Annotated in this window: 53 protein-coding genes (2 of these 53 running past the window's edge); 39 read left to right on the forward strand and 14 right to left on the reverse strand. The window is 48.4% G+C overall.

All coding sequences use genetic code 11. From position 1 onward, the window contains the following. The 6 genes from BM159_RS02825 to BM159_RS02850 all read left to right on the forward strand — a co-directional run. Nucleotides 1-741, forward strand: the end of a protein-coding gene (locus BM159_RS02825) for a peptide chain release factor 3 (protein WP_093912752.1). It extends 870 nt beyond the left edge of the window; 741 of the gene's 1,611 nt are visible here — the last part of the coding sequence; its start codon lies beyond the left edge, outside the window; the stop codon is at nt 739-741. A 2-nt stretch (nt 742-743) separates the two neighbouring features. Next, a complete protein-coding gene (locus tag BM159_RS02830) occupies nt 744-1,481 on the forward strand; it encodes a WecB/TagA/CpsF family glycosyltransferase (RefSeq protein ID WP_093912753.1) in 738 nt (245 codons plus the stop codon). 189 nt (nt 1,482-1,670) lie between these two features. Then, nucleotides 1,671-2,300 (forward strand): phosphatidylserine decarboxylase family protein, encoded by a 630-nt coding sequence (locus BM159_RS02835; RefSeq protein WP_093912754.1) that lies wholly within the window; start codon nt 1,671-1,673, stop codon nt 2,298-2,300. A 58-nt stretch (nt 2,301-2,358) separates the two neighbouring features. After that, nucleotides 2,359-3,045 (forward strand): CDP-diacylglycerol--serine O-phosphatidyltransferase, encoded by a 687-nt coding sequence (gene pssA / locus BM159_RS02840; protein ID WP_093912755.1) that lies wholly within the window; start codon nt 2,359-2,361, stop codon nt 3,043-3,045. Between the two features lie 82 nt (nt 3,046-3,127). Continuing rightward, nucleotides 3,128-4,411 (forward strand): glycosyltransferase family 2 protein, encoded by a 1,284-nt coding sequence (locus tag BM159_RS02845; protein WP_093912756.1) that lies wholly within the window; start codon nt 3,128-3,130, stop codon nt 4,409-4,411. Between the two features lie 136 nt (nt 4,412-4,547). Further along, nucleotides 4,548-5,237, forward strand: coding sequence for a Maf family protein (locus tag BM159_RS02850; RefSeq protein WP_093912757.1), 690 nt, complete (start codon nt 4,548-4,550; stop codon nt 5,235-5,237). Nucleotides 5,238-5,348: 111 nt separating this feature from the next. Here the strand turns inward: BM159_RS02850 and BM159_RS02855 are convergent, their stop codons facing one another. Further along, nucleotides 5,349-6,773, reverse strand: coding sequence for a DUF4428 domain-containing protein (locus tag BM159_RS02855; protein WP_093912758.1), 1,425 nt, complete (start codon nt 6,771-6,773; stop codon nt 5,349-5,351). A 261-nt stretch (nt 6,774-7,034) separates the two neighbouring features. On the opposite strand from BM159_RS02855, the gene BM159_RS02860 reads away from it, so the two are divergent. The 33 genes from BM159_RS02860 to lexA all read left to right on the forward strand — a co-directional run bounded on the left by BM159_RS02860 (nt 7,035) and on the right by lexA (nt 37,503). Continuing rightward, entirely contained in the window at nt 7,035-8,723 is a 1,689-nt protein-coding gene (locus BM159_RS02860; protein WP_093912759.1) for a TFIIB-type zinc ribbon-containing protein, read from the forward strand. 41 nt (nt 8,724-8,764) lie between these two features. Next, entirely contained in the window at nt 8,765-9,865 is a 1,101-nt protein-coding gene (locus BM159_RS02865; protein ID WP_177205877.1) for a zinc ribbon domain-containing protein, read from the forward strand. 55 nt (nt 9,866-9,920) lie between these two features. Then, nucleotides 9,921-10,700, forward strand: coding sequence for a hypothetical protein (locus BM159_RS02870; protein WP_093912761.1), 780 nt, complete (start codon nt 9,921-9,923; stop codon nt 10,698-10,700). A gap of 100 nt (nt 10,701-10,800) precedes the next feature. Then, entirely contained in the window at nt 10,801-11,388 is a 588-nt protein-coding gene (locus BM159_RS02875) for a hypothetical protein (protein ID WP_093912762.1), read from the forward strand. Between the two features lie 304 nt (nt 11,389-11,692). Beyond that, nucleotides 11,693-12,382: a hypothetical protein gene (locus tag BM159_RS02880; protein WP_093912763.1), complete on the forward strand. Its 690-nt coding sequence runs from the start codon at nt 11,693-11,695 to the stop codon at nt 12,380-12,382. A gap of 21 nt (nt 12,383-12,403) precedes the next feature. Continuing rightward, entirely contained in the window at nt 12,404-13,303 is a 900-nt protein-coding gene (locus BM159_RS02885; protein ID WP_093912764.1) for a hypothetical protein, read from the forward strand. Between the two features lie 87 nt (nt 13,304-13,390). Next, nucleotides 13,391-14,182: a hypothetical protein gene (locus BM159_RS02890; RefSeq protein WP_093912765.1), complete on the forward strand. Its 792-nt coding sequence runs from the start codon at nt 13,391-13,393 to the stop codon at nt 14,180-14,182. Nucleotide 14,183: 1 nt separating this feature from the next. Beyond that, nucleotides 14,184-15,128: an LVIVD repeat-containing protein gene (locus BM159_RS02895; protein ID WP_093912766.1), complete on the forward strand. Its 945-nt coding sequence runs from the start codon at nt 14,184-14,186 to the stop codon at nt 15,126-15,128. A gap of 13 nt (nt 15,129-15,141) precedes the next feature. Further along, nucleotides 15,142-16,221, forward strand: coding sequence for a DUF4428 domain-containing protein (locus BM159_RS02900; RefSeq protein WP_093912767.1), 1,080 nt, complete (start codon nt 15,142-15,144; stop codon nt 16,219-16,221). Then, nucleotides 16,214-16,351 (forward strand): hypothetical protein, encoded by a 138-nt coding sequence (locus BM159_RS11925; protein WP_177205878.1) that lies wholly within the window; start codon nt 16,214-16,216, stop codon nt 16,349-16,351. The genes BM159_RS02900 and BM159_RS11925 overlap by 8 nt, the downstream gene beginning before the upstream one ends. A gap of 121 nt (nt 16,352-16,472) precedes the next feature. Continuing rightward, nucleotides 16,473-17,102, forward strand: a complete 630-nt coding sequence (locus tag BM159_RS02905) for a hypothetical protein (protein ID WP_093912768.1) — start codon at nt 16,473-16,475, stop codon at nt 17,100-17,102. A gap of 72 nt (nt 17,103-17,174) precedes the next feature. Continuing rightward, nucleotides 17,175-17,675 carry a hypothetical protein gene (locus BM159_RS02910; RefSeq protein ID WP_093912769.1) on the forward strand — a complete coding sequence of 167 codons (501 nt, stop codon included), beginning with the start codon at nt 17,175-17,177 and terminating at the stop codon, nt 17,673-17,675. A 139-nt stretch (nt 17,676-17,814) separates the two neighbouring features. Then, complete coding sequence (locus BM159_RS02915; RefSeq protein ID WP_177205879.1) at nt 17,815-18,840, forward strand: alanine racemase; 1,026 nt, start codon at nt 17,815-17,817, stop codon at nt 18,838-18,840. 161 nt (nt 18,841-19,001) lie between these two features. Then, nucleotides 19,002-19,667 carry an HAD-IA family hydrolase gene (locus BM159_RS02920; RefSeq protein ID WP_093912771.1) on the forward strand — a complete coding sequence of 222 codons (666 nt, stop codon included), beginning with the start codon at nt 19,002-19,004 and terminating at the stop codon, nt 19,665-19,667. A 32-nt stretch (nt 19,668-19,699) separates the two neighbouring features. Then, nucleotides 19,700-20,512: an S-methyl-5'-thioadenosine phosphorylase gene (gene mtnP / locus BM159_RS02925; protein ID WP_093912772.1), complete on the forward strand. Its 813-nt coding sequence runs from the start codon at nt 19,700-19,702 to the stop codon at nt 20,510-20,512. Nucleotides 20,513-20,635: 123 nt separating this feature from the next. After that, nucleotides 20,636-21,808, forward strand: a complete 1,173-nt coding sequence (mtnA, locus tag BM159_RS02930) for an S-methyl-5-thioribose-1-phosphate isomerase (protein ID WP_093912847.1) — start codon at nt 20,636-20,638, stop codon at nt 21,806-21,808. Beyond that, complete coding sequence (locus BM159_RS02935; RefSeq protein ID WP_093912773.1) at nt 21,796-23,040, forward strand: adenosylhomocysteinase; 1,245 nt, start codon at nt 21,796-21,798, stop codon at nt 23,038-23,040. Before mtnA ends, BM159_RS02935 begins: the two co-directional genes overlap by 13 nt. Before the next feature lie 6 nt (nt 23,041-23,046). Then, a complete protein-coding gene (locus BM159_RS02940) occupies nt 23,047-24,249 on the forward strand; it encodes a hypothetical protein (protein WP_093912774.1) in 1,203 nt (400 codons plus the stop codon). 178 nt (nt 24,250-24,427) lie between these two features. Further along, on the forward strand, nt 24,428-24,760 hold the full coding sequence (locus BM159_RS02945) for a DUF3795 domain-containing protein (protein WP_093912775.1): 333 nt from the start codon (nt 24,428-24,430) through the stop codon (nt 24,758-24,760). After that, entirely contained in the window at nt 24,754-25,122 is a 369-nt protein-coding gene (locus tag BM159_RS02950) for a hypothetical protein (RefSeq protein ID WP_093912776.1), read from the forward strand. Before BM159_RS02945 ends, BM159_RS02950 begins: the two co-directional genes overlap by 7 nt. After that, nucleotides 25,119-25,979 (forward strand): DMT family transporter, encoded by an 861-nt coding sequence (locus tag BM159_RS02955; protein WP_093912777.1) that lies wholly within the window; start codon nt 25,119-25,121, stop codon nt 25,977-25,979. The genes BM159_RS02950 and BM159_RS02955 overlap by 4 nt, the downstream gene beginning before the upstream one ends. A gap of 30 nt (nt 25,980-26,009) precedes the next feature. After that, nucleotides 26,010-26,525 carry a hypothetical protein gene (locus BM159_RS02960; protein ID WP_093912778.1) on the forward strand — a complete coding sequence of 172 codons (516 nt, stop codon included), beginning with the start codon at nt 26,010-26,012 and terminating at the stop codon, nt 26,523-26,525. A gap of 21 nt (nt 26,526-26,546) precedes the next feature. Continuing rightward, nucleotides 26,547-26,984 (forward strand): hypothetical protein, encoded by a 438-nt coding sequence (locus BM159_RS02965; RefSeq protein ID WP_093912779.1) that lies wholly within the window; start codon nt 26,547-26,549, stop codon nt 26,982-26,984. Between the two features lie 95 nt (nt 26,985-27,079). Then, nucleotides 27,080-27,340, forward strand: a complete 261-nt coding sequence (locus tag BM159_RS02970; protein ID WP_093912780.1) for a hypothetical protein — start codon at nt 27,080-27,082, stop codon at nt 27,338-27,340. Between the two features lie 12 nt (nt 27,341-27,352). Next, nucleotides 27,353-28,108 carry a class I SAM-dependent methyltransferase gene (locus tag BM159_RS02975; protein ID WP_093912781.1) on the forward strand — a complete coding sequence of 252 codons (756 nt, stop codon included), beginning with the start codon at nt 27,353-27,355 and terminating at the stop codon, nt 28,106-28,108. A gap of 48 nt (nt 28,109-28,156) precedes the next feature. Beyond that, complete coding sequence (locus BM159_RS02980; protein WP_218149483.1) at nt 28,157-28,888, forward strand: class II aldolase/adducin family protein; 732 nt, start codon at nt 28,157-28,159, stop codon at nt 28,886-28,888. A 40-nt stretch (nt 28,889-28,928) separates the two neighbouring features. Continuing rightward, nucleotides 28,929-30,215 carry an amidohydrolase gene (locus tag BM159_RS02985; RefSeq protein ID WP_093912782.1) on the forward strand — a complete coding sequence of 429 codons (1,287 nt, stop codon included), beginning with the start codon at nt 28,929-28,931 and terminating at the stop codon, nt 30,213-30,215. A gap of 148 nt (nt 30,216-30,363) precedes the next feature. Then, nucleotides 30,364-31,203 carry a sulfide/dihydroorotate dehydrogenase-like FAD/NAD-binding protein gene (locus BM159_RS02990; RefSeq protein WP_093912783.1) on the forward strand — a complete coding sequence of 280 codons (840 nt, stop codon included), beginning with the start codon at nt 30,364-30,366 and terminating at the stop codon, nt 31,201-31,203. Next, on the forward strand, nt 31,191-32,582 hold the full coding sequence (gene gltA, locus BM159_RS02995; RefSeq protein ID WP_093912784.1) for an NADPH-dependent glutamate synthase: 1,392 nt from the start codon (nt 31,191-31,193) through the stop codon (nt 32,580-32,582). Before BM159_RS02990 ends, gltA begins: the two co-directional genes overlap by 13 nt. Before the next feature lie 95 nt (nt 32,583-32,677). Further along, nucleotides 32,678-33,307 carry a hypothetical protein gene (locus tag BM159_RS03000; protein WP_093912785.1) on the forward strand — a complete coding sequence of 210 codons (630 nt, stop codon included), beginning with the start codon at nt 32,678-32,680 and terminating at the stop codon, nt 33,305-33,307. A gap of 27 nt (nt 33,308-33,334) precedes the next feature. Next, entirely contained in the window at nt 33,335-34,786 is a 1,452-nt protein-coding gene (locus tag BM159_RS03005) for a hypothetical protein (protein ID WP_093912786.1), read from the forward strand. Between the two features lie 166 nt (nt 34,787-34,952). After that, nucleotides 34,953-36,194 (forward strand): hypothetical protein, encoded by a 1,242-nt coding sequence (locus BM159_RS03010; RefSeq protein WP_143089383.1) that lies wholly within the window; start codon nt 34,953-34,955, stop codon nt 36,192-36,194. Between the two features lie 643 nt (nt 36,195-36,837). Further along, complete coding sequence (lexA, locus tag BM159_RS03015; protein WP_093912788.1) at nt 36,838-37,503, forward strand: transcriptional repressor LexA; 666 nt, start codon at nt 36,838-36,840, stop codon at nt 37,501-37,503. Nucleotides 37,504-37,669: 166 nt separating this feature from the next. Here lexA and BM159_RS03020 read toward each other — a convergent pair whose 3' ends face one another. From BM159_RS03020 to BM159_RS03080, 13 genes are all read right to left on the reverse strand, one after another. Next, nucleotides 37,670-39,013, reverse strand: a complete 1,344-nt coding sequence (locus BM159_RS03020; RefSeq protein ID WP_425443217.1) for a methionine gamma-lyase family protein — start codon at nt 39,011-39,013, stop codon at nt 37,670-37,672. A 26-nt stretch (nt 39,014-39,039) separates the two neighbouring features. After that, a complete protein-coding gene (hflX, locus tag BM159_RS03025) occupies nt 39,040-40,866 on the reverse strand; it encodes a GTPase HflX (RefSeq protein ID WP_093912790.1) in 1,827 nt (608 codons plus the stop codon). A 15-nt stretch (nt 40,867-40,881) separates the two neighbouring features. Continuing rightward, the gene (locus BM159_RS03030; protein ID WP_425443218.1) at nt 40,882-42,483 is read right to left on the reverse strand and encodes a DEAD/DEAH box helicase; all 1,602 of its coding nucleotides are present in this window, start codon (nt 42,481-42,483) and stop codon (nt 40,882-40,884) included. Next, nucleotides 42,467-43,759 (reverse strand): competence/damage-inducible protein A, encoded by a 1,293-nt coding sequence (locus tag BM159_RS03035; protein ID WP_093912792.1) that lies wholly within the window; start codon nt 43,757-43,759, stop codon nt 42,467-42,469. The genes BM159_RS03030 and BM159_RS03035 overlap by 17 nt, the downstream gene beginning before the upstream one ends. Before the next feature lie 147 nt (nt 43,760-43,906). Then, nucleotides 43,907-45,298, reverse strand: a complete 1,392-nt coding sequence (gene rimO / locus BM159_RS03040) for a 30S ribosomal protein S12 methylthiotransferase RimO (protein ID WP_093912793.1) — start codon at nt 45,296-45,298, stop codon at nt 43,907-43,909. After that, nucleotides 45,295-46,299: an ABC transporter substrate-binding protein gene (locus tag BM159_RS03045; RefSeq protein WP_177205880.1), complete on the reverse strand. Its 1,005-nt coding sequence runs from the start codon at nt 46,297-46,299 to the stop codon at nt 45,295-45,297. The genes rimO and BM159_RS03045 overlap by 4 nt, the downstream gene beginning before the upstream one ends. Before the next feature lie 75 nt (nt 46,300-46,374). After that, a complete protein-coding gene (locus tag BM159_RS03050; protein WP_093912795.1) occupies nt 46,375-48,234 on the reverse strand; it encodes a YgiQ family radical SAM protein in 1,860 nt (619 codons plus the stop codon). A 65-nt stretch (nt 48,235-48,299) separates the two neighbouring features. Continuing rightward, complete coding sequence (locus BM159_RS03055) at nt 48,300-49,202, reverse strand: helix-turn-helix domain-containing protein (protein ID WP_177205881.1); 903 nt, start codon at nt 49,200-49,202, stop codon at nt 48,300-48,302. A 103-nt stretch (nt 49,203-49,305) separates the two neighbouring features. Beyond that, nucleotides 49,306-52,059, reverse strand: coding sequence for an FtsK/SpoIIIE family DNA translocase (locus BM159_RS03060; RefSeq protein ID WP_245763618.1), 2,754 nt, complete (start codon nt 52,057-52,059; stop codon nt 49,306-49,308). A 97-nt stretch (nt 52,060-52,156) separates the two neighbouring features. After that, complete coding sequence (locus BM159_RS03065; RefSeq protein WP_093912797.1) at nt 52,157-53,821, reverse strand: ribonuclease J; 1,665 nt, start codon at nt 53,819-53,821, stop codon at nt 52,157-52,159. 374 nt (nt 53,822-54,195) lie between these two features. After that, a complete protein-coding gene (locus BM159_RS03070; RefSeq protein WP_093912850.1) occupies nt 54,196-56,115 on the reverse strand; it encodes a TRAP transporter fused permease subunit in 1,920 nt (639 codons plus the stop codon). Nucleotides 56,116-56,253: 138 nt separating this feature from the next. Next, nucleotides 56,254-56,799, reverse strand: a complete 546-nt coding sequence (locus tag BM159_RS03075; RefSeq protein ID WP_093912798.1) for a DUF1850 domain-containing protein — start codon at nt 56,797-56,799, stop codon at nt 56,254-56,256. Between the two features lie 6 nt (nt 56,800-56,805). Continuing rightward, nucleotides 56,806-57,671 carry the 3' portion of a TAXI family TRAP transporter solute-binding subunit gene (locus BM159_RS03080; protein WP_093912799.1) on the reverse strand. Its footprint extends 118 nt past the window's final position, so the window shows 866 of its 984 coding nt (coding positions 119-984); its start codon lies beyond the right edge, outside the window; the stop codon is at nt 56,806-56,808.

Raw genomic sequence — 57,671 nt, forward strand, 5'->3', positions numbered from 1 at the left:
CCTGACAATCCGCTGTTCAGCGCCTTTGTTTTTAAGATTCAGGCCAATATGAACCCGGCACACCGGGACCGCATCGCGTTCATGCGCATCTGCTCCGGCGAATTTGATAAAGGCATGACAGTGTATCATGCCCAAAGCGGTAAGCCTGTAAAGCTGGCCCAACCACAACAGTTTTTAGCGCAGGAACGTACCATTGTAGAAAAGGCGTACCCCGGCGACATCATCGGTTTGTTTGATCCGGGCATCTTCGGTATCGGCGACAGTCTCAGTGATGATAAGCTGAAACTGCGTTTTGAAGATTTTCCCGTGTTCCCGGCAGAAATTTTTGCCCGGGTGCAGCCAAAAGATTCCCTGAAACGAAAACAATTTGAAAAGGGGATCCTCCAGCTTTCCCAAGAGGGCGCCGTGCAGGTGTTCACTCAAAAACATGTGGGGCTGGAAAGTTTTATCGTCGGCGTAGTGGGACAGCTGCAGCTGGAAGTACTGGAATACCGTCTGAAGAATGAATACAACGCCCAGCTTGTGATGACTCAGCTTCCCTTTACCGTAGCCCGCTGGGTCTATGCGGAAAAGCCGGAAGACATTGAAAAGCTGCGGGGTCTTGACAACGGCATGCTTGTGTATGATAAAAAAGACCGCCCGGTTATCCTGGTGAACAACGAATGGGCACTGAACTGGATTCTGCAGCGCAACCCGGGACTGGAATTTCTGGTCGTACCTTCGGATAAGGCGAGAGTATAAACATGGAAGAGATTGCAACGATTTTAGGTGTTCCTGTGGTACCGTACACCATGGACGAAGCAGTAATGAAACTGACCCAGGACACGCTGAAGAACAAACGAAACTTTGTAGTCACTGCCAATGCGGAAATTATCATGATGGCACAGGACGACAAAGAATACAAAACACTGTTGTCGGAAACTGCGGATTTAATCCTTCCGGACGGAGCCGGAACGGTATGGGCTGGCAACTATCTGGGTTATACCATACCGGAGCGGGTTGCAGGCTACGATTTATATCTGCGTCTTCTGGAAGAGGCGGCAAAGAAAAAGTTCCCCGTGTACTTCTTCGGCGGCAAGCCCGGCATTGCGGAAGAAGCAGCGGAGGAAGGTAAGCGCCGCTGGCCCGGTCTGAACGTAGCCGGCTGCCGCAATGGCTATTTTTCGTCTGAAGAAGAAACGGAAATTATTGAAGGCATCAATCGCAGCGGCGCAGCCATGCTGTTCGCTGCCTTAGGTGCGCCCAAACAGGAAAAGTGGTTAGCAAAGTACAGGGAAGAGTTGAAGCCATGTTTACTGATGGGCATCGGCGGCAGCTTTGACGTGTTGGCCGGAAAAGTGCAGCGGGCACCCAAATGGATGCAGGACGCCAAACTGGAATGGCTCTTCCGTCTGATAAAACAACCCAGCCGATTCGGAAGAATGCTGGCACTGCCAAAATTTGTATTTGCGGTTCGCAATGAAAAAGCAAAGAAAAAATAACTAAATATAGTAGACAAATTCGTTTTTACATACTATAATGTACAAGTTAATGTTAGTTTATGTTTTAATCCATTACGCAGGATACATTTCCCTGCACAAAGCATAGCAGGGAAAGCATTTTAACCTGTGCTTACCGACGATAACGAAGTACAGGGAAACTCAGACAGGTACGAAGAAAGGAGGCCGCTCATGCATATTGTAAGACAGGGATATCCCTTTATTGCCGCAGCACTGGTGCTGGCGGTAGTCTGCTTTATCGCATTCGGAATCCGAATTGCCGTAATTCCGCTGGTGCTGGCCTGCTATTTCGCATATTTCTTCCGTAACCCTGACAGGGAAGTCGTTCAGGATACTTCGCTGTTATATTCTCCGGCTGACGGAACGGTCATGGAAGTATCGGATTTCTATGACGATGAGTTCCTGAATGCAAAAGCCAAAAAGGTGACGATTTTCCTTTCCGTATTTAATGTGCATGTAAATCGAAGCCCTGCAGAAGGCACAATCAAATTCCAGCGTTATACGGTAGGCGAATTTCTGCCGGCGTTTAACCAGAAGGCTGCTTTTGAAAATGAACGTTTCGCCATGGGAATTGAAAATGACCGTATGAAAATCCTGGTCATCCAGATAGCCGGAATTCTGGCACGCCGTATCGATAACTGGGTAAATTTAGGTAATCATCTGGATCAAGGTGAGGTTTACGGCATGATTAAATTCGGTTCCTGTACGGAACTCGTCGTGCCGGAAAAGGTAGAAATCCTCTGCAAAAAGGGTGACAAGGTGAAAGGCGGCATTACTGTATTGGGTCGTATAAACCCATAAAACAGTAGCGCAAGCCCGTGTATTATTGACAGTATTTCGGAATCGGGAGGACAAAAGCGTGAATTACAAGCGCATCGTTCCTAACACCATCAGTGGCATCAGCCTGGTTTTGGGAGTTTTTTCCATTTTTTATACGCAGGAACAGAATTATTTTATGGCGTCAATCTGCATCATCCTGTCCGTCGTCGCTGATTCGTTAGACGGAAGGGCAGCCCGTGCACTGGGTGTTCAGGGCCCCTTTGGCGTAGAGATGGATTCCCTTTGTGACCTGGGTGCTTTTGGGGTAGCTCCCGCCATTTTAATTTACCAGTTTGCCTTGACAGACCTGGGTTGGTGGGGTAAAATAATCGCCGGATTGTACACGTTCTTCGGAGCTATGCGTCTGGCGCGTTTTAATGTGAACACATCTGTAGTTCACGGGTACTTCCAGGGAATGCCCATTCCCGCAGGCGCCTGCTGTATTGCAACCTATGTATTGTCCGGTTTTAATTTTACGCCCGTTGTGGCAGGGATTATGACCCTGGCTGTAGCTATCATCCTGTACAGCAGCGTAAAATTTCCCGACTTTAAAGGAAAAGGCAATCCCATGTACCGGTATCCGGTTATTTTGGCTGTTTTAATTGGTGCGTATCTGTTATGGCAGCGGCCTTCCGGCTGGCCGTTCGTCGGAATGTTTACATATTTTATTGCCGGTATCATCAATGCAGTTTACTGCCTGTTATTTGTAAAAGAGGAAGGAAACTGATTTTATAATATGGGTTTGGCAAATCGCGTTCGTCAGTAATGTTTGTAAAAGGTTAAGGAAAGGAAAAGGTGCATAGGTCCAAATGCATTTTAATTTCGATGTGGTGATGATCCCGCTCCAGTTGATCATCGTGTTCTTTACTATTTATTATTTCGTCGTATCCTGGTTCGGTCTCTTCGGCAAAATGAAAGAGACGAAACAGTTCCCGGAAAAAAGTACCTTCGCGTTGATTGTCTGCGCGCATAACGAGCAGCAGGTCATTGCAAAGCTGGTTGAAAATCTGAAGCAACTGAACTATTCCGACAAGTTATACGACATCTTCGTCGTGGCGGATAACTGCGTGGATAAAACCGCAGAAGCTGCCCGCAACGCCGGCGCCATTGTGTATGAACGTTTCAGCGAAACGGGGAAGGGCAAAGGCTTTGCCATGGAATGGATGTTCCACCGCCTGTTCGGTCTGGAACGCCAGTACGACGCAGTCTGTGTGTTCGATGCAGATAATCTGGTACATCCGGATTTCCTGAAGATCATGAACAACCATCTGTGCAACGGGGAGCGTCTGATCCAGGGCTATATGGATTCCAAAAACCCGGAAGACACCTGGGTGTCCGGCATGTTCTCCATTTCTTTCTGGATTGTAAACCATATCTGGCACCTGGCAAAATACAATATCGGTCTGTCCTGTGTGCTGGGCGGTACCGGTATGTGCATCGATACCAAACTCCTGAAACAGTACGGCTGGGGCGCCACCTGCCTGACAGAAGACATGGAATTCACCATGAAAGCCCTGATGGAAAATATTCCCACCACCTGGGCCCATGACGCAGTCATCTATGACGAAAAACCGCTGACTTTCAAAGCGGCCTGGAACCAGCGCAAACGTTGGGCACAGGGACATTTCGACGTGGCCAACCGTTACATTCCCAAAATGTTGTGGAAGGGAATCACCGAGCACAACATCGTGGTGCTGGACGGTATGATTAATCTGGTACAACCGTATTTCCTGCTGCTGTCCACCTTCTTTGTAATTTGCACTTATATTTACAATCTGGTTCCTTTCTATACGAACGTATTGTATGAAGTGCTTCCCATCCAGGTATGGCAGATCATCGGCGTAGGGCAGTATATCTTCCCGGTTGCCGTACTCTGGAAGATTCGCGCTTCCTTTAAGTCCTGGCTGTATCTCTTGGTATATCCTGTCTTCATTTACAGCTGGATTCCCATTGTGATGCTCGGTTTCCTGCATCGGAACGAACACGAATGGTGCCACACTTTACACACCCGCAGCATCAGCTTCGACGATGTAATCATTCCGGATGACGTGGTGAACGTGGGCCCGAAGCAAGTTGCTTTCAAGAAAAAATAACATGTTGAAGTTTTGTATTTTTTAAACTCATTTTAAATGAGAAAGCCTCCTGTGATTTACTTGATGTGTCCTGGCAGTCACACCGGTATCACAGGAGATTTTTTTAAGCAGGTAAACTCACGAGGTAATAATTATTATGAAAATTATTCTGGCTTCCGGTTCGCCGCGACGTATGCAGCTTTTACAGCAGATGGGTTGGACAGTAGAAGTTCATTCTCTGCCGTTTGCAGAAGCTGAAACGGTTAATGAAGCAACGGAAAAGTTAGACAGCCTGCGAAAACAGTTTTTGTTTTCCGGTAAAAAAAATCACACACACAATGAACCCGTTCTTTCTGAAAAAGGTGTGACCTTACTTTTACCTTACCGGAATGCGGATCTGGTCTGCGCCTATAACGCATTGGGCAAAGGCAGGGCAGCCGCAAAAGAAACGGGTACGGGTTTCCCCGTAGTGGCTGCCGACACTATTGTTGTTTTGGGAGAACATATTTTGGGCAAACCGGCCGATACGGTGGAAGCAAAACATATGCTGCAAACCCTTTCAGGCAAGATGCACACAGTAAAAACCGCAACAGTTGTCTTGTATCAGAAAAAAACGCTGCTTCAGGTCGTAACGACCAATGTTTATTTCCGCAGGCTTACAGACGAGGAAATAAATTGGTATGTGGAAACCGGGGAACCTCTGGATAAGGCAGGGGCCTACGGGATACAGGGCAAGGGCGCTGTACTGGTTGAAAGAATCGAAGGCAGCTATGATAATGTGGTCGGCCTGCCGTTAACTGCGGTTTATGAAATGTTACGCAGAGCAGGCGTTGATTCTATAGTTTAATAACAGTCAGTAAAATATAATAATAGCGCTCCTGCTGATTAAGCAGGAGCGCTATTATGTTTTACAGAATCGTATATAACATTTTTACGGACTGTTAAATTGAAATTTACATCACTGCTTCGGTGCTCCGCAGCCTACGCAGAACTGACCCTGATTCGGTGTTCCACAGTTGGGGCAGGTCCAGCTCCCTGCATCCGCCTGTTGCGGATACCCTTGCTGGGGCATCTGTCCGGGATAACCCTGTTGCGGATAACCCTGCTGGGGCATCTGTCCGGGGTAACCCTGCTGCGGATAACCCTGCTGGGGCATTTGTCCGGGATAACCCTGTTGCGGATAACCCTGCTGGGGCATCTGTCCGGGGTAACCCTGTTGCGGATAACCCTGCTGGGGCATTTGTCCGGGATAACCCTGTTGCGGATAACCCTGCTGGGGCATCTGTCCGGGGTAACCCTGTTGCGGATAACCCTGCTGGGGCATTTGTCCGGGATAACCCTGCTGCGGATAGCCCTGCTGAGGCATCTGTCCGGGGTAACCCTGTTGCGGATAACCCTGCTGGGGCATTTGTCCGGGGTAACCCTGCTGCGGATAGCCCTGCTGAGGCATCTGTCCGGGGTAACCTTGCTGCGGATAGCCCTGCTGAGGCATTCCGGCAGCTGCCATACCACCAGCGGCTGCCATACCGGCTACACCGCCTACAGTTCCCATACCGGCGTTGGCGCCCATACCCGTGCCGGGATTCGGCACTGCTGAGCCCGGATTACGAAGATTCAACAAAGATACGCGGATATCTTCTGCAATCGCCATACTTTCCTGGTATTCAGGCGGATACATGGCGGCAGGGTTGCCTGCGTTCATACTGTTCTGCAAACCGTTGATGACAGCGCCTAAGATACCGGCTGCCGTACCCATATTCCCCATATTTCCGCCAGCGTTAAACGAGTTACCCATAGTGCGATTGCCAAAATTGCTCAGGCCTCTGGCCTGGAGGTAGTCATATCGTACCCAGACACTGCTGCTGTTCACTTTTATGCGCCTGTGGCTGCAATGGGGATGACTTACGTCAATATCTACATAAAAATCGTAGGAAAAATCATACCGCGGGGGATTGTACGATACGCTCCGTCCTTCTTCATCCTTAGTCCGTAGTTCATGTTTGGATTCGTTGATATCAACTGCAACGTTGGTAATAGCGGAAGCGTCAATCACGTCCGGATTGTCCTTCTGCAAATCACTGGCGCTGGAAACCATGAATTTCCGGTTCATCTCGTCCAGATAAACCTTGGTAGATTTCCCGATGGTACGGGTCGCACGGAACTGCGCTACCGCCTGCCGGTTCTGTTCACGGTAAGCGAGATGCTCCTGAATCTGCTGCGGAGTGGAAGCTTTGCGGGCTTCTGTCGAAAACCAATCGGAAAGCTTTTCCGCACAGTCATCACACAGATTGCCGCCGGATAATTCTTTGCGTTCCGTGAGTCCCATTTCCTTTCCGCAGATAGAGCACTGTCTCTTTTCAAATAAGCTGCCAAAGAATCCCATTGTGAACCTCCTTGTAATTAAAAATATGTTTTATAATACTTTCATAATTCTTTCCTGAATGCAACATTTCTCTTATTATATTTATTATACACATTTCATACATGAAAATAAAGATTCTGTTTTGATATATTAATAGTTAAATACAACAATTATGCTTGTATGATTACCGCATTTTTAACAAATTATCTGCCCGTATGATATAATATAGAAAACAAAACATTACAGTATCCTTTATGATTTTGTGGAAAGGAGCGCGACGCCATGGAGGAAACCCGAAAGAAAATGAATCCCCTTCGTATTTTTTGTAAAAACTGCGGCGCTCCCGCAGGTTTTGACATTATACGCCAGACCTACAGCTGCCCGAACTGCGGGCAGGTTTCCGGTATCCAGGAAGTGCAACGGAAGATGAGCCAGTGGCGCGACCTGAACAAAAAGAATATAAAAGCCGGTTCGGCAGGCCAGACGCTGGAAGAACACTCCTGTCCCACCTGCGGGGCACAGGTGATTTTTAAAGCAGGGGAGGCTTCCGGTACCTGTGACTTCTGCGGCAGCAAACTGATCCGGAAGGATCTGCTGCGTCCGGAGCAGATGCCGGAACTGATCATTCCTTTTTTTATCACCCCGGAAGAGGCGAAAAAACGGATGCTGGAATGGGCTCACGAGAATGAAAAAACGCCGGAAGGCCAGGCAGTCCTTTCCAACATGGACCAGTTCAAAGGATATTACCTGCCTTATCAGCTGGCCCGGGGACCCGTGGCTGCCAGAGTGACCAGGGACGAAACACAGCGCAGTTATTACTGCGACGGATATCTGGACGGCACTGCGGTGAATACTTCCAAACAGCTGGACAACCTGACGTTAAACGCCATGGAGCCCTTTGACTGGTCGGAAGCCCGTCCTTTTGAATACGGATACATCGCCGGACAGAATGTAAAGCTTTCCGATATCTCCGGCGCCCAGACGGAAAAACGCATCCTGCAGGAAGTAGAAGAAGATTTCCTGCCGGAGGTGGAACGGGTCATGCAGACCGAGGGCGTCGACATTCGTTTAGTGTCCGGTAATCTGCTGACCATGCCGGTATTGCTTCCGGTTTATTTTATCAAAGCCAAATTTAATGACAAGGGCGTAACTGCGGTCATGAACGGCCAGACCGGGCGCATCGCCGTCTCTACCGGGCGGGAGAAAAAATCCAGGCCCTGGCTGTGGAACTGGTTCCTGTACACCCTGGGCACCTTCCTTCTCCTGACATTTCTATTCGGCAATGCATGGGTAGGTCTGTATATCACCTCCGTGCCCTTTATCATTTACGGGGTTATGTTTTCGCAAAACGGCAGTGAGGTAGTGCGCAGCATTGTATTAAAAACGGAAGCCGCCAAAGCGGAACGCAAGGGAAATGCCCTTTCCATAGCGGAAGGGGAAGACGTTTTGGAAAATCCGTACGATAATACGCCGGTCTTCCGGGAGAGAAACGACGACGGAAAACTGGTGCCGGTTCATCTTCGTTTTTATCCGTTGAGCCGCATGGTTTCCGTTATTGTGAACACCGTTGTTACGGTATTTTTGCCAGCCATCATCGCCGCATTCTTCCGTTGGGTCAGTATGAAGGAAGGCGAAAAGTTTATGGACTGTTTTTCCCCGGGTTACGGGGCGGCCTGGTATTGCATCGCCTTCATCCTCGTCCTGCTGTATCTGTCGAAAGGGCTGCGCATGGACGCCTTTGACCATCCTTTTATTTATGAGATTCTGGAAAACGGCAAAGAAAAACTCATTGGCGACAGCGATTCACGGAAGCTCACCGTACTGTCCATGTTCGGCGTAGGCGTGAAGGATGAGAACGGTGAAAGCTGGGGCCTCATCAAAACGCTGCGGATGATGGGCGGTATGGGTTTGTTTTTAGGGGTTGCGCTGCTGTTCATTTTAATTGGCAGCACAGCAGCGATTATAATGTAGCGGCGATTCTGTTTTAGGAATGATTGATAATGGAGCTGAGAATGATGAAAACTTTCAGTAAAACCATCGCAAAGCTGACAATTCTTACCATCCTTTTCTGTCTTTTCTCTTTGCCCTGTTTCGCTGAATTGCGACGGGTGCCTGCCGCTTCTATCGTTGAACAGGGACTGATCGCCATAACGGTAGACGCGGAAGGGGCGGAAGATTTCCGCTACGTAGGGCTAAAAGATAAGAGGCACACCTATGTAGGCAAAATCAAACCGGAAAGCAAAATTAAATTTGTGATCGGCGGCGCCTTAAAGAATGCAAAGGAGCTTCCCATCACAGATCGTACCAGCCTAGTACGTATGCAGGTTACCGTCAAAAAGGGAGACACGGTCATTAAAACCCAGAGTTTCCGGAAAGAGAACACGAGCAAAGTGTTCCTGAACTACACTGTTCCCAAAGACGCGGATACACTGGAAGTCATCGAAAATTTTGTCCTGACCAATAAAAGCGGAGACAGTAAATTCAACCAGAAAGTCACCACTGTCAACAAACTAATCCTGTCCACCAGAGAGGAAATTCTTGCAGCGGCTTCAGGCCATCCGGTAACTAATAACAGTTCGGACAAAAAAGCAACCACTGACACAGACGATAAAAAAACAACGGTCGACGCAAACAAGAGTAAAGAGGGCAGCAGCAAAAACACCGAAAAGACTGACGGAAAAAACGGTAAGAGCACCAAAGAAAGTCCGGAGGCTGAAGCAGCCAAACGCTTCACGCGTATCGTTTCCGGCTCGGCGTTTTTGGCATTGCTTGCCGGAGTGGGCATCTATTTCTTCTTAAAAAATAAGAAAAGCAACCGGATAGCTTCCGATCGACTGGCACATAAAGAACAGTTGCGTTTGCAGGCGATTGAGCGCCAGAAAAATCTGCAGCAAAACAGCCGGCCGGAAGAAGTAGAGGACGAATGGCAACAGGCAGACGGTCCCTCTGAGGATGCATTGCATCAGAATGATCCATACCAGGATATTCCCCAGGAATGTGAACAAATTGCGTCGGTAGCAGCCGGGACGACACAGGCGCTCTACTGTCAGAACTGTGGCGCTCCGCTAAAACCGGATAGCAGATTCTGTGAAAACTGCGGCAGCAAAGTCTGAAGGAGGAAGTAAAACCATCTCGTACGTATTTAGAACTGTAAGGAGGCGATTTCAATTGATCAGGAAAATAATAGCTGTCTGTTTTCTGATTTTTGCAATGGCATTGCATGGTGTCGTACTTGCCGGGACCGGCCCCGACGGAGCCGGTCCGGATGTACGTGATCCGAAGTATTATGAAGCCACGGACAAAGTATATCTGGGTACCTGGGAATGTATCAATGACATGAATTCCAAACTGACCATAAAAGAGGCCAATCCGCAGACAGGCGGATATTACGTGGACTTTTTCTTTTACCGCCTGGCCCATGCCGACGGTTATGCCAACATCAATGGTGACAAGCTGTCCATAAACCAGGGTTCTGTTAATGACGACCAGGATTTTCGCGGTATTTTTGAAAGAACGCAGAACGGCATCCGTTTTACCGTGACCGAGTCCGGTTTTACTTATCTTAAGCCTGGCGACATCTTTGAGTATAAAAAGATGAACGGAAAACCTGCCATTGCCGATACGGATATCATCGGTACGTGGACGTTACGCAGCTGGGCGAATGCTTCTATCGTACGTTACGAGTTTACCAAAGATAATTTCTGGACTGCTTATTCTCCCCAGTGGGTTGGACCTGATCCCAGAGCGGTATCTGACGAAAACGGTGTTTATAAAAAGGCTGCGGCAGGCAGTTATAAAGTGATGCACGAAGGCAACTATAATCCCATTTTTAAATTGTATGATGCCACCGGAAAATTTTACGCCTATGTTTCTATCGAAGACGATGCGAATGCGGGAGGTAAAGTGTTGTTCGTCAACGGTCGGGAAGCGTGGTTTTACAAAGATTAAATAATATATTACTGCGTTATTTACAAAGAGACTGTTAAATGATTATAATTTATGGTGGTCATGCTGTAAAATATATTATTTATAAGGAGGATGATTCAACATGAGCAAAATAACCAAAGGCTTGCTGGCCGGTGCTGTTGTCGTATCGTTATTTGCTACCATGGGCTGTGGCGGCGGCGACAAAAAGAAAGAAGAACCGAAACCGGCCACTACAACTACGACGCAGAAACAGGATAAGGCTCCGGAAGTAAAACAGGCAAAAGTTAAACCGGTTCCCAAATCCAGTCTGTACAGGTATGCGTTGCATCTGGACGATGTGAACAAACTGCCGCCCATGACAGACGAAGTCATTAAAGAATTTGAAAAACAGGCAAAACCCATTAAGATTGCAGAAAAAGATCCCAAGAAACATCGTACCGGGATTTGGACATTCAATAGTGCCCCCCAAAGGAAAGGCGCACAGGTTTATACTTATCGCTGGACTGCGGAACTGGATGGGCATCACGATAGCCAGTTTGAAAATGACAAAGGCAAAAAGATTAACGAACAGCACTTTGCCCACATCGAAATGACCACCGACGGGAAAACGGAAAAACTGCGCAGCGTCCGCGTGGTTAAATACCATGTAACCAAGGAAACCGGCGAAAAGGGCAAGCTGGAAGAACTTTACAAACAGACTTATAAATAATTTCATAACAGACGTTATGCATGGAGAGGAAATGAGTTTCCTCTCCATTTTTTGTAGCGAACTGACGTTAACTCAGGATAACTTTTTCTATATGATTAAACATTTTCGTGGAAATGAATTACCGCAAATCCGCATATTACCCTGTAATGTATGATATAATAATTATAAACGTATTCATTGTTTTTTATTGGAGGTGGAAGGCAGGATGATAAAGAGAGAATCGTTTTTCTCAATTATAATTGGTTTATGTTTACTGATTATCTCACCTCTTATCGTTCACGCCGCTCCGGAAGAGATACAGCCTGTGAAAGCAGGTGAGTACCACTGTGTTTCGTATCCCGGTATCGGAACACGGGTTCTTACACTGTTCCGGGAACCGGACGGCACGGTATATTTTTCGTTGGAAGGAAGAAATGGGTACGGACTAAAGAATAAAGACGCTTTTAACCGGGAAGGGCAGTGTTGTACGTTAGCCGGCATTTTCCGTCAGGAAGGAAGGCACGGGATTCTGGACGCAGGGACTGTTGACTTTTCGCATCCCATGGAATTACAGCTCCATCACAGGGCACCGGTTATAATAGTTTACCATGCGGAAATCACAGGGGATGAGATACACATCACCCAGGAAGAAAAAGATAAAACCGGATTTACCGAATTTATTAAACTGACGGGGATTTACAAATATAAGCAAACGGATCAGATACCTCCTGTCATCAACCGGACACTGGCGCTGTACCGGGTGGAAAACCTGCCCGGCAACGCGAAAAAGGCAGGCTTCGATCCCCGGAAAATTGTAGAGACAAAAATAAGATCTTTTGAGGATGTCACAAATAACAATGCCACAAGTTGGTCTGTATCCGTATTTACTGAAGACAGGAAACATTACGATTACTGCGTCGCTTTGAACGGCCGGGAGATATACAAACTAACCGGGCTTGGCCTGTGGCTCATTGTAAAGGACGGAGTCCCCAGTGAAGGAGAGATTCCAAAATAAATCACACGGAGGGAAAACGCAATGAAAAAAAGATATTTTCTATTGTCAGTTCTGTGCTTTGCAATGGCATTGTTCTTTATAGCAGAAAATGTGACAGCTGCACCCGTTGGCAGCAAGGAAACGTATAAACCGCAAATCTCGGTACATGAAGCACAAAACTGGCCTATTGCAGCACAATACCAAAACAAAGGGGAGATTTGGCCTCCTGTGCCCGGATGGTATGAACGGAAAAATCCCAACGGACTGGGAAACTCCCTGATCCACGTAGCCGTACTTCCGAATCAGTGGCCCGTGGTCAGCCTGCACGGTTGCGGATATGACGGACCGGCTGGTAAACAGGGCCTGGCAGCCCTTGATACCAGCCCCGGCATCTGGCTGGGCGGAACCATTCAGCCTGCACAGATGGGACTGGCGGTGCGGTTTGTCATCGGAGCCAAAACCATTGGTATTTACAGAGGGGGCGGAATTATTGAAACGCTGGCGCCTCAACAGATTTTCATGCTGAACAGCGGTATCAGATCCTTAAAAAACCGGATTGTCATTGATTTTTCCGGAGATTGTCCCAAAGGCCTGCCGGATATCCGGGGCGAATATGTGTTAGGCAAAGACAGCGTGCCGCTTATGGACGAATATGCCGCCTTTGCCTTAGTCGAATCGCTTCGCCGGAACGAAAGCAAAACCGATTTCTTTGACAAGTCACTGCAGATCATCCCGGCTCCCATTACCGACAAAGAAGCGGCTGACTATGATAAGCTGATTGGTGACTATAGCTTTGACGACTTTGCCTATACCATAAAGGTTTTCAAAAACGGCATGCTGCTGCGCACCTTTATCGTAACCCATGACCTTAGCGCGGTGTACCGGTTTGAAAGCGACGGCAACGGCGTTATGATTTACAATATCGACGGATCAAAAGGATAATTATTTAGAAAAAGGAACAGAACCTCTGTCTATATGACCGGGTGCGGATTCTCATGTTCTGCAAAGACGACAGGAGGCGAAATCACAATGAACAGAATTTGGAAATGGTTAGTATGCGCAAGCCTTTTTATGACAATGATTTTCAGCAGCGATCCGGTTAACGCGGAACCGAAAGCAATCGATGACTGGATGCCGGCAGAAGGACTGTATTTGCGCAAAACCGCCAGCGGCATCCCTAACGGGCGGATCGATGTCATTGTAATCAAAGATTTTTATATGAATCCTTCTGTTCTTGTAGGCGTGGAAAGCAGAAACTATACAGGCAACAGTTATGAAGGTTCGGACATGGCCCCGCGGATTTACGTCGCCGGTACCATGGATGCTTCCCGTGTTGTTCTGTCCTACGGTTATTCGGACAAACGGGATCCCATGCCTGATCCCAAAGTACTGCCACCCATGACATGTGTGGTGTACAATTCGGATGTGAAAAATAAATCCATCAACCTGACGCCCCAGATGTTTGATCAGACCCGGGCCATGCGCACGGATCCGGATCTGGCAGGCACGTATGTATGGCAAGGCAATTACGCTTCGCCTTCTGCCTTTATGGCCATGGCCTGGGTACGGCAGCAAAATCCGCAGGTCACCGGACTGGAACCGGGGCTGGATTACCGCTTCGAAGATAATTTTGTAGGAGATGGCATGGAGAAAAATTATCCGGGTGTCGGTCCCATCAAACCTTCCTATGAACTGAAGGCCTATGACGGCAATAAACTGATTATGCTTTTCCTGGTCAGCAAGGATTTCAAACAGATTTACAGGATCAAGCCCGATGGTGATGCGCTGCTGATTTATAATGCCGAAGGCGGGGTAGGCTGATATGAAAAAGAATCTGATCACAGTATTTTCATTTTTATTATTTATTTGCTGCTGCTTTTTGCCGTTCGGGTCATTTGCGGCTCCGGCCCCGGATGTATCTGTCATACAGGACGGAATACGGTTTTCGGAATGTGTACGCCCCTATGACGGAGGTGTGCTGATTGCCAATTACGGTTCTAAACATAAAATTCCGGCCATCCATGAAATTAAAGGCTACATTCTGTACCGGAAAGACGGGCAGACGAAAACGCTGATTCCACCCGGCTTGCTGCAGTACCCGTCGGGTATGGCGGTCAAGGATGATTACCTGTTTGTGTGCGACGGCGAACATCTTCGCGTTTACAATTTACAGCAGCCGGAAAAAGCGCCCCAGACGGTCACGTTTCCTAAACCCTATTGGCTGAAAGCGGCTGCTGTTGACGAAAATACACTGTATGTTTCTTCTAACAATATTGGGCAAATCTTTACTCTTGATATTTCCCATCCGGAAAAAATGGGCCGTGTGCAGCCGAAAAAGTGGCTGGAACTGCAGGGCGTGGAGTGTATGGCAGTGGGTAACGGTGTCATGTACATCACGGCCTCTCCTGAAAACGGCCCGGAAACTGAAGAAGCAGATATGGAAAACATAATTTACCGGGTCAGCGACCTGCGTCATCCGCAGGCGGAAAAATTTATCAGCAAAAAGGTATATTCCGGCAATCCGGCTGCCGATAAAAACGTCTCTGTTTATTATGAGGGCATAACACTTTCGGAAGATAATTACGCGCTGTATGTAGCAGACCACCGGGTAAAGACGGGAGCCATCCTCGTTGTCGATATCGGGACAAAAGAACTGCGAACGATTTACGAAGCGGAAGGACTGGACCCTGCAGATATTACACTGACAGACAAGGCATTGTTTATTCCCGACATGAAGAATCATCGGGTACTCAAACTGGAATTGTAAGGAGGCGCTTCTTATGGGATTTTTCGACAGTATATTCGGCAAAAAAAAAGAAGAAAAGAAGCCGGAAGAAAAACGGATCTGCCCCGTCTGCGGTAACAGTTTTACAGGCAGGGGCATGGATGTTCACGATGGCATCATCTGCATGGACTGCTGGGAACTGGTGTTGGATGACTTTGAGATGGGCAGAATGGACGAAGATAAGGATTTTTATATTGATCCCATCAAAGCTGCCGTACTTGCCAAAAAGGGTGAAATAGCCGCCGATAAAGCAGCCAAAGCGGAAAAACCGAAAGTCTGTCCCATCTGCGGCGGAAAGATGCCGAAGCTGCTGACGGTGGAAGTGAAAGACGGGTACATCTGCGATGAATGCTTCCATACGTTTAATGAGCTGGAAGAAAACGGTGAAACCGATAAAGCGCTGGAAGATACAACCCTGAAAGAACTGTCCGCCCTGATTGCCCGGGCTGATAAACAGAAGGCTGCAAAGGAACAGCGGAAGGAGCAGGATGCCTGTCCCGTCTGCGGGGCTGACGTGTCCGAGAAATCCACCGGTTCCCTGTGGGGCGATATCAAACGGTCGGTTAAGGATGAAATTCCTAAATTCGTTGTGCTGAAGGACAACCAGAAAATCTGTACCGAATGCGCGGACAAAGTGCGCTTGCTGTATCCGGTCCAGTATTCGAGAAAATATGTCGGCGACGGCGAATACGAAGATGTTTACAATGACACACTGAATACAATTACACTGGCGGAATACAAACAGGCCTTAGCAGACGTTAAAACAAAACGGAAAGAATTGGAAGAGCAGTACGGAAGCTGCGAGGCCGTTTTATCTGTAAGCAGTACGCATGAAAGTAAACGAAATGGCAAAACAGAATACCAGATCAGTGGAATGATACTGTACGGCAAAGCGTCCAAAGGCGATATGATCCAGGTGGCACAGAATGGTTCCGGTAATTTAATGCGTATAAAGTGGTTGCAGCAACCTAACGGCGAAGCTGCTGACAGCGTCGGGGAAGGATATTATGCCATCGTGACTGTCGCGGAAAACACTTCCTGTATTCATCCGGGCGATACCCTGATCATTGTGTAAGAAAAAACACAATCGCAGCTCTATTTTTGTCTGGCAGTATGAGGGCACGGCGCAGGAAGGATATCCTTTCCAGTTCGCGTTCACCAACAAGAATCTGCCTGTAGAGCCCGGGGATTTGATTGTGAAGTAAGGTGAGTCCATGTATCCGTGTATGCATGCACCCATGCACGGGATTATAATCTTTGCCTGAACAGATAACAGGTTAGCTGCAATTATTGCTAATATAAACATTTATGTAAGGAGGCCTGTTTATGATGAAAAAGAAACTGTTAGCATTAACGTTAGCTGCTTTTGTAGCCTGCGGCGCAGCCGGTTGCGGCGGTGAGGAAAAGAAACCGACGCCGAAACCGGAAAACAAGCAGACCACAAATGTCAAAAAAGACGAGAAACAAAAGGCGCCGGAGAAAAAAGTAGATCCGGCAGTAAAACACGCACAGGAAGTAATGAAACTCCCGCATGTTGCCAAGTATGACCAGATTTCAAAAGACGCTTTTCCACACCTGACATGGGGCAATACCGGTTACAGTTACAAAGACTATCCGGGCAAGGGTAAAGAAGGTAAAGGCGCCCTGCTTGCCTACGGCGAAGTATTAGCCGGTTTCCACCGGTTCCTGCCCAGCGATAAAAGACCAGCTTTTAAAAATAAGTTTGGACAGGATGTGAAAGGCGATGAACGGTTTGATATTGATGTGCTGGTTGGGGGCTGCAAGGGCAACTGCGTCATTGAAGCTACCAGTACACATACAAAACGACTGGATCCTGCGTCCTACGATAAACCTGTCGTAGAAAAAAAAGTCCTTGTTCCCTTTGACAAAACCTATGTGCGTCACGATGAAAACGGCAAGAAGTGGGTTACCCACGAGAAATGCGGAACGAAATAATAAATACGGTCCACGGACCGTGTAATGATTGACCGCTCTTACCACTTACACGTCGGGGAGGTGATTCGTATTTTGAAACGAATCGTTTTACTAGTACTCACCATGCTTTCCATCTTGTTTTCCGCCACCTGTTTTGCCCATACGATGCCCGAATCGGAAATGTTCCTGCGGGGTATCGGACCCAAAACAACACTGGCTCAGGTCAAAACCGTCTACGGTGAGCCTGCCGGCAAAGACGAGTTTAAGGGCGAAGGGGTACGCGTTGTAACCTACGTTTACAGTCCTTTGTTCAAAGTATTCGGCAGAACCTATGCGGAAGATACTTCACCGGATGAGAAGTTAACAGTTGTTGGCTACATGGTAAAAGATAAAAATATAACCACGCCGTCCGGTTTTTCGGTGGGAATGCCGTATCAGGCAGTAGTGAAAAAGTTCGGACCCGGAGAAAAATTTAAAGACTATAACGGAAGAATCGGCTATATTTACAGCTTTAACAACGTTGTGAAGACGTTAACGTTTTATGTAGACAACAATAATATTATTTCTGAAATCAATCTGGGCACGGATTTTTGATTACTAACATGTTTTTCCGGACAGCGCATACTGTCCGGTTTTTGTTTTAGCAAGAGTTATGTTATAATTTTTAATAATACTCTGATAAGGCAAAGGTGAATTCATGTACCCGTGTGTAGAATGTAACAGGAAAAAATTATTGCAGAATATAGAAACCGTGACCCGCATGTTGCATGAGGATCATAAAATCATGTGCGCCGTCATCAAAGGCTTCTGTGCAGACGACGGTGTCATGGAAATTCTGGAAGACAGTTCCTGCGACTGGCTGGCTTCTTCCCGCATTGAGGATCTGGCAAAACTGAAAACGAAAAAGACAAGGCTTTTGATCCGTCTCTCCCAGACCTGCGAGATAAAAGAAGTTGTTGCTTCGTCGGAAGCTAGTTTTGAATCGGAGTGCAACACGATTTTTCTTTTGCAGGAAGAAGCAAAGAGACAGAATATAACGCACGGTGTTATACTGGCCATCGATATGGGGGATTTGCGGGAAGGTATCTTTTATAAATATCTTAACGAGGTTGAGGAAGCCGCCGCAATGGTTATCCAGTCCCCAAATCTGGAACTGCTTGGCGTGGGCACGAATCTGGGCTGCTTCGGCGGTGTGATTACAGATGCGGCCAACATGCAGGGACTTATAGAGGTGGCAACTCATATCGAACAGAAATTTTCTGTCACGCTGCCTTATATTTCCGGCATGAGCACGGCGGCCATGGAAATGATTGAAAACAAAACCATGCCCCCGCGGGTGAACCACGGACGTTTCGGTGAAGCCTGGCTGTTAGGCTTTGATTCGGTGGACAACCGGAGGCTGGCGTATCTCCACGATGACGTGTTCCTGTTTAAAGCGCAGATCATTGAAATCAAGGACAAGCCCTCACAGCCAGTCGGAACCATTGGCGGAAACGCTTTCGGGCAACATGTGGAATTTAAAAACGAAGGAATGATGAAGCGGGCCTTACTTGCCTTCGGCACACAGGACGTAGCGTATGAATATCTTATTCCGCTGGATGAAAATATCGAAATCATCGGCGCCAGCAGCGATCACACGATTATCAACCTGCACGGTTCGGAAAATTATCAAGTGGGGGATGTAGTGACGTTTAAATTAAAGTATCATGCTTTGCTTCATCTTTACACAAGCAGGTATGTAAAGAAATATGTTGTATAAGCAAACGATTCCATCGCAAAGGGTCTGATTGATTCGTTCCCTTTGCGTTTTTTATTTTATAAAACCTAAATGTTTATCAGTAGAAGAACGACGTGATTTGTGGTATGATAATTGTGGAATAATATGAATAAAAGTTTCTATTTATTAACGGAAAAACACTTATGATCAAAGGAATTATTTTTGATTTTGACGGCACACTGGCCAATACACTGCCGGTGATTTTTGCCTGTTACGATTACAGCACGGAAAAGGTATTGGGAAAGAAAGCTGACCGTGCCCCGTTTATTGAAACATTCGGACTGCCCTTGAAGATTTGTCTGACTAAAGTATTCGGTGAAGAAACGGGGAGCAGGATCTGCGACGAGTACCGGGCGTACCAGGAACTTCATCATGACGAACTGATTCAGTCCTTCCCCAAAGTTAAAGAAACGCTGGAACAACTGCAGCAAATGCAAATCCCCATGGCTGTTGTTACCAGCAAAACCACCGCTACCTGTCTGCGGGGGGCCCGCTGCCTTGGCATTGACAACTATTTTGTCACGGTAATCGGTTCGGATATCGTAAAACACCCCAAGCCGGATGCCGAGCCGACCCGGATGGCGCTGGAAAGATTAGGGATGCGGCCGGAGGAAACTCTTTGCGTCGGCGACGCGCCCTTCGACATCATGAGTGGAAAAGCCGCAGGATGTCTAACGGCCGCTGTAAAATACACCCAGGTTGATGCAGAACGATTCAAATCCCCGGCAACGCCGGATTACTGGTTAACGGATTTGGAAGACCTGATTCTTTTGGTTGGAGAAGGCACGCGCCGGTATCAGCATTATTAATAATTATAACAGCAGAGAAAGGTGGTAACAGCATGCGTAAAATCGGTATTGTCGGCGGAACCGGTATCGAAAATCCCGATACCCTGAAAGGCTTTGAAACAAAAATTATTGAAACGCCTTACGGCAAAGCACTGTGCAACATCGGCGAGATGAGCGGCAACCTTGTGGCGTTCCTGTCCCGGCATGGGGTGGATCATTCCGTGGCGCCCCACATGATTAACTACCGCGCCAACATCTGGGCGCTGAAGAGTCTGGGCATCACGGAGGTGTTTGCCACTTCTGCCACCGGCTCCCTGAACCCTGACATGAAAGCGGGGCACTTTGTAGTCTGCGACCAGCTGATGGACTTCACCAAGAACCGCATCAGCACCTTTTACGATAATCCGATCCGCGGCGTGGCCCATGCGGATTTCACCAACCCGTACTGCGAAACCCTGCGGCAGAAGGCCATTGCGATTTTAAAGAAGACGGACATCACTTTCCATGAAAAAGGCTGTTATGTCTGCACCGACGGTCCCCGTTTTGAAACCGCTGCCGAAGTGCGCGCCTACGCCATGCTGGGCGGCGACGTCATCGGCATGACCAATGCGCAGGAAGCGGCGCTGGCCCGGGAAGCGGAACTCTGCTACACCAACGTGGCCATCGTCACCAACATGGGCGCCGGCATTTCGCCTACGCCGCTCTCACACAAGGAAGTGGTGGAAGCCATGGCCCAGAGCATCAAGAACATGGAGAAACTGATTTTAGGTTTCATCGGCTACAACAAAAAAGTAAAAGATATCTGCTTGTGCAAACATTGCATGAAAGATTTCGGCGGATTCAAATTGTATCCGGAGAAAGAATAGCGTTTTAAAATTGTTTTGCAGGTCCAGCGAAACAGTTTTTAAAAACAATAAAGAATAAAATTTTTTTAAATGTTGCACACAAAAGGGGAAAATGCTGTACGAAGAGCAAGGATGGGAATTGTTATGGTTGAAACAATGAAATGGGAAAACGGAAAGCTGATTCTGCTTGACCAGACGAAGCTGCCCGTCAGCGTGGAATGGATTTTCTGCGACACGTACCAGCGTGTGGGGAAAGCCATACAAAAATTGGAAGTGCGGGGCGCGCCGGCCATCGGGGCGGCGGCAGCTTTTGCCATGGTACTGGCCTGGCGGAAGATTGTAGAAAAGTACGAAACAAAAAGGGATGCTGCAAACACCTCCAATATGCAACTGCAAACTTATGCTGCCATGCTGTATGGAAGTCATGACCATGCCGCTAAAAAGTTGCAGCAACAGTTACTGAAAGATTTTTTGCAGGCCCGCAACGATTTGGATGCATCTCGTCCTACTGCAGTCACTCTTTCCTGGGCGACGAAGCTGATGTATGACGCCGCCTGCAAAATGGCGGAAGCGGGACTGAACCTGCCGCAGACAGATGCGGAACTGGAAAAGTTAGCAGTCAAAGTTTACGAACAGGACATCGCCAAAAACAGAAAGATGGGTGACTTTGGCGCGGAAGTCGTGCCGGAAGAGGCTGTCATCTTAACGCACTGCAATGCGGGAGCGTTGGCCACCTGTGGTTGGGGTACCGCCCTGGGCGTAATCCGTTCCGCCCACGAACAGGGAAAAGTAAAAATGGTTTATTCGGATGAAACCCGGCCCCTGTTGCAGGGCTCGCGCCTCACAGCCTGGGAACTGCTGGAAGACAACATTCCCGTCACCACCATTACCGACAACATGGCGGCCTGGTCCATGAAAACCAAAGGCATCAATATCGTCATTACCGGGGCGGACCGTATCGCCGCCAACGGAGACACAGCCAACAAAATCGGCACATACGGCGTAGCACTTGCAGCCAAAGCTCACGGCATTCCTTTTTACATCGCGGCGCCGGCCAGTACCTTTGACTTTTCACTGAAAAATGGCACACAGATTCCCATCGAAGAACGCAATGCAAACGAGGTGAGAAGTTTTCAGGGCAAGGTCTCTGCCCCGAAAAATGTCAACGTGTTTAACCCGGCCTTCGATGTAACGCCGGCCAGACTGATAGCGGGCATCATCACCGAATACGGCGTACTGCGCCCGCCCTTCAGCAAATCGATTAAAGAATTAAAAACAAAAGTACTCAGGGAGGAACTCTTTACATGGAAAGCATAATCCGCGACATCAGCCTGGCAGAAAGCGGCCAGAAAAAAATCGACTGGGTGAAAGGCCACATGCCTTTGCTGAATTACTTTAACGAAAAGTATGCGCCCACCCAACTATTCAAAGGCGTCAACATGGTGGTCACGATTCATCTGGAAGCCAAGACTGCCTATCTGGCGCTGACGCTGAAAAACTGCGGCGCCAACGTGACGGTTACCGGCAGTAATCCGCTTTCCACACAGGACGATGTGGCGGCTGCCCTGGTGGCAAACGGCGTCACTGTGTTCGCCACCCACGCCTGCACCAACGAAGAATATGACATGTATCTGGATAAAGCGCTGGATACCCATCCCCAGCTGATCGTGGATGACGGCGGCGACCTGGTGAACAAACTGCACACCACGCGCCGGGAATTGATTCCGGAACTGTGGGGCGGGAGCGAAGAGACCACCACCGGCGTGATCCGTCTGCGTGCACTGGCGGAAGCAGGGAAGCTTGCGTTCCCCATGATTGCTGTCAACGACAGCAACTGCAAATATTTATTTGACAACCGCTACGGTACCGGCCAGAGTGTGTGGGACGGTATCATGCGTACCAGCAACCTGATTGTGGCAGGGAAGACCGTGGTGGTTGCCGGTTACGGCTGGTGCGGCAAAGGCGTGGCTATGCGGGCCAAAGGCATGGGCGCCCGGGTCATCGTCACGGAAGTGGATCCCATCAAAGGCATTGAAGCGGTATTTGACGGTTTTGAAACCCTGCCCATGGCGGAAGCCGCGAAGAAAGGCGATATCTTTGTCACCGTTACGGGTTGCAAGGATGTCATCCGCAAAGAACACATGGAATTGATGAAAGACGGCGTGCTGCTGGCCAATGCCGGACATTTTGATGTTGAGATAAACAAACCGGACCTGGAAGCGCTGAGCGTAAAAGCTCCCTTTGAAGCGCGTCAGAATATTACCGCATACACCCTGGCCAATGGTCATCAGCTGAATTTGTTAGGCGAGGGCCGTCTGGTAAATCTGGCCTGCGGCGACGGACATCCGGCGGAAGTCATGGACCTGAGCTTCGCCATGCAGTTCCTTGCCATGCGCCACGTGCTGGAGAACAAAGGCAAGCTGGAAAACAAACTGTACCTGCTGCCGGCAGAACTTGACGAAGAGGTGGCAACAATCAAATTACGGGCCATGGGCTTTGATGTAGACAAGTTGAGTGAAGAACAGTGGAAATATCTTCATGAGGCATAATATGAAATGATTACTGTCGGCATTCTGCGCTGCAATGTTTGCGGCGCTCCCATGTATCCCAATCCGGCAAAGCAGGCGTTTTGCTGTCCGTTCTGCGGCAATATGTCAGCCTATGCGATGCAGCAGTCACGCATGAAGCACGATCATCGAAAACTGGAATTTACGGAAGAAGGTTATTTCAGTTTGAAGCGTGTGGCTATCCTGACACCTGTGTCTGTTAAAGAAGAACTTCTTGCCAAACGCAAGTGGAGAACCTTTGACGAACTGGTGCAGCTGTTTGACCGGCGTGCGTTCGTGACTTTCAAAAACAAAAGAGAGTTTTCCTTTGACTGTCCGGCCTGCGGAGCGCCCGTCCACGGAAACTCTGTCATGAGTATGTTTGAATGCCGGTATTGTGGGAGCAAATACTCATTTGAGGATGCGGCAGAACACGGATATATCAAAGTTGCAAGGATCATTGGATATGAAGGCATGCTGCCGGACCAGTGTCTTCCTTACGAAGTTAACCCTGAGCAGGCGGAAATTTATATCCGCAGGCTTGCGGAACGATATAATCTGGAACAGGGCGGTTTCCCAGTCAACGCCCTGCTGCAACAGAAAAAATTACTGGCTGTTTATGCACCGGGAAGATTATGGGACCGGAAGTTTTTGTTAGAAGTTGCAATGAATGGCAGCCGGTCCAAACTTTACGTGGAATGGCTCAACTGGGTCAGCCTGTTCAACAGCCTGGACGCGGAAACGTTTGACCGCCTCCAGCCCTGGAATTTTGAAAAGGCAGGTCCTTTCGTCCCCGAATATGTAGAAGGGGATGTCCGCCTGATGGCAACCCTGAATGACAACGACGAGCTGGAACTGCGACAGGCCCTGCTTGCGAAACGCCTTACAGAAGAAATCAGCGAAACCTTTGATGTAAAAAGCCCCAGGATTCTTAAATGGGGCGATGATTTTATCAAACATAAAAACGGCACCATTGCCATGCCTGTATATTATCTGGAATATCGCGATTTACAAAAGCGCCTTTGCATGAACGTCATGGTCAACGGCCAGACCGGAAATACGGTTGCGTCCGTCAGCCGGAACGGGGAAGAGCGTTGCTGTGAAATGACGCCGGGCAAGTTTACCGATATGACCGGGGAATGTTCCATGCATTCCAAACCGGTAAAGGTAAAATATGTAAAGCCAAGTTTTCTATATGAAACGTTGCGGTAAATATAATCTAGTTTGCAAAAAGGAACAGGACGCAAACATGCGGGACGAAGCCTGGCCGGATTTACAGGTAGAATTCCAACGGCATTATGCAACACTGGATAAATACAGATAAAGCCGGGTTGTTTCTTTACGACGGGGAGTGCTGGCAAACGTGGCTTCTGTTTCCGGAGGTTATGCAATGAAAACGTATATTGCCTATTGCGGGCTGGATTGTGAAACCTGTGAGGCCCGGCTTGCAACGATGCATAATGACAATGAACTGCGTAAGAAAATCGCAAAAGAATGGTCTGAGCTGAATCATGCGGAAATAACCCCGGAAATGATAAACTGTGAGGGTTGCCGCATGGACGGAGTGAAAACGCCATATTGCGATTCCCTTTGCCAGATCCGTCAATGCGGCCTGAGCAAGGGTTATGAAACATGCGGCGACTGCAGTCAACTGGAAACCTGCGAAAAAGTCGGGATGATTATCGGCAACAACAGGGAAGCCCTGCGCAATTTAAAATGTTAAATAAAGACATTATAGTTTATAAAGATGAACGCTACACACTGGGACTGGAAGACAAGAATCCGTATCTTACAGTAGATGGAAAGACCTATCAGCTTTCCTGTCACCCCTATGAGCCCTGTACATATATCAGGGAGGGAGAGCGTCTTGTCTCCGTGATTCACAACGCATTTGACCCGGCGTATGTAATCGAAGCGTTTTCGAAAGGTGAGACGGTTACTTCAATTTCGGGAAAACTATATGACGCAAAATCATTTTGTACCTTGATAGCCTTCGCGGCAGATTCCCTTTACGATACGGATATAAGCTATGCAGAGGGCGCGCTGGCTGTTAAAGAATTGAAAGAGTCAGGGGACGGAAAGTGAACAACAAAAACGCAGGCATTTTTTACGGCATGTATATTCTTTCCATGCTGCTGTTTGGCACAAACGGATACCTGGTGGCACATATCTCGCTGCAGAGCAGCCAGATTGTTCTTGTCAGGACACTGATCGGCGGGCTTGTGCTGTCAGCAATGGTCCTGATGCAAAAAGACTTTTCGTTCAGCCGGATTAAACCCGAACTGGGCAATCTTCTGGCTGGCGGCATCGCCCTTGGCTTGAACTGGGTGACTTTATTCGCCGCATACCGGATGCTGAATGTAAGCCTTGCTACGCTGATTTATTATGCAGGTCCCATGCTGGTATTACTTTTCTCGCCCTGGCTGTTCCGTGAAAAGCTGACAAAGCGGAAACTGGTTGCCGTTATGATTGTTGCTGCCGGTTTGCTCTGTATTACCGGGAGTATTGCCGCCGGCAAGCTGAGTATGGCAGGACTGTTTACGGCGATTGGTTCGGCCCTTTTTTATGCGGGCCTGATTGTGTTCAACAAGCGCATCAGAAATACAAGCGGGTTACAGACAGCCGCCGTTGAACTCGATGTGGCTTTTGTTGTTGTATTGTTATACGTTCTTTTTGCTTCGGGTTTATCTTACCCGATGACTGCCGATATTCCGTACCTTCTGATTATCGGTCTTATGAACACGGGGCTGGCTTATTTCCTTTATTTTACAGGTATGCAGCGCCTGCCCGCCCAGTCGGTGGCGCTTATCAGTTATATCGATCCTGTATCGGCATTATTGTTTTCCGCATGGCTGCTGAACGAAAGCATGACCATGCTGCAGATTGCCGGAGCTGTTTTCATTATAGGCGGAGCAATCGTTGGGGAACTGGTTGAAAAGTAATCCATAAACAGACAGCGAGGGGGAAAAAGTATGAGAATCAGAAAAGCTTTGATTGCAGTTTTATGTTTTGGAATATGTCTTCCGCTATTTTCCGGCATTGCAGAAGCCAAAGGCGGAAAAGATATGGTTCAGGAAAAGACAGCTTATATTACAAGGTGCGGATACGTCAGTTCCGGCAGTTCTACAGGCGGATACGAGCGCATTGAACTGAAACGCATCAGTGATTCGGAAGCAAACTACAAAAGCAGCGGCAAAGACTGGCATAGTTCTCCGGAAAGAACGGTGGACAAAAACATTTCAGCAGACGTGTTAAAAAAGATGGAGGAACTGGGCAGGGAGTATAAAATCTTTAAATGGAAACCCTTTCGCAAAAGTGCTTTATTTGCCCTGGATGCTGCAAGCGTAAGCCTTTCCGTTTCCTACAAAGACGCAAACAACGGGGCCGGCTGGACTCTTACCATGCGCTCCGATGACGAACTAAGCGATAAGCAAATTGATTACTATCATAAACTGCTTGATTTATTGCTGTCGGCAGAAGGACAGTGATTTAATATGCATGGACATCCTATGGAAACAAATATCATAATCTATTACGACAAAGAGTTCATCAAAAATTTTGAGGAATTAAAAACGTTGCTGGACGCCGGGGACAGACAAAAACTGTATCAGTTTTTATTGGATAAATTCGGTTTTATTTTCAAAATGAACCAGGTTTATTGGATCCGGATTGCGGAAAACAACGGACGGGACTTTTTGGAAACAGGAAAAGAAATACAGCAGGAACTGATGCGGCCGCTGTCGCACAGGCAATACCGTCTGATAGAAGGATCTTTTTCTCCGTACCGGGAGGAAGAAGAGGATGTCATTTGTTCCATCTGGGATTTTTTATACGACGACGGCCGGATTTACCATAAAAAAGCGATGAGTTCCGCGGAAGTGAGCGGCTGCTCGATGATTTTGGAGAACGTTTACTGCTGTCTGGCAAGAAGAAAGTATCCGGTTTAACCCTGAGAAAAACTGCCTGATAATCTGATTATATATAATATAATTTTTTAATGTGACGCTGATTAAAAGATTTGTTGAAGAGGAGAGGTGTAATCATGATCACAGCAAAACAGGCTTACGAAATTGCCAAAGAGTGGATGGGACCCTTCGCGTTAGTCAGTGCCGGTTATGAAATTGATACCCATTTTATTTTTCTCCGGGAGCATAACAGAGGGAAACTCTGGACAGACCATGCTTCTTTCTGGATTGACAAGACAAACGGCGCGTTAAAAATCGTATCGGCCATACCGGCAACAAAAGAGTTTGACCTGATGCAGCAGGGCAAACCGCTGAACCTGGCGGAGATGTGCGAATAAAACAAACGAATTATGAACATTGACTGGAATGCAACGAATTACACAAATCATTTTTCTTTCGTTCATCAATTTGGGGAGGATGTGCTGAAGCTCATTGACGCGCCGGCGGGGTCTCGGGTTCTGGATTTGGGGTGCGGCAACGGAGCACTCAGCAAAAAACTTCAGGAACTCGGTTTCCTGGTCCGGGGAATGGATGCTTCGGAAGAAATGCTTGCTGTCGCGCGGCAGCTTTTTCCGGACATCAGGTTTGAGAAAGGAGACGCCACGCAGTTTACGCTGCAACCTCCGGCAGACGTAATCTTTTCCAATGCCGTATTCCACTGGATTGACGCGGAAAAGCAGGATGCGCTGGCAGTGCATATTGCAGATGCATTGAAGCCGGGTGGCTCCCTCGTTTGTGAATTTGGCGGCAAAAATTGCGCGGAGTCAGTCCATGTCATGCTGGAGCAGTGCTTTGCAGAGCGTGGTCTGCATTACGCACGGTTTAACTATTTCCCTACGATTGCCGAATACACTGCCGTTTTAGAGCGTAACGGACTGCGTCCGGATTACGCTGTACTGTTTGACCGCCCGACACCGCAAAGTCCGGGAAAGACCGTCGTGGACTGGATAGATATGTTCGTCAGGGAGCCCTTCCGGGGAATGGAAGAAAAACAGAAGGCAGAAATCCTTCAGGAAGCGGAAAGCCGGCTGCGGCCAAAACTCTGCAAGGATGGCAGGTGGATCATCGATTATGTGCGGATTCGCGTAAGGGCGAGAAAATTATAATGCAACGCGGCTTTAACATGTACGTTTTTCTGAAAAGAGGTCTTAACATTGGATAAAGGTAATTTAGAGAAAATCAGGCAATCGGTGGTAGAAGCGGGGCTTGTGCTGGCTCATTCCAGCATGACCATCGGTACTTATGGCAACATCAGCTGCCGCGTGGATGAGAATCATATTGCCATCACGCCGTCAGGCAGGGATTATGAGCAGCTCACCTCCGCTGATATCGTCGTGACTGACCTGAAAGGGGACGTTCAGAAGACTGGCAGTGAAGACGGAGGCCCGGAAAAAAGTGTGGATAATGCCTTCGGAAACAATGCCATTCCATTGCGTCCTTCTTCGGAGCTGCCGCTGCATCTGGAAATATACAAAAACTTTCCGGAAGCCCGGGCCATCGTGCATACCCACAGTGTTTACGCCAGCGCACTGGCAGTGGCACATAAGGATCTGCCTCCCGTTATTGAAGACCTGACACAAATTACAGGCGGCGCGGTGCGCTGTACCGACTACACGATTGCCGGGACAAAAGAACTGGGATTAAAAGCAGTGGAAGCCATGGAAGGCGGACGCAGTGCCGCGCTGCTGGCAAACCACGGCGCCGTATGCTGGGGCAGGAATATGAAAGAAGCGCTGGCAACAGCACAGGTCCTGGAAAAAGCCGCGCAGATTTACTGTATTGCCCATTCTTTTGGTTCGTCGTTCCCATTAAATGAAACTACCGTAAACACGCTGCACGATTTTTATCTGAATCATTACAGCAAAAGGCAGCGGGGAGAAGAGTGACTCATTATATTTTATTCAAACTTAGCGAAAGGAACTTGTCATGAAGAAAATTTTAATCAGCAATGTGGAAATTGTTACGGACGGCCCGGCTTACAAAAAGAAGTACATCGGCATTACAGGGAATACAATTTCCTACATCGGTATTAAAAAGCCAAAAGGCTATGAGGATGCCTATCAGATTGACGGCACAGGAAAGTTAGCTGCTGCCGGTATGGTGAACGCGCATACGCACATCGCCATGTGCCTGCTGCGCAGTTACGCCGATGATATGGCGTTGATGGATTGGCTGCAGAATAAAGTATGGCCGGCCGAAGCAGGCCTGCAGAAAGGCGACTGCTATGTGGGCACGCAACTGGGCATTCTGGAAATGCTGAAAAGCGGTACTACTGCTTATGCCGATATGTATTTCTTCATGGATGAAACTGCGCAGGCCTCTCAGGAAGCAGGCATCCGCGCCTGTCTGTCCCGGGGCTTGATGGGCGACAAATATGACAAAGCAGATGAACGTCTTAAAGAGAATGTACAGCTTTACAAAGACTGGAACGGAAAAGATGACGGACTGATCACCGTTATGCTGGGACCCCACGCTCCTTACACCTGCGGCAAGGAATATCTGAAACTATTAGTAGATACGGCTGGCGAACTGGGATGCCAGCTGCACATGCACCTGGCGGAAACAGAGCAGGAAGTAAAGGACTGCGTAAAGAATTTCGGCGCCACACCTATTAAATACGCAGACAGCCTTGGCATTTTGGACAGAGGCTGCCTGATTGCCCATGGCGTATGGGTGACGGACGAAGAAATGGAAATCATGGCTGCCAAAAAGGCAAGGGTAGCCCACAATCCCCAGAGCAACTTAAAACTGGCCAGCGGTATCGCCCCGGTAGAAAAGATGCTGGCAAAAGGAATCACAGTAGGTCTTGGCACCGACGGCGCCACCAGCAACAACAACCTGGACATGCTGGAAGAAGCACGGCTCACCGCCATGCTGCACAAAGCTGTCACTTATGATCCGCTGTGCATTCCGGCAGCCACGGCCTGGGACATGGCCACATACCAGGGAGCAAAATGCCTTGGCTATGACAAGCTGGGAAAACTGGAAAAAGGCTGGTTGGCAGACATTGTTTTGTATGATATGAACAAGCCCCACTGGTATCCCCGCAACAACCGCCTGAGTCTTCTGGTATACGCAGCCAATGCCGGTGATGCGGACACGGCCATTATCAACGGCAAAGTAGTAATGGAAAAAGGCGAAGTGAAATCGCTGGATGCGGAAAAGATTTATTATGAAGCTGACAGGGTAGCAAAACGACTTACAGGGAAATAAGAATACTTTAGGCAAATTTATTCCTAAAGCTTCTACTTATTTTATTTGTTTTTATTCACAAATTGTTTTAAATTTCGTAACAATGAAACCCGAAAACGTATTATAATAATTAGATAGGGAAATATGAATTGAAGGAAGGGGAATCATCATGGCGAAAATCTTGGACAAAAAACTTGTTTCACCTGCCGTATACGAATTGGTGATCGAGGCGCCGCTGATTGCGCGCAAATGCAAACCGGGCCAGTTCGTCATTGTGTTATCGGATCCCGAAAGCGAACGGGTTCCGTTCACCATTGCGGATTTTGACCGGGAAAAAGGAACCATCACCATGATTATCCAGGTGGTAGGCAACACCTCCCGCCATATCTGTGAAGATTATGAAGCAGGGGACGAGTGGGATAACATCGTCGGCCCGTTAGGCCAGCCTTCTGAAATGAAAAATTTCGGCACTGTAGTCTGCGTAGGCGGCGGAATCGGTGTTGCCCCGGTGTATCCTATCGCACGTGCTTACAAAGAGCTGGGCAACAAAGTCATTTCCATTATCGGCGCCCGGAATAAAGACCTGGTATTGTGGGAAGAGCGCATGCGCGCCGTTAGTGACGAACTGATTGTCTGCACCGACGACGGCAGTTACGGTCATAAGGGCTTTGTCACCGATCCGTTGAAGGCAATGTTGGAAAAAGGCGAGAAGGTGGATTATGTTATCGCCATCGGCCCGGTCATCATGATGCGTAACGTGGCCCGCACCACGGAACCGTTTAAGGTGTTTACGGCAGTCAGCCTCAACACCATCATGGTAGACGGAACCGGCATGTGCGGCGGTTGCCGCGTGCTGGTAGGCGGCGAGAACAAATTCGCCTGCGTGGACGGCCCGGAATTTGATGCCCATAAAGTAGATTTCGCCAATCTGATGGAACGCCAGAAGATGTATAAAACTCAGGAATCGGTTGAATGGGGATGCGGAGGTGCCTGCAAATGCTTAAAGTAAATCGTCACGCTATGCCGGAACAGCCGGCTGAGATCCGCCGTCGCAATTTTGAAGAAGTGGCGCTGGGCTATGATGAAGCCACTGCCATTGAAGAAGCCAAACGCTGCCTGAACTGTCCCAAGCCCCGCTGTGTAGAAGGCTGCCCTGTTAATATTTATATTCCGAAATTTGTTCACGCGGTTTCTGAAGGAGACTTTGCTTCCGCCATTAAAATCATTAAAGAAAAGAGCAGCCTGCCTGCTGTCTGCGGCCGTGTCTGCCCGCAGGAAAAACAATGTGAAAGCCGCTGCGTGCTGGGTATCAAAGGCGAACCGGTAGCAATCGGGCGCCTGGAGCGCTTCGTTGCAGATTATGCACGGGAACACGGACTGGACAAAGTGGATCCGTCTGAAGTTGCCGCTAAAAACGGCAAAAAGGTTGCCATCGTAGGTTCCGGACCTTCCGGCCTGGCCTGTGCAGGCGTGTTGGCGCAAAAAGGCTATGACGTAACCATCTTTGAAGTCCTGCATGCAGCCGGCGGCGTGCTGATGTACGGCATTCCCCAGTTCCGTCTGCCCAAAGAAATCGTGCAACACGAAATTGAGGGGCTGAAACAGATGGGCGTGCACGTCCAGACCAATGCCATCATCGGACGTACCTTTACCATTGATGAGCTGATGAAAGAAGAAGGCTTTGACGCAGTGTATATCGCGACCGGCGCAGGCCTGCCTCACTTCATGCATATTCCCGGCGAACAGTTCAACGGTGTCTATGCCGCTAATGAATTCTTAACCCGCGTGAACCTGATGAAAGCGTACACGTTCCCACGGGCTGCCACTCCGGTCTTTATCGGTAAAAAGGTTGCAGTCGTGGGCGGCGGCAACGTAGCCATGGACGCAGCCCGTACTGCTATGCGGTTAGGCGCGGAGCATGTGTACATTGTTTACCGCCGCGGTGAAGATGAACTGCCGGCCCGTAAGGAAGAAGTAGGGCACGCCAAAGAAGAAGGCATCGAGTTCTGCCTGCTGAACAATCCGGTACGTATTGTCGGCAACGAGCAGGGCTGGGTCACCGGTCTGGAATGCGTTAAGATGGAACTGGGCGAACCGGATGCTTCCGGCCGTCGTTCCCCTGTTGCCATCAAAGACAGCAACTATGTGCTGGAAGTGGATGAAGTTATCATGGCCATCGGCCAGGGTCCAAACCCGCTGATTCATCAGACTACGCCGGATTTGGAAGTTAACCGGCGCGGCAACATCGTAGCCGATGAAAACGGCGCCACCAGCATGCCGGGCGTTTACGCGGGCGGCGATATCGTCACCGGTGCTGCCACGGTTATTTCCGCTATGGGCGCAGGCAAACGGGCAGCAGCGGCTATTGATGAATACCTGATGAAATAAAACAAGATTATGGAGTCGGGATCAGGTACTGCATAATTTTAGTTTTTGAATTCATAAAACAGATAATAATATTTAATCAGAAAGGCAGAATCAAAGTGAAAAAGCTCAAATTGTTATTCAGTGTTTTGTTTTTGCTCCTTGCTTTGACGGCTCCCGTTCAGGCCCAGGAAAGAATTCTTGATTATTTTTATCCGGAGGGACGTTCCTCATACTACATTTACAATGACGAAAAATCCGGACCTGTAGAAAAAGTGAACGTCACTTTTGAACGCAGCAACATCGGATACCGCCTGGACAGAGAATCTCCGATTCCCCTGATTGGCAGCATAAAGTTTCTTCCTTACAACGGCGTTTCTTCTTACATGCTGGATATTACGGATTACTCTATCACCGCAAGGACATGGTGGACAAAAGACGGGACTGACAATCAGAATTCCCAAAATAACACCCGTGTCAATCTTGAACTTTTAAAACTTCCCGCGAAAGGCGAGACTCTCAATTGGACCACAACTGTGAACGAAAACGGTATAACGCAGCAAATCTGGGAGATGAGCGCGAAACTCACGATGATTGCAGTTTTTGAAAATGGTGAAAGAGTTGCCGTAAAAGCACTGGAAGTAAAACGTAACGTATTTGATGCGCATCATAATCCGGTTCCGGAACAGTCCGTTACAGAATACTGGCGGCTGGGCAAAGGACTGATTAAGGTAGTCAGGAATAAGTAAAGTTTTTATATGGAGGTATCTGAGCATATGAAAAGCAGTGCGGCAGCAATATTGTCTTCCTTATTAGTGTTAAGCTGCGCATTACCTGTTTGCGCCGCAACAAAGCATGTTTACAGGGATGCGGATTCCGGTTTCAGTGTACAGTCGGTGAATCCGGTAATGGAATATGCCTCTAAGTACAGTTACGGATTCCAGGAAAATACCAGCGCAACAGACAGTCTGAACTCAATAGCCGCCATTCCGGCTGAAGTTGTAGAAAAGAAAACCGGACAGCCGTTTACGACCAGAGAATTTATGGCCAGACTGGCTTTGGAAGCGAATAAAAAATCAGCTGACAAATCGGATTATGTGTTGTTCCATCCGGAAACCTACGCCTATACCACAACGTTAAATACAAAAATGGAAGACAGCCTCTTCCACATTTTCGATCAGGAAGATCTGAAGGGCGCAAAGCTTTCCTACAGCACCAAAACCGTTGGCAAACGTGATTATTATATTATTTCCATGCAATACCCCGGAACCTTGAAAGAGGATAAAACTGTAGAAAAGAATGCAATGGATGTGCAGGTCTTCCTGACTTCTGAGAATAACATCCTGTATGTGGCTGAGTCGTTCTGCAGTGCGGAACCGGTTGTAAAAGAAAAGAAAGTTTCAGCCGCCAACGACACGAACATTAAAAAAGAATATGAAACCAAAGGCATTAACATGGAAACTGCAGAGACCGCCATGCAGGATCCGCATGCCGTTCACAAAGCGTTGCTTCCCATGACAGACACTACCTTAAGCGACCCGAAGTTCCAAAAAGAATTGAAAAAAGAAAGGGACGTCATTCTGAAAGGGTTTTCTTTCTTCAAACCCGAAAAAGCTGCTAAGCCCTTCGGTATGGAAGATTCCGCGATAAACCAGTTTGTAATCCTGCCGGATGAGTGGATCTATGTAAAATGCTCTCCGGAAATCAAAGATAAGGATGGCTTAAAATTGAATGTTTCTTGGGCAGCTCCTTATACCATGGTAGCCAACATGGTGACACAGTATTCGTTAAAAGATGCGGCCGCAGACTTAAAACCGGAAGATTTTTATGCCTTGTATGATGAAAGCGTAGTACTTGCCAGCTACAGCTTTAAAAAGAAAAATAAAGACTATGATTATTTTGCGGAAGAATTATTCAAAGTACCGCAAAGCGAGATGCAGAAAGCATTAGAGAAAATACTTCCTGAACTGACAAATAATGAAAAGATTAAAGAACATGCAATCTTCTCCAATCCAAAAGCATCCGTTACCAATGACGGAAATCAGATAACCTTACATTTTGACACCAATGTCAAAGTCATCAACAAATTTGATTTCCTTGCGCACAGCCTGCTGTCAGGCACAAGGGATAATGGCATTTTCAGCCTGTATATCGCGAAAGGCGACCACATGAAGACACAGTCTGCAGCAAGTCTTGCGGACACTGTCAGATTACTGCCTGAAAAATAGTTTTGCATAACTTTCACAACTAACAAGGAGAATAGATGTAATGGGTAAGATTCTCACAGCTTCTGTTTCTGCTCTGCTGCTTTTAGGCAGTCTCTCTGCCTTTGCCAAAACGATTACGTATACAGATCCGGATTCCGGTTTTAAATTGAAGTCACAGCCATCCTGGATGGAAATCGGCGGCAAAAACTTTTACGGTCTTGCCAATAAGCCAGACAAAAAAGAAGCCTCTTTAAATGTTATATGTGCGTTTACGGCAAAAGAAGTAGAAGAGGCCACAGGGGAAAAATTCTCTACGGAGGAATTCTTAAGAAAATACAAAGACCTGCAGGTTCTGGAGCGTAATGAACTTTCACCTGATAAAGTGAATTATATGTTATTTATGCCGGATCCGTATGAGATAAAAGCAGATAACAAGTTGTCTCTGACGCCTAAAGAACTCCTTGATAACTCAACCATAAGCATTTCCACGAACAAAAACGGGAAACAGCCTTATGTTTATCTTCACATCGTAGACAAAGGGAATACAGATACGCTGAAAAGCCTCCGCCGGTCTGTTGATATGCAGATTGCCATCACATCCGCCAACAATATGCTTTATACAGTCGTATCCACGTTCCCGCTGCCCAATCTGAAAGCACAGAAAGATAAAATAGAGGAGGCCACGCCTTTTTCCAAAAAGAAAGTTCGGAGCGAATTCACAGACGGAAATAAAGAGAAGCTCAATAGCTATATCGCTTCCCGCAAAACTTTTCTGAAGGGGCTGTCCTTCTTTGCGCCGGTAAAAGATACCGTTCCTTTCGGTTTCAATGATGAATTGCTGGGGGGCAGGATCAAATTACCGGAAAACTGGGCATATGCACAGGTTAATGATAATACACTCGATATAAATATCCCGGTTAAAGTTACGCTGGCCATGCCATGGAGCGGGTTATCCGAGTTTTTGGTACCTCAGAAAAATGCGGATAATGCAGCGGAAAAAAAAGACGACGCTAAACCACTGAGTAAAGAAGACATTTCAAAAATAAATTTTCAGAAAATTTCAGAAGCGGTCTTATTCGCTTCCTCCAAAGCCAAAGATAAAAATACGTTTTCTGAACTCTTCAACAACCCGTTTCTGACAAACCTTCTTATTGATAAATTTATTAATGAAGGATTAAAGCATCCATCCGTTAAAGAATATGTTGATTTTAATGCAATTAACACAAAATCAAACTTCACCAATAATTACGGAACAATAGAATTATCAGGTAACGGATCTGTGAAAAATAATTTTAAGTTTAATCTCAACGCAAACGCAATGTTTACGCCGCAAACTTTCGGTTTGACAGCTTACATTTCCAAAGATGAGAAAAAAATGGATACGGAACTGGAAAAGATTTTTGGAAGTATTAAATTGCTTTCTAAATAATTTTTGAACTGCAGAAAGAATCGTAAACCTGACTCATTAAAGTTTATGCAGAATAACAAAGAACACAAAACATATTCTTAACAAACAAATTAACGCCAGAAAAAGAAGGTAACCTGATACTTAATAAAAAACCGGCCAAAAAGTTGTGCCGGTTTTTTATTTTAAAAAACGACCGCGTAAAAAGCCCGTAGAGCGATTTTTAAGGCTGGGTACGATAAATGTGTCGCGCAAAAACAAAACAGGGCTTAAAACGCAAATACAAGCGTTGTAGAGGAAAATGGCCAAATTAGAGATTATAGTGATCTTTTTCAATAAGAAAAAACGGGAAGTTAAGGTGATTGCTTGGACCAAAGCATCACAAGACCGCTGTCCGGGGAACAGATTAAGAAAAAAAGTTAAATAATCGCCATTTTTCCTTTTCTGATTTTACATAATATATATTATCGGACGTAAAATGATTATTGGGAAATATATGGTATTTTAGCGCAGAATTTTGATTTCTGTACAATTTATTAAATAGCAAACGCTGATGAACAAACGTTTGACATCTCCCCCATGTTTTGATATAATTGATTTAGTTAAATATCATCTCACATGGTTTCGGTTATATAAATTAATTATATTTTTTTGGGAGGTTGCTTTTATGGCTCGTCACAAGAGTTTAATTCCTAAAGATTTTGACGGAAATTATACGGAAGATATGTTAACCGATCGTCAGAAACAGGTTTTGGATTTTATCCGCAGTTACGCTCAGTCCAAAGGCTATCCGCCTTCTGTACGTGAGATTTGTAAGGCTGTTGGTCTGTCTTCTACTGCCAGTGTCCATAATCACTTACATAAGCTGCAAAGTATGCATTTTATCCAGCGCGATTCAGCCAAGCCCCGTGCTTTGGAACTTACGCAGGAAGCCTCTTGGCGTAATAAAACAGTTGTTCCTGTTCCGCTTGTCGGTAATGTCACTGCCGGTATTCCTATCCTTGCTGTCGAAAATATTGAAGAGACTTACCCCATCCCTTTGGATCTGATTGGCACGGAAGATGATGTTTTTATGTTATCTGTTAAAGGCGACAGTATGATCAATGCCGGTATCCTTGATCATGATTATATTGTGGTACGAAAACAAAATTTTGCCAATAACGGTGATATCGTTGTTGCTTTAATTGATAATGAAGAGACAACGGTAAAACGTTATTTTAAAGATTTACGCTCTATCCGGCTTCAGCCTGAAAACGATTCCTACAGTCCTATTATCGGCAATGACAACATCCAGGTTATGGGTAAAGTAATTGCCGTATTCCGTATGCTGTAACCCGGCATCATTATGATGTCTCTCTTTATGTAGCGTCATTTATTCGTCTTTCTGACGTCATTTATGTTTATTTGACAAAAAATAAAACTACAGGATTTTATCATTTTGATTATCCTGTAGTTTTTTATTTTGTTTATTATCTGTATATACAACTTTTTTTTATATATTATTCATACAGTTTTTGTGATTTTATGATATTTTCACAGGCCTGTAACAGCTCTTTATCCTTTTCACCTTCCATGATAATGTCGCCCATTGCCTTTACCTTACGCTTTTCACACGCAGGCCCTATCAACCGGGCTGCTGCATTGATTGCCAGTTGCCCATGTTCGAATGTAAGGCCTCCCTGCATGAACGCATTGTACGGTTCCCGCATTGGTCCGTCAGCGCTTAGTTCAATGGATGCCCCCTGAACAAACGTTCCTGCAGCCATTATAATTTTATCCTGGTATCCGGGAATGTAACTTGGAACAGGTGTTACATGTGCGTCTACCGGTGAATTGAGTTGTACTGCCACGCAGAAATTCTCAAGATTTTTAGCTTTTTTTAATGTAATCGACTGGATAATGTCATGCCGTATCTCGCTATGCAGCGGCTTCACTTTATAGCCTAGCTTTCTGAAAACCGCCGCCGCATATATTGCTGTTAACACAGCCTGCATTACCACGTGAGGCGCCATAAACAAACCCTGATAGAATTCCCGGGCCGTATCGCCTAACGTCGCGCCCATCTCTCCGGCAAGACCGGGGACCGTAAGACGGCAGGCCGCATTATAAACCAACTCTTCTCTTCCGACAATATAGCCTCCTGTCGGCGCAAGCCCCCCGCCCACATTTTTAATCAGGGATCCGGCCATAAGGTCTGCTCCATAATCCGTCGGCTCTTTTGCTTCCGTGAATTCGCCGTAGCAATTATCTACAAAACATATAATATCTTTACGGATTTTGTGAACCTCTTCAATCAGCCGGCCGATGGAGGCAACATCCAGCGTGCCCCTGTCATCACTGTATCCACAGGAACGCTGTATATGCACCATCCGGGTCTTTTCGGTAATAGCGCTGCAAACAGCACGAATATCCACATAATTGCCTGTCATGGGGACTTCTTTATAGGCAACGCCTGTATCTGTCAGCGATCCCGGTATCCTTTCAGGATACCCGATAATAGTCTGCATAGTATCGTAGGGAGTACCTGTAGCGCCAATCACTTCGTCACCGGGGTGCAAATTACCCAGCATGGCTACAGCCAGTGCATGGGTTCCGGATACAAACTGCGAACGCACCAGGGCCGATTCGGTTCCAAAAATATCCGCATAAATCGCGTCCAGTTTTTCCCTGCCTAAATCGTTATACGCATAACCGGTTGAAGGTTTCATATAAAAATCCGATACCTGATGCTTCCGGAAAGCAGAAATTACTTTTTCGGTATTCGTTAAAGCAATTGCATCATAATAATGCTTTTGTTTTTCCACTTCCTTTCTGGCAAATTCAAAAATACTTTCTAAACAAATTGGGCTATTAAAATCCATAAACTGATTCAATCCTCATCGTCTGTTGTGTATTTTTGCCAACGCTCAACATCGTTGGCCTGAAGCCTGACTTTCATCTTAATCCCCTCCGCTTCATAATCCTGCGACAGCACTGTGCCTTCTTCGAATAATCTGGCCGCAGTGCCGGATTCACTGTAGGGAATTAATAAAGTGACTTCGATTGCTTTTAATTTTAAACTGTCGGAAATGGCTGTAAGCAACGTTTCCAATCCGATCCGTTTTTTGGCGGAGATACATACGCTGTCAGGAACTGACCTTAATTGTTCCAGAAAACCGCTGCTTTCGTCAGGCAGTTTATCGATCTTATTAAAAACACTTAAAATCGGTTTATCCTGCACGCCTGTTTCCTGCAGAACCCTGTACACTGCTTCGCTCTGCTCCTTATACAGCGGATGACTGACATCAATGACATGGACCAGCAGGTCCGCGTCCAGCGTTTCTTCTAAAGTAGATTTAAAAGCCGCAATCAGCTGATGCGGAAGACGCTGGATAAAACCTACCGTATCTGTCAGGATAGCCTGCCGCTTATCCGGAAGATTCAGCTGGCGTGTAGTGGGATCCAATGTTGCAAACAACTGGTCTTTCTCGTATACATCGGAATTAGTCAGCACATTAAGTAACGTTGACTTACCCGCATTAGTATATCCGATCAGGCTGACTGACGGAACCTGGTTCTTATTGCGGTAAGACCGGTGAAGCTTGCGCACATTCTGAACCTTGTCAATGCAGCCCTTTATGTACGCGATACGGTCACGAATCATACGGCGGTCTGTTTCCAGCTTGGTTTCGCCGGGCCCCCGGGTACCGATTCCGCCGCCTAAGCGGGAAAGGGAAAGCCCCTGCCCCATGATGCGAGGCAGCGTATACTGCAGCTGGGCCAGTTCAACCTGCAGTTTGCCTTCATTCGTCTGGGCACGCTGGGCAAAAATATCAAGAATCAGCGCTGTACGGTCCAGCACTTTTATACCCAGCGACTGTTCCAGATTCCGCTGCTGGGCAGGAGATAATTCTTCGTCAAAGACGCACAGGTCGATATCTTCCTGCTGTGCATATAATGCCAGATCACGCACTTTACCGCGCCCGATAAAAAATCCCGGATCCGGTTTAGGACGCTTCTGCAGAAATTTGGCGATCACCTCGGCCCCTGCCGTCTCGGCCAGCTGGCGCAGCTCCTCCAGCGAATCCTCGCTGGTCCACAGCCTGTCCTGCTTCCCGTATTCCAGACTTACCAGAATAGTACGTTCCGGTCTCTGCTCAAGCTTCTGGTTATCGTCGGTTACAGCCAAAAGTTTTTCTGCCGAACTGATAATATTTGGCAGAAACAATGTTTCCAGCACCTCCGGTTTGAATACGCCATATTCCTGAACCGTGTACTGTCCATACTCGTCCTTTCCCGTAATAATTGCAAAGTCGAACACAAACTCTTCCGGCTTTTCATCGTTCACGCCGATAGCAGCCATCAGATCATATTTATGGCTTCGCAAAGCAGACAGATCGATCCCGCTTAATTGCGAATTCCCGCCCGGATGCGTATGGATACAGCGAATCCCGCTTAAACGTCCGCTTCCCCGCCTGCCCGGCAGATCCGGCAGCGAAACCGTATTGCTGTCGCCCACGGAAACGCTTAGTACGTTTCCCTTGCGATCCAGAAATATGTTCACCTCGCGGTTTATGGCGCCCGTGATTTTTGCCATCTGTATTGCAATTTCCGGGGACACCAGCTGCCAGGGAGGGACCCGTAGCTGGTACAGCTGTTCCAGCATTGCGATAATGTTATTTTTTAATCCTTCTGTATTCCCCAGAATTTCTTTCATTCCAGACCCAACTCCTTAATCTTTGGAATGCGCCGGCTCAATATTTACCTTGTAACCGCGGATACTGTTTTTATGCATAACCGCCAACACCTTTTCGGCATACTGCTCCGGTACCTCGACAAAGGAAAATTTATCAAAAATATTAATCAGACCAATGGAACGGCCGGGAATATCAGCTTCCCTGGCAATCGTCCGCACCAGTTCGGGAACCGTAATCTTCTGGCTGCGCCCAACATTCAGGAAGAACCGCACCATGCCGGGACGGCCGCCGGTATTAGCCAGACTCTGATCCGTCAGATCGCTGATAGTGTTCTTTTCTTCCGTAATTTCAAGGGCTCTGTTCCCTTCCTGCATCAGTTTCAGCGCAGCTGCGGCAATTTCTTCCAGTTCGTATTCCTTGCTTAACGCAGTCACAACCGGCATGTAATTGCCGTAATTCCCCATTTCCAGCAGGGACTGCATCCTGGAGATGATCTGCTCCCGCTGGTGCTCCAGAACATCGCTGGTAGTCGGCAGTTCACGGCGGCGGATACGCGTTTTTGCAATCCGTTCTATCAGTTTTAACTGACGGAATTCCCTGGGAAGAATGAACGTCAGCGCCACGCCGGTATTGCCTGCCCGTCCGGTACGGCCAATACGGTGCACGTAACTCTCCGGATCCTGCGGTATATCAAAGTTGATGACATATTGCACGTTATCAATATCCAGACCGCGGGCCGCCACATCTGTGGCAATTAAAATGTCCAGACGCCCTTCCCTGAACTTTTTCATGACACGGTCACGCTGGGCCTGGGATAAATCCCCATGCAGTCCTTCCGCTATATATCCTCTGCTTCCCAACGAGGCCGTCAAATCATCAACACCCCGTTTGGTGCGGCAGAAGATGATGCTTTTTCCTTCGATACCCGCATCCAGCAGGCGGGAAATTCCTTCGATTTTATCACGGGTCTCAAAATAATACTGATCAATCAGAGGCACCGTGATTTCTTCTTTACTCACCGTTACTATCTGGGGAGCCCGCATGTATTTTTTGGTCAGGCTAAGGATCGGACGGGGCATGGTCGCGGAAAACAGCATGGTCTGCCGTTCAGACGGAACGCTCGCCATGATTTCTTCCATGTCTTCAACAAAACCCATATCCAGCATTTCATCTGCCTCGTCCAGAACAAGGTAGCGGACATAGTTCAGCTTGATTGTCCCCCGGCGGATATGATCCAGCAAGCGTCCCGGCGTGCCGATGACAATCTGCACACCGCTCTTCAGGGCGCGAATCTGCCGTTCAATAGGCTGGCCGCCGTAAACGGGAACTACTTTGATGCGTTTATTACAGCCAATCTTCGCGATTTCTTCCGCAATCTGGATTGCCAGTTCACGGGTGGGGCTCATGATCAGCGCCTGAATATGCCGGCGGTCTTCAATCCCCTGGATAATGGGAATGCCAAACGCAGCCGTTTTTCCTGTTCCGGTCTGTGCCTGCCCGATTATATCCCTGCCTTCCAGCAATAATGGAATTGCCTGTTGCTGGATCGGCGACGGTTCTTCAAACCCCATCTCCTTTAAGGCAGCAACAACACGCTTTTCCAGTACCAATTCTCCAAAACTATCTGTCTGCATCATGGTCATCAGTGGTTTCCTCCAAATCATTCTGTGCCGTATATTCTTTCAGCCGGTCCAGCGCCAATCCCAAAGCGGTCAAAGCCGCCCTCTGTTTGATTTGTGTACGTGTCCCGGTAAAATTATATTTCCGGCACGACGCGCCATTTTCATCCGCAACAGCTATATAAACAAGTCCCACCGGTTTCCTGCGGGTTCCCCCGCCGGGCCCGGCCAGCCCCGTAATACTCACCGCCATATCGGAGCCGATTACGTTCCGTACGCCTTCGGCCATTTCCAGGGCAGCCTCTTCACTCACCGCGCCTTTTTTTGAAAGCGTGGTTTTACTGACGTTGATCACCAGGTTTTTCACTTCGTTTGTATACGAAATCACAGAACCTTTCACATACTCGGAACTGCCTGGCACATCGGTCATCAGGCTGGATGCCAGTCCGCCGGTACAGGATTCCGCAAACGCGATTGTCTGCTTCCTGGTTAAAAGCTCTTTCCCCAGCACTTCAGGCAGGGTGTCTCCGTCATAACCGTAAACATATGGACCGATAATCTTTTCCACCCGTTCCTGCATGGCAGCAATCAGCGCGTCCGCCTCCTCCGCGGAAGAAGCTTTGGCAGTCAGCCGCACCAGAATTTCCCCGTGCCGTGCATAGAGGGCAATGGTAGGATTCGACTGGTGGACAATAATGTCGTCCAGCATCTCGGCCAGATTCGACTCGCCGATACCCCGTACCTTCAGCGTATGGGATTTGATAATTCCCAAATGGGGAAACCGCTGTTCAAAATACGGGAATAATTCCTGTTCGCAAACATGCTGCAATTCAAAAGGCGGTCCCGGAAGCATGATGAATGTGGTACTTCCATGCTCGAGTACAAGCCCCGGAGCTGTTCCCACCGCGTTATGCAAAACAATGGCGCCGCTGGGAACCAGGGCCTGCTTTTCGTTATTAGACGCAATACAGATGTTCCGTCTGGATAACAGGTCGTGGATATGGTTCCACACTTCCAGATTCATATACATATCTACGCCGCAATACTCCGCAACCAGTTCCTTGGTAATATCACCCCGGGTGGGTCCCAGCCCTCCACTGGTGATGACGATATCAGCACGCCCGGCAGCAATATCCAGCACCTCTTTCATTCGCGCCGGATTATCTCCTACTGTGGTCTGATACAAAACATCAAAACCGCGAAGATTTAATTCCTGTGCCAGCCAGGTAAAGTTCGTGTTTAAAATTTCTCCCAGAAGAAGTTCCGTACCGGTTGTGATAACCTCTACTTTCAATTGACTCCCTCCCCATGCGTTGCTCTGTTATTTCATAATTGCGGTTAAGGGACAAAAGAATGTATACAAAACCGAACCGCATAATAAAATAGCATAATACATTTTCATTGTCAATGACATAATAAATACTAGTATTCAATCCACAGACTACAGTCGGGAAGCTACTACTTCGTAGGCAAATCCCTGTTCAATCCTGACTCTGATAAAATCTCCCGGCTTCAGTCCTGCGGCATTTTCCACAAAAATGCTTCCGTCGATATCCGGTGCTTCCCGGTAGCTGCGGGCAACGGCAAGGTTTTCTTCCCCTTCTTCATACCCTTCCACAACCACTTCCAGTTCCCTGTCTTCCATGGCCCGGTGGGTCTCTTCCGAAATCCCTGCCTGTATCGCCATCAGTTCATCATAGCGATCCTGTTTAACTTCTTCCGGAATCTGGTCCGGCATAGCGGCCGCCGCCGTATTTTCTTCCCGGGAATACCGGAACACGCCTGCATTCTCAAATTTCTGTTCAACCACAAACTCTTTCAGAATCGCGAAGTCTTCCTCTGTTTCACCGGGGAAACCCACAATAAAGGTCGTGCGTATTACAATATCCGGGATGCGTTTCCGCAACTTTTTCAAAAGTTTTTTCGTTTCTTCCAGCTTATCCCGGCGCCGCATGGCGTGCAGCAGCCGGTCGCTGGCATGCTGCAGCGGCAGGTCCACGTAATGGCATACCTTTGGCAGGGTGGCATACGCGTCAATCAGTTCATCCGTAAACGTATTCGGATAGGAATATAATACGCGAATCCATTTCAAACCGGGAATATCGTTCAAATCACGCAACAGTTCAGCCAGGCGCAGCTTTCCGTACAAATCCTGTCCGTAACGCGTAGTATCCTGGGCAATAACCACCAGTTCCTTTACGCCCCGGTCTGCCAGATCTTTTGCCTCAGCCATAACCTGCTCGTAAGGTTTGCTGGTATAACGGCCGCGAATCAGGGGAATTGCGCAGAACGAGCAGAAATTGTCACAGCCTTCCGCGATTTTCAGATAGGCCAGATACGGCGGCGTCGTCAATTTACGGGGATCCGCCTGTATTTCTTTCCCCTGAGGCAAACCGGACCCGGATAAGGAAACTTTCAGAGTCTGCCCGGCTCCAGGCAATGGCAGAAGATCATCGTCTTTCAGATGCATGACCCGTTCTCCCTGCATCACCCGGTCAATCACCCGGCCGATGTCTTTAAACACGTTCGTCCCCACAAGGGCGTCTATTTCCGGCATATCCCGGAACAAATCCTGCGCATAGCGTTGAGCCAGACATCCGGTCACGATCAGATGCCTGCAACAACCTTCTGTTTTATAAGCTGCCATGGAAAGAATTGTTTCAATAGATTCCTGTTTGGCAGATTCAATAAAGCCACAGGTGTTCACAATAATGACTTCCGCCGCTTCGGGATCATTTGTAATCTCAATGTCGTATTTTTCAATGATGCCCAGCATGACTTCGGAATCAACCAGATTCTTCGGGCACCCCAAACTGATCAGCCCCAGTTTCATTTTGCATCCTCCCCGGCATCCGCCAAACGGATTTCCCTGAGCCAGTCCGCCGCTAACTGTTCCAGCGCCTGCCTGCTTTTGTAAAATGTATTGGTCCACAAAACATCCCTGTTTACAGCCTGTCCGTTTTCCCCTTTCGGCAATACCGGCAGATAGCCGCTGCGGGTCGTCATAAGGAGCGTCCTTGCTTCGGAAGAACGTAAACACCAGTCAATGAACGCTATAGTTTCTTTTTGTCTTTTGCTGTGCTGTAACAAACCGATGCCAAACAAATTCACCGGAGTTCCTTCTTCCGGAATCAGAATATAAGCCGGAAAATCATTCTGCAGATATTTGAACACATGGCTCCGCCGGGTTATCGCGATATCGGCATCACCGGTAGCAGCCATGCGGACCGGCGTGATGGGGAACTTCGCGAATTGCCTGACCAGGGGGCGGATCTGTCTGAGATAGGCTATACACTCATCCTGGCCCATCCTGGACGACATGGCAGCCAGGAACAGCATCGTGGATTCGTTGTCACTGAGATTTTCCATGACAATCCGCGCATCCTTCTGCCCCGGCACGTCAGACCAGTGCAAAAGCTGTTGCTGCCCAACCTTTCGGGAATAAGCCTGGTTGACCAGCAAAACCGCCGGATCGTAAAACAGAGTGACCCATTGTTCTTCTTTATCTTTCAACTCTGCCGGCAGCAGGTCGGCAAATTCCGCATGGATTTTCTGCAGGGAACCGGCAGCCGCTTTTTGCTGCAGCAAAGTTGATCCGCTCATGATACAGTCCGCCTGTTCCAGTTCATCCTCTTTATCCGAAATGACAAATGCAATCTTTTTATCCTGCGGCAGGCTTTCGGCGAACCTTCCGCACAGCGCTGCAACAAACGTTTTATCCAGCGTCGTATAAACTTTTACTGTTTGCGCCGGTCCGGCAGCATTGAATCTGCTGCAACCTGCCAATAGAAACAGCAGACAGGCCAGGACCGTGAATATTAGTTTTCTGCTCATTACTTCATCACTTTGCAAACCGTTTAACATAAGGACTGTTGATTTATTCGCGTAAACTCAATTAAGAAGCGGTCCTTACTGTTTTCTCCTTGCCGGCTTCTTCCCTTTTCCTGATTTCAGCGTACCCGTTGTACGGAAACGTTCCTCCCGGATCAGGCAGCGGGGCCCGTCGCCGATGAGGTCTGTGCGTCCGCCCTCTTTTAATGCTTCCGCGACCAGCGCCCGGTTCCGTGGATTACGGTACTGCATGAGGGCACGCTGCATGGCTTTATGGTGAGGATTATGCACAGTATACACTTTTTCTCCCGTAAAGGGATTTATACCGGAATAATACATAGCAGTGGACGCGCTGCCCGGCGTGGGAATAAAATCCTGCACCTGTTCCGGATGACGGCCCGTGTCACGCAAAAACTCCGCCAGTTCAATGGCGTTCGCCAGCGTACAGCCGGGATGGCTGGAAATGAAATACGGGACCAGGTACTGTTCTTTGCCGATTTCCTTATTCTTTTGCATAAAGGCTTTGACAAATTTCAGATACACTTCTTTTCCGGGCTTACCCATATGCTTCAATGTTGCATTCGCAACATGCTCGGGAGCGATCTTCAGCTGGCCGCTGACATGATACCGGCACAGTTCATCCAGAAACTGCTGTCTGTTTTCCGCCAGCAGGTAATCGTAACGGATGCCGGAACGGATAAATACTTTCTTCACTCCCGGAAGCGCGCGTAATTCACGCAGTAATTGAATGTAATCGCTGTGGTCCGCGTCCAGATTGGGACAAGGTTTGGGGAACAGGCACTGCCGGTCTTTGCAGGCCCCAAACTTTAACTGCTTTTTACAGGCGGGGTGCCGGAAATTCGCAGTGGGTCCCCCTACATCGTTGATATACCCCTTAAAGTCAGGCATCTGCGTCAATTCTTTGGCTTCTTTCAAAATAGAAGCATGGCTCCGGGCCTGGATAATGCGTCCCTGGTGGGCGTGTATGGCACAGAAAGAACAACTGCCGAAGCAGCCCCGGCAGCTTACGATACTGAATTTCACTTCCTCCAGCGCCGCGATACCGCCCTCTTTGTCGTACATGGGATGCCACTGCCGTGTGTACGGCAAATCGTAAACCGCATCCATCTCCGCTTCTGTCAGGGGCATAGCCGGAGGATTCTGTACTACGTATAAACCGCGGCTGCTTTTCTGTACAAGTGTTTTGCCGTAAAACGGGTCAAAGTTCTCGTGCTGCAGCCGGTACGATTCTGCCAATAATCTTTTATCTTTACAAATTGCGTCATAACCGGGAAGTTCGGTAAACTCTTCCAACCCGTCCAAAGCCTTAGCCGAATAGGCAGTGCCCCGGATATAATGCAGGTCTTCGCCGGACGCCCCGCCGGCCAGATAATCCGCTATTTCCCGGATCTGGGTTTCCCCCATGCCGCACACCAGAAGATCCGCGCCGCTTTCCGTCAGGATAGAGGGCAGCAGCTTGTCCTCCCAGTAGTCGTAATGGGCAAAGCGACGCAGGCTCGCTTCAATGCCGCCAATGATGACTGGGATATCAGGCCATAATTGCTTTGCGATTTTAGTATAAACCAGTGTGGCGTGGTCCGGCCGCTTCCCCATCTCTTTCCCGGGCGTATATTTATCTTCTTTGCGGGGTTTTCTGGCTGCCGTGTAATGGCACAGCATGGAATCCAGGTTTCCTCCGCAGACCAGCACGCCCAGACGGGGCTTTCCCATGGTCTGAAAAGAACGGGAATCACGCCAGTCCGGCTGGGGTAAAATTGCAACTTTATAACCCGCTGCTTCCAATACACGGCAGATGACTGCCGGCGCAAAAGACGGATGATCCACATATGCGTCCCCGCTGATAAAAAGAAAATCAAGCTGTTCCCAGCCTCTTTCCTCCATATCCTCTTTGCACACGGGTAAAAAGTACCGATTCATTGTTCTTCCTTTCGGAAACAGTATTATGCCTCTTCCTGCTTTTCTTAAGTTAATCTTTGCTTCCCTCAATTAATCTTTTCCGTTTCAGCTGGTATATATGTCCTTGTTACAGCTTCTTCAGGGTCTTCCGGTGGAAGGAGTTTCCCGTTATACTCAACCTTCAAATCCTTCAGATTTCCAATCCGCATAACAATATCCGAACTGCTGGTAAAGGTTTTGCTTTCCCCTTTCAGCAAATTTCCTTCAAACAATACCGTTCCTTTTTGATCGGTAACCCGCAGCCAGCATTTCCCGGCAGAAGTAATCTTTAAATTTGTCATCTTTTTTGTTTTCCCGGAGGTTACTGCAGAAACGCTTTTTGTTTCCCCGGGTTTTACTGCAGGATCACTTTTTGTTTCCTGCTGCACGGCAGCCTGTTGCTTCTGTGCCGTATTTTCTTTTCCTTTTAAGGCAGATTCTTTGTTCTGCTCTTTCGCTTCGATGTTCTTTTCTTTTGTTTCGGCGGAAGTGCCAACGCTGAACGGCAGCGACAGATTTGCTGCCCGGCCCGTCTGTGTCAGGTAATAATAAAACCCGCCGGCAGCTGCCAGCAGCAAGGCAAGTATGCCTATAATAATAAACAGCAGCCTGTGATCATTGCCGTTGCCGGAACCGATATCCCGGTTGGATTTAAAGGTAGGACGGACTTTTACATCCCGGGATTCCCGGATTGCGTTATTATTTTTAACCGGGCGGTTTCCCGCGCTGGCAGCCTTATATTCCTCTACCAGCTGCGCGCCGTCCAGACCGAGGTAATTGCCATAGGTACGCATTACCCCTTTCACAAAAACGTCACCCTGGAGCGTCGCAAAATCATTCTGCTCAATTGCCTCCAGATATGCTTTACGGATATTGGTTTCCTGCGCTGCCTGGTCCAGAGTCAGATTCTTCGCGACACGCGCGTCCTGTAGAGCTTTTCCGATATCCATAGCGGCATCATCCTCCATCATGCAACAATCAAAACCGCATACGGGTTTTCCAACTAAAACGATTGATTCCGACTTAACTGTTAAAACGGAAAAACCTTCTCCGTTACTGACTGTCTGAAAAATTGTCTTTCTGCAGGAATTTATATTCCACTTCATCCCTGGACATCTTCAACTCCCGCGGCTTGCTGCCGATAGCGGGCCCCACGATACCCAGTTCTTCCATGGCTTCCACCAGCCGTGCCGCCCGGTTGTAGCCGATACGGAACCGGCGTTGCAGCATGGAAGCAGATGCCTGTCCCAGGTCCAGCACTAAACGGATCGCGTCATCCAGCAATTCGTCCTGTCCTTGTTCTTCCTGCGCATCCCCGCTGCCGCCAGCCGCGTTTTTGGCTTCTTTCTGGCTGTCGCTGGGCAGTACCACATTGGTAACTTCGTCGCTGTATTCAACGGGAATTGCCTGCTGTTTGATGAAATCGGTCACCCGGTTCAGTTCCTCATCACTGACAAAAGCACCCTGCACACGGGACGGTTTATTGGCTCCGATAGGATAATAGAGCATATCGCCTTTGCCCAGCAGTTTTTCCGCGCCGCCCATGTCCAGAATCGTACGGGAATCTGTCAGGGAAGAAACGGCAAAAGCAATGCGGGACGGGATGTTCGCTTTTACAATACCGGTAATGACATCGACTGACGGACGCTGGGTCGCCAGCACCATGTGGATACCGCAGGCCCGGGCCTTCTGGGCCAGGCGCAAAATAGCGTCTTCCACATCGGCCTTGGCCACCATCATCAGATCGCTCATCTCGTCAATAACGATGACAATATACGGCATTTTTTCTTCCGCCTGGGCATTATAGGCTTTGATATCCCTTACGCGGGTATCCGCAAAAGATTTATACCGCCGCTCCATTTCTGCTACAGCCCAGTGCAATGCTGAAGCTGCTTTTTTTGCGTCAGTAACTACAGGCACCAGCAGATGGGGAATGCCGTTGTAATTGGTCAGTTCCACCACCTTGGGATCGACCAGAATCAGTTTCACCTCGTCCGGACGGGCTTTGTACATGATGCCGGCCAGCAGCGTATTCACACAGACGGACTTGCCGCTGCCGGTAGTGCCCGCTACCAGCAGATGGGGCATCTTGGCAAGGTCAATCGTAATTACCTTGCCTTCTATATCCTTGCCCAGCCCGACACACAGCTTGGACGAACTCTTGCGGACATCTTCACAGTCAACGATTTCCCGGAAGCTGACCATATCATTGGTAACATTCGGCGCTTCGATGCCGATAGCCGCTTTCCCCGGAATGGGTGCCTCCACCCGGACGCCGGGGGCAGCCAGGCGCAACGCGATATCGTCCGCCAGATTTACGACAGAGCTGACCTTTACGCCGGGAGCGGGTTCCAGTTCATACCGGGTAACCGAAGGCCCCCGTGTCACGCCGGTCACTTTGGCATTGACCCGGAAATCCGCCAGGGTCTGTTCCAGCTTGCGGCACTGTTCTCTTACGTCGGAATCAAACTGACGGCGGTTTGTCTTTTTAACCGGATTCAGAAGTTCCAGCGGTGGGAAGATGTACTCTTCTTTTTTCTGCTCTGTTTCTTTTTCTGCATCGGAATGCCCCGTTTCCATCTCTTTATTGGAAGCAGAACCAGCCGTTGCGTTTTTGGAAACTTTTTCCTTCTCGTCTTCAGATTTCACGGATCCGTCCGTAACCCGGGTCACCCCGTTAGGTGTCAGAATAAAGCGCGGTTTTCCGGAAGTCACTTCGTCCGGTACCGGCAGTTCATGATCCATCTCCGTGCCTGCAGGCGTTTCCTCCCCGTTACCGGTAACAGAAGGTTCCTGAAACTCCTGCCCCGGAATGATGGCACCCTTCTCCCAGGGCGCCGGTTCCGGATTGTCGGTATGACCCGTGATAATACCGGACGCAGGGCGTAAAACCCTGGTTTCCTGTTGTTCAGGATAAATCTTAATTAAAGACGGCCTCTCTTTTTCCGTCTTGTCATGATTGGCCATGCGCTCCACAGGAACATAGTTCCCGGATCCGGTCCCATCCGGCCGGGTGTTTTCCGGATCTGTTCCATCCGTATTCCTGTCCAGCGCCTTTTGGCCGAAATTCAGAATCTTTTTAAAAGCAGATGGTTTGCGCACGTCATCATTAAAATCAGCAAACTCATCTTTGTTATACACATCCAGCGGGCTGGATTTTCTCTCCTCTGTATCCGTGCCGCCGAAAAACGGCCGGGGTTCCTGTTTCCCGGGAACATACCGGTCAGACTCTTCAGAATCGTTCTCCATGTTCCGGCGTTCCCGTCTTGCGCTCCGGATATCCTGAATCTTGTCCCCCGCTTTCGCCGTTAACGCTGCAACGGATAGTTTGCCTGTCAGCACCAGGCTGGCCAGCATACCGGCGACCAACAAAATGACGGCCCCGGTAGCACCTGCCACCGCGTGCAGCACGTTAGACAGAAGCCCCCCGATCAAGCCGCCCCCCTGGGGCAAAGATGACGGTTCCGTTTCATAACCGAGAGGGATAAAGATATGATGCAGAAAACCAAGCAGGCAGACATAAAAAAGCATAGCCGCCCAGAATCCACCGAACCGGATCAGGTTTTTCTTCAGGCGGAAATAACCGATTCCCATCGCGATAAAAATGAACGGGAAAATGATTGCGCCTAACCCGAAACCGTAGGACATCACTTCATGCAGGAACTCCCCGACAAAACCAGTAGGCAGCCCCGCGTAAGAAGCCAGCAGAAACAGCCCCGCTGCAATAAACAGGAGACCTTTCAGCTCGGTATTCTTTTGGCTTTTCTGTATTTCTTTTTCATTCTGTACTGCTGGTTGTTTTTTCACTTTGTTACCTCACTCGCAAAGCGTAAGGAAAGACGGGCTTCAAAAATCCCTCTTAATTAAATAGGTTAAACAGGTTTGTACTATAAATATGTTTAGCTTATACTTCCATAATAATCGGAATGATCATCGGGCGCCGCCTTGTCTTTTCAAACAAAAACCGTCCCAGAGAATCGCGGATCGCAACTTTAAGGGTCGACCATTCCGTATGATTTCTTTCCTCGCATTTATCCAGCGCATCCTGGACCCTGCCCTTTGCCTCGACCATCAGGTCCTCTGCTTCCCGGACATACACAAAACCGCGGGATACAATATCGGGTCCGGACACAATCTGGTTTGTCGCGCTGTCCACGCCAACCACAACGATCATGATGCCGTCCTGGGACAGCTGCCGGCGGTCGCGCAGCACAATATTGCCCACGTCGCCTACCCCCAGACCGTCAATCAGCACCTTGCCTGCCATCACTTTTCCGTTTACGCAGATCTTATCCCGGGAAAGTTCTACAACTGAACCGTTTTGCGCAATCATGATGTTTTTCGGATCCATGCCAAGGCTCTCCGCCAGTCTGGCATGCTTGACAAGATGCCTGTATTCGCCATGGACGGGCATAAAGAATTTAGGACGTACCAGATGATGCATGAGTTTCAGTTCTTCCTGGCTGGCATGGCCGGAAACATGCACGCCGTTCGCCTTTTCATATACCACTTCCGCGCCCAGCATATATAAATGGTTGATGGTATTGGACACCATCTTCTCGTTGCCGGGGATCGGCGCAGCGGAAATGATCACCGTATCGCCGGGAACGATCTGTACCTTGCGGTTTTCACCCATTGACATACGGGTCAGGGCGGACATGGGTTCACCCTGGCTGCCGGTACAGATTACAACAATCTGGTCATTGGAATAATTACGGATGTCATCAATATCGATCAGCAGCCCCTCCGGCACTTTCAGGTAATCCAGCTTCAGGGAAATATTGACAACATTGACCATGCTGCGTCCCATAACCGCAACCTTGCGTCTGAATTTGACGGCCGTATCGCAGATCTGCTGGATGCGGTGCACATTGGACGAGAACGTGGCAACAATGATACGGTGCTTTGCATGGCGGAATTCGTTATCAAACGTTTCCCCCACAAACTTTTCGCTCTGGGTATAACCGGGACGTTCCGCGTTCGTACTGTCTGCCATCATTAAAAGGACGCCGCGGTCACCGTATTCCGCGAAACGGTTCAGTTCCATCACCTGTCCGTCTACCGGCGTCTGGTCGATCTTAAAGTCGCCGGTGTGAACAATGAGACCTACCGGTGTATGGATCGCCATGCCAATCGCGTCAGGGATACTGTGGTTGACCCGCATGAATTCCAGTTTAAAAACGCCGGCCCGCACACGGTCGCCGGACTTTATTACATTTAAATTGGCGGTAGAAACCCCCGCCTCCTCCAGGCGCCCCTCCAGAATGCCGAGAGTCAACGCAGTGCCGTAAACCGGCACATCCAGCTGTTTCAGAATAAAAGGCAGCGCGCCGATATGATCTTCATGACCGTGGGTCAGAAAAATACCTCTCAGTTTATCCTGATTTTCAATTAAATAGGTAATATCGGGAATTACCAGATCGATTCCCAGCATATCGTCTTCAGGGAACATTAAACCGGCGTCAATCAGGATGATATCGTTACCATAACGGAACGCCGTCATGTTCTTCCCGATTTCGCCGAGGCCGCCTAACGGTATGATATTAAGTTTATTTGAGACCTTATCCAAAATTTACCTCCATATATAAAATTTCCGCTCATTTCAACTCTGCTGTTATTATACTGCAATTAAATCGGAAAAACAACGTTTCCGCTTCTTTAACAGCGTTTAAATGTGAGAAAAATGTGAACTTTAATCATAATCGGGCAAAATTTATATAAATATTTCCAATTCCGGGCTGGTGGAGATTACATTCCGGCAATTTTAATCTTCCTATTTATTAAAATGATTTTTAAAAACAGCCATGATAAAAATAAACGCACCGGCCTGCTCATGCGAACCTTATCGTGAGAAAGGAGGGAAAAGGAAGAACGGCCGGTGCGAAAGAAAAACGTATTAAATTGTTAAAACAAATAAAGCATTATTACACAGCTCTCTGATTCTTAATCGTCAGAACCCACTTTCAGGGCGCCGCCCTTGTTGCGTTTCTGCCACAGGAACCCCAGCGCAAGCACAGCCACGCCTGCGATATCGGTCATAGTCCCCGGAATAATCAGGCAGAGGCCGCCCAGGAAGAATACGATACGCTGCAGCGCGTTCAACGGATGCTGACAGAAACCGATCATGGCCAGGGACAGACCCCACATACCGAGAATGGCGGTGACCATGGACAGCAACACCGTAAAGGCCGTCGCGTTGATCATCAGTAATTCTGGCGCCAGTACGAAAATGTACGGAACGATGAAAGCCGCAATCGCCAGTTTCGCCGCATTGACGCCGGTCTTCATGGGATTGGCGCCGGCGATGCCGGAACCTGCGTAAGCCGCCAGGGCAACCGGAGGCGTAACGTCGGCTACGATACCGAAGTAGAACGCGAACATGTGCGCCGCCAGAACCGGGACATTCATCTGTACCAGTGCAGGTGCTGCAATAGTAGACGTGATTACATAGTTAGCGGTGGTGGGAACGCCCATGCCCAGGATCAGCGAAGTAATCATGGTGAAGAACATGGCCGGCAGTAACTGGCCGCCTGCCAGATCCAGCAGCGCGGTAGCCAGTTTCAGGCCGACGCCGGTCTTGGTGACGACGCCGATGATGATACCGGCGGTGGCGCAGGCAATCAGTACGCCCAGCACACCTTTGGAACCGTTAATCAGACCGTTGACAAAATCCGTGGGGGTAATGCGCGTACTCTTACGCAGGCAGGCGCAGATGATAGTCAGGGCAATGGCATACAGAGCGGCCCGCATGGGGGTATAACCGGTAACCAGCAGGTACACGATGATGATCAGGGGAATGGCCAGATGGCCTTTTTCCCGCAGCAGCTCGCCAAACTTCGGCAACTCTTCCCTGGGGGTACCCTTTAAGCCGTATTTTTTCGCTTCAAAATGAACGCCGATCCAGATACCGGTGTAATACAGCACCGCCGGAATCACGGCCGCCTTGACTACATCAATATAAGGAACGCCTACGAATTCCGCCATCAGGAAAGCCGCCGCGCCCATAACGGGGGGCATCAGCTGGCCGCCAGTGGAAGCCGCCGCTTCTACCGCGCCGGCGAAAGCGGGACGGTAACCCAGCTTTTTCATCATGGGGATGGTAAAAGAACCGGTACCTGCCACATTGGCTACGGAAGAACCGGATACCGTACCCATCAGTCCGGAAGACAGGACTGCAACCTTGGCGGGACCGCCTACTGCCCAGCCTGCCAGGGCGTTAGCCGTATCGATGAAGAACTTGCCGAGACCAGTAGCTTCCAGATAGGCGCCGAACAGGATGAACAGATAAATAAAGGTGGACGATACGCCCATCGGCACGCCGAAGATACCTTCTGTGGTAAAGTACAGATGGCTGACCAGTTCGTCAAAGCCGACACCGCGGTGCGCCATGATGCCGGGCATATAGGGACCGGCAAAAGCATATGCCAGGAAGACCAGCGCCACGGTGATCATGGGCCAGCCAACCGTGCGGCGGGCCGCTTCAAATACCAGCACGATACCCAGGATACCTACCATGATATCCGTTTCGGTATTCATGCCGGCCCGGAGCACCAGCTCATCGTATTGAAAGAAAATATACATCGTCGCAAACACGCTGAGCACCGCAAATACCAGGTCCACCGGATGCATGGACTTTCTCGACCAGCTCGCCCGTCCCGGATACAGCAGGTAGATCAGCGCCATACCGAAACACAGATGGATCGTACGCTGCAAATGCGCGTCCAAGACGCCGAAGATACCGGTATACAGCTGGAAGCAGGCAAACAGGATGCAGATGGCGGAGATCACATATCCCCAGAATCCGTCCGGTTCCCGCTTGTTCGACTCTTTATCAAATTTCTGCATCACCTCTTCGGCAGACATTTCTGCCGGAGCGTCAGTTGTTTTCTTTTTCAAATCGTCCACAGGCCTCACCGCCTTCTCTAAAAATTATTGGGAATTAAAAAAGGTTTACAGATTTTCCAAAAGGAATTTCAGAATCAGTTCACTACATATTTTACGTTATTTCGTCAGTGACAGCAGCCAATACTGATAACGCTTCATAACTTTAACTTCTACCAGGGTTCCCTGCCCGTACAGCGGACATAAATCATAGGTTACGTCCTTGTGGATGATCTTTGGCATCGCCTGTACGGCAGTCCGGAACTTAAGATATTTATAAGGCCGGTTCATTTCCAGGTCGAATTTGCCATCTTTCTTCAGGCTTGTAAACGTTCCTTCCGAAGGATCATACGGAAGCCCCACGCCTAACGACTCATAGGTCGTATGGGTCATGGTCATATCATCCACGCCGTTGACCCGGAAATATTCATCCACCGGAGTCTGCTGGACAGAATGCTTATAATGATAGCTCCATTCCCCACCCTTTTCCACGGCGAAATACCGGACCGGGAGATTATTTTCAGGCAGCAGCACCACCAGCAGCCGGTTCCCGTACCAGGTTGCCAGTACCGCAACAACCGCCAGCAGTACTACAAAAGCAGGATGTTTGAAAAAAGACCGGGCCCCGGTGGACGCCGGAGTCCGGTCTGTACTTGTGTGATCCATCAAAAATTACTTCTCGTTGAAGAATTTTTCCGCGCCGGCATTCAGTTTAATGGACATACCATCTTTACCGGTTTCTTTGGTGATGTTCTTGGATACGTTATGAGCAGCTTTCATACGGTCCAGGTTGCCATACAATGCTTTTACTACAGCGTAACCGGTGTCGGCATCCATCTTATCGGTAACAGCCAGCATGCATTTTACAGCAACAGCAGCAGTATCGGTTTCAACCTTGTTGTAGGTCTTGGCCGGAATGGTAACTTTGGTGTAGTACGGATACTTGGCAATCAGCTTGTCAGCAATGTCAGCGGCTACGCTTACCATTACCACTTCATGCTGGGTAGCAAGGTCCTGGATAGCAGCAGTCGGGAAACCGGCTACTACGAAGCCTGCGTCAACGTTGCCGTCTTTCAGGGCGGAAGCAGCTTCGCCGAAGGACAGGTACTGGGGTTTGATGTCTTTATAGGTGATGCCCGCAATGTTCAGGATCTGACGGGCGTTTGCTTCGGTACCGGAGCCGGCAGCGCCTACGGCAACTCTCTTGCCTTTCAGGTCAGCAACGGTCTTGATACCGGTTTTTTTGGTGGTAACGATCTGAACGGTTTCCGGATACAGGGTAGCCAGGCCTTTCAGAGATTCAACTTTTTTGTCTTTGAACATTTCTGTTCCGGTTGCGGCATAGTAAGCAATATCGTTCTGGATGAACGCAATGTCAACTTTGCCTTCCTTCAACAGGTTTACGTTGGCAACAGAAGCACCGGTGGACTGAGCGGAAGCATTCGCGCCTTTCAGGTTTTTGTTCAGGATGTCAGCCAGCGCGCCGCCTAACGGATAATAGGTACCCGCAGTACCGCCGGTAGCAATGTTAATGAATT

The organism is Succiniclasticum ruminis DSM 9236 (assembly GCF_900112895.1).
GTDB classification, from domain to species: Bacteria; Bacillota; Negativicutes; order Acidaminococcales; family Acidaminococcaceae; genus Succiniclasticum; species Succiniclasticum ruminis.

Bases quoted from the DNA above. Each gene is read 5' to 3' on its own strand.
- BM159_RS02830 (WP_093912753.1), top strand. From the start codon at position 744: ATGGAAGAGATTGCAACGATTTTAGGTGTTCCTGTGGTACCGTACACC.
- BM159_RS02835 (WP_093912754.1), top strand. From the start codon at position 1,671: ATGCATATTGTAAGACAGGGATATCCCTTTATTGCCGCAGCACTGGTG.
- BM159_RS02845 (WP_093912756.1), top strand. From the start codon at position 3,128: ATGCATTTTAATTTCGATGTGGTGATGATCCCGCTCCAGTTGATCATC.
- BM159_RS02850 (WP_093912757.1), top strand. From the start codon at position 4,548: ATGAAAATTATTCTGGCTTCCGGTTCGCCGCGACGTATGCAGCTTTTA.
- BM159_RS02855 (WP_093912758.1), bottom strand. From the start codon at position 6,773: ATGGGATTCTTTGGCAGCTTATTTGAAAAGAGACAGTGCTCTATCTGC.
- BM159_RS02860 (WP_093912759.1), top strand. From the start codon at position 7,035: ATGGAGGAAACCCGAAAGAAAATGAATCCCCTTCGTATTTTTTGTAAA.
- BM159_RS02865 (WP_177205877.1), top strand. From the start codon at position 8,765: ATGATGAAAACTTTCAGTAAAACCATCGCAAAGCTGACAATTCTTACC.
- BM159_RS02875 (WP_093912762.1), top strand. From the start codon at position 10,801: ATGAGCAAAATAACCAAAGGCTTGCTGGCCGGTGCTGTTGTCGTATCG.
- BM159_RS02885 (WP_093912764.1), top strand. From the start codon at position 12,404: ATGAAAAAAAGATATTTTCTATTGTCAGTTCTGTGCTTTGCAATGGCA.
- BM159_RS02890 (WP_093912765.1), top strand. From the start codon at position 13,391: ATGAACAGAATTTGGAAATGGTTAGTATGCGCAAGCCTTTTTATGACA.
- BM159_RS02895 (WP_093912766.1), top strand. From the start codon at position 14,184: ATGAAAAAGAATCTGATCACAGTATTTTCATTTTTATTATTTATTTGC.
- BM159_RS02900 (WP_093912767.1), top strand. From the start codon at position 15,142: ATGGGATTTTTCGACAGTATATTCGGCAAAAAAAAAGAAGAAAAGAAG.
- BM159_RS02905 (WP_093912768.1), top strand. From the start codon at position 16,473: ATGATGAAAAAGAAACTGTTAGCATTAACGTTAGCTGCTTTTGTAGCC.
- BM159_RS02920 (WP_093912771.1), top strand. From the start codon at position 19,002: ATGATCAAAGGAATTATTTTTGATTTTGACGGCACACTGGCCAATACA.
- mtnP (WP_093912772.1), top strand. From the start codon at position 19,700: ATGCGTAAAATCGGTATTGTCGGCGGAACCGGTATCGAAAATCCCGAT.
- mtnA (WP_093912847.1), top strand. From the start codon at position 20,636: ATGGTTGAAACAATGAAATGGGAAAACGGAAAGCTGATTCTGCTTGAC.
- BM159_RS02935 (WP_093912773.1), top strand. From the start codon at position 21,796: ATGGAAAGCATAATCCGCGACATCAGCCTGGCAGAAAGCGGCCAGAAA.
- BM159_RS02940 (WP_093912774.1), top strand. From the start codon at position 23,047: ATGATTACTGTCGGCATTCTGCGCTGCAATGTTTGCGGCGCTCCCATG.
- BM159_RS02945 (WP_093912775.1), top strand. From the start codon at position 24,428: ATGAAAACGTATATTGCCTATTGCGGGCTGGATTGTGAAACCTGTGAG.
- BM159_RS02950 (WP_093912776.1), top strand. From the start codon at position 24,754: ATGTTAAATAAAGACATTATAGTTTATAAAGATGAACGCTACACACTG.
- BM159_RS02960 (WP_093912778.1), top strand. From the start codon at position 26,010: ATGAGAATCAGAAAAGCTTTGATTGCAGTTTTATGTTTTGGAATATGT.
- BM159_RS02965 (WP_093912779.1), top strand. From the start codon at position 26,547: ATGGAAACAAATATCATAATCTATTACGACAAAGAGTTCATCAAAAAT.
- BM159_RS02970 (WP_093912780.1), top strand. From the start codon at position 27,080: ATGATCACAGCAAAACAGGCTTACGAAATTGCCAAAGAGTGGATGGGA.
- BM159_RS02975 (WP_093912781.1), top strand. From the start codon at position 27,353: ATGAACATTGACTGGAATGCAACGAATTACACAAATCATTTTTCTTTC.
- BM159_RS02985 (WP_093912782.1), top strand. From the start codon at position 28,929: ATGAAGAAAATTTTAATCAGCAATGTGGAAATTGTTACGGACGGCCCG.
- BM159_RS02990 (WP_093912783.1), top strand. From the start codon at position 30,364: ATGGCGAAAATCTTGGACAAAAAACTTGTTTCACCTGCCGTATACGAA.
- gltA (WP_093912784.1), top strand. From the start codon at position 31,191: ATGCTTAAAGTAAATCGTCACGCTATGCCGGAACAGCCGGCTGAGATC.
- BM159_RS03005 (WP_093912786.1), top strand. From the start codon at position 33,335: ATGAAAAGCAGTGCGGCAGCAATATTGTCTTCCTTATTAGTGTTAAGC.
- BM159_RS03010 (WP_143089383.1), top strand. From the start codon at position 34,953: ATGGAAATCGGCGGCAAAAACTTTTACGGTCTTGCCAATAAGCCAGAC.
- lexA (WP_093912788.1), top strand. From the start codon at position 36,838: ATGGCTCGTCACAAGAGTTTAATTCCTAAAGATTTTGACGGAAATTAT.
- hflX (WP_093912790.1), bottom strand. From the start codon at position 40,866: ATGAAAGAAATTCTGGGGAATACAGAAGGATTAAAAAATAACATTATC.
- BM159_RS03030 (WP_425443218.1), bottom strand. From the start codon at position 42,483: ATGATGCAGACAGATAGTTTTGGAGAATTGGTACTGGAAAAGCGTGTT.
- rimO (WP_093912793.1), bottom strand. From the start codon at position 45,298: ATGAAACTGGGGCTGATCAGTTTGGGGTGCCCGAAGAATCTGGTTGAT.
- BM159_RS03045 (WP_177205880.1), bottom strand. From the start codon at position 46,299: ATGAGCAGAAAACTAATATTCACGGTCCTGGCCTGTCTGCTGTTTCTA.
- BM159_RS03050 (WP_093912795.1), bottom strand. From the start codon at position 48,234: ATGAATCGGTACTTTTTACCCGTGTGCAAAGAGGATATGGAGGAAAGA.
- BM159_RS03055 (WP_177205881.1), bottom strand. From the start codon at position 49,202: ATGGATATCGGAAAAGCTCTACAGGACGCGCGTGTCGCGAAGAATCTG.
- BM159_RS03070 (WP_093912850.1), bottom strand. From the start codon at position 56,115: ATGTCTGCCGAAGAGGTGATGCAGAAATTTGATAAAGAGTCGAACAAG.
- BM159_RS03075 (WP_093912798.1), bottom strand. From the start codon at position 56,799: ATGGATCACACAAGTACAGACCGGACTCCGGCGTCCACCGGGGCCCGG.